The following is a 57,671-nucleotide window of genomic DNA, read 5'->3' as shown; positions in this document are numbered from 1 at the left end:
GGGAATCGGGTGGTCAAACGAAACGTGGTTTACCGATGCTGTTACTACTCTTCTTTCGCAGTGTCTTGTTGCTGAAATCGATGCACAACGATCCATTCTTGCCAACAATTCACCTCCAAAAAGATTTCTCAGCTGATTGGTATCATTGGGAAGTACGATATTGGTCATAACCGTCAGAGAATCTGACGCTTTTTTTATTTTTGCCATTTTGATTTACTTTTTTTGGAATTGGGTTTCCAAGTTTTTGCAGCCTGTTTTATTGAATCTTTTCGTAGAGAATCTGCTTTAAAAGCTTTTACAGAATCTGCTCTTTTTATCTGCGCCGAATCTACTTTCACCGGCATTTTCTTTTCAATTCTTTTGGTTTTAGTCTGTACCGAAACATCATCAAAAGATTTTTTCCCGAAGAGAAATTCTTGTTGAGTATATCCTAAATACAATATTCCTAAAACCGGGATAATGAAAAGAAAAATCCACAGAATCGATTTATTAAATTTAAAATCTTTCTCTTTGTTTACCGGACTCTCGAAAGAATCACCCTCATTAATATCAGAAAAACGAATTTCTTCCAAACCATAAAAATCAGGATGATCAGATTCCAAACGGTTTCCTTTGAAATGAAGTTCTCCGTCTTCAACAAAAACAGTTCCTAAATTCTGAATCTCCAAAACCTGTTCTGCCTGAAGCTTTTTCTTCCAAAAATCGGTCTGAATCTGCAATTCATTTTCAGCCGCTTCTTTTGAAATAGATTTTTTATTGCTGATAAAACCTATCAGATCATCAGATGAAACCTGATAATCGGAATGGAAGGCAATTTTTGAAGAAGGCGGAAGAATGCTTCCGTTTTCTGAGTTGATGACTGCTTTAGAATTTTCCAGAGAAAATACACCAAACTTCGGAACGGTAACGGTTCCAAATTGTTTCAAATAGTCTAAAATGTAAGCTGAAATATTCATTTGGTGGCAAATTTATGACTTTTTAGTGACTTTCTGAAGATTTGTTTGAAGCTTATATGATTGATTAACTTTCCTAGTGATTGCACAGATTTTTTTTATTTAAAATAAATTTTAAGTTTTTAAAAAGGATTAAATTAATGAATCTTCAAATTCTTTAGACACATTCGCATGAAACCTTGTTCATAAAACCTTGACAAGGTGATTTTAAGAATTACTTGTAGTTTTCAGGTCAACAACATTGATTAAATGTTTAATTTAAAATAAAAAAGACTGCCGAAGCAGCCTTTAAAAAATTCAATCTGAACTTTACCTGAATATATTGATATGAATGGTGTTAATTTTAATTATTGAACTTTCCAGCTGATGCCAAACATAAAATTGGTTCCTGCCTGAGAAAAATAAACAGGACCGTTGTAAACGTAACCGTTGTTTACATATTTCTGGTCGAAAATATTATTCACCAAAAGCTTTAAAGCAACTTCATGTTTTGCAATTTTAAAGTCATACTGCGCATTAAAATCCGTCAAAAGATAATCTTTTAGTTGTAAATCTGCCGTTTCTGTATTATCCAGATATTGTTTTCCGACATACTGATTCATCAAAGAGAACTGGAAGTTTTTAGTAGGATTAAATTTCAGGCTTAAATTCGCAATCAAGTTCGGAGAAAAAGAGATTTCTGTATTTCCCAAATTATTTACTCCACTTTCATTTTCAACTCTGAAATCAAGGTTTCTGTTCTGGCTTACACTCACATTTCCGGAAATCTCCCATTGTTTTGAAAGCCTTGCCAAAGCTCCCACTTCAACACCTCTTCTGTAACTTTTACCGGAATTGGTTCTGATAAATTCGCCGATGTTGCTAATCTGCCCGTTTAAAACCAACTGATTCAGATAATACATATAATAAAGATTGGCTGTAAAAGCTACTTTACCAAACTGCTTTTCAATTCCCGCTTCAAAATCGTGAAGCTTTTCTGATTTTACATCATTGTTTGATATTAAATCATCACGATTCGGTTCACGTTGTGCGTGTGCGTAAGACAAGAAAACTTTTCCGTTTCCTAATTTATAATTGACTCCCGCTTTTGGGTTAAAAAATAACCAGTTTTTATTCAGATTAGCACCTTCGCCATCGCCTTCCATTAAGATTTTTGTATCATAATCGATGTTTCTCAACTGAAGATCTCCGAAAAATTCAAAATCATTTAATTTGATTAATGCTTTGGCAAAACCTGCAACTTCGGTCTTCACCGAACGATTTCGGTAATATTCATATTCATTAATATTTGGAAAATAAACTCCGGTAACATTTCCATAATGTCTTCCGTAATATTGATTTCCGACTACGCCAAAATTTAAATCTACATTATCAAATTTTCCGTACAAAGTAGAAACCAAGCCGTAAAAATCGTTATTCAACCATTTTTTTCTGATAAAATCTGAATATTCTTCACCGTTAAAATCCGGAAGATTATATCTTGCGTACGGATCGCCTTGCTTGTAATTTTCGTAATAGCCTCTCCCTTTTGTGTAGTGAAGGGTCGTTTCAAGATTCCAATTTTTATTTAAACCTTGTTCCCAAAGTAATTGATAATGATTTTGTCTGTAATTATCGGTTTCGTTATCATAATATCCTATAATATTTTCCCAATCGGCATCATAGATTGCCCCTGAAAAATTAGCTTTAGGATTGGTTTCCCAAGTCTGTCTGTCTACACCGTTCCACGCTTGGTAGGTTTTTTCTTTTCCGCCAAAAGCCATCACACGAAGTTTTGTTTTCCCTTCTTCAAATAACGCAGTGAAATTATATGAATTTAAATCTGAAAAAGCCCTGTCGATATATCCGTCTGAATGAATAAAGGAATATCTTCCCATCACAGAAAGGCGGTCTTTCCAAAATTTACCCGAACCTACCTCTGCTGAATATTTATACGTATTAAACGATCCGTAACTGTCATCTGTTTTAAAATAAAACTTCTCTTCAGGCTCTTTTGAAATCACATTGATACTTGCTCCGAAAGCAGAAACTCCGTTATTGGAAGTTCCCACCCCTCTTTGAATGACAATTTGCGAAGCCGAACTTGTAAGATCCGGAACATTCACAAAAAAAGTTCCCTGACTTTCAGAATCATTGAACGGAACACCATTCATCATCACATTAATTCCTCTTCCGGCAACACCACGAATTCTGAAACCAGTGTAACCAACTCCGTTTCCGGCATCGGAAGTGGAAATAATAGAAGTTTGGTTTTTTAAGAGAATCGGAAGATCCTGCCCAAGATTTCTGCCGTCAAGATCTTTTTGAACATTAATGATTTCTTTAGCAACAGGAAGTCTTTTGGTAAAGTTGACAGCTTCAATTTCTCTGATTTTCAGAGAATCATTATTTAGAGTTTGTGCAAAACTCAGGGAACTTGCGGTAAGTCCTAAAAAAAACAATCCTTTCATTCTTATAAATTTTAAAAATTTAATGGAATAAAAGGGGCGATTATGATATAAGTAATGAGTGATTGGTAAAGTAATTGATGCATTACTAATTGCTTATTACTCATTGCTCATTTTTAATTTCCCTAAACAGCATTACCCGTTCCAGGTTCATTGGGTATAATCTCAGCCCCGGTTTGGAGCACCCCTTTATTTCAGCGGCGAAATTACTAAAAATTTTTAACTTGAAAAATATCGAGTTGGAATTTGGTTTAAGAAGATACTTATATAATATTCAATCAAAACTTTATCAGCATTTAAAACATTGAATTTCAACCATCAACTAACAACTATGAACCAACAACTATTTAATATGATCGGTTATAAGAATCAATATAATAATAGTTTTTATCGTCTTTTGTGACTTCAAACATTTTCCCCAGTTTCCAGCTGTAGTTTCTTTTTATATCGGCATATTCAAACGGAATGACGATTTTATTATTAATATCGATCACTCCGAATTTATCATTATATGTTGCAACAATCATCGGATTTGCCTGATCATTCCCTTCTAAAATGTATAAATATTGGTAATCCGGATAAATGGTAAACTGACTTCGGTCTGATGGATTTTTAAATTTAGAATCTTCAATAATTCCGTATTTTCCGTTTAAAATATAGGCATGAAACAATGCTTTTTTCAATTCTAAACTACATCTTCCCAGATCAGCATCTTTATATTGGTAAACTTTTTTACCCGATGCATTAATTCTGAAAGTAATTTTATTTTTTTCTACCGTAGCAAAATCTTTACTTCCAAACTTTCTGACTTTCTCGTTTGGAGAATTTAAAAGATTACAATCTTCACCAAAAAACATCACCAGATCATACTCCGGCTGAATTACAAATTTTCCTTTTTGATTCACAAATCCAGATTTTCCGTTCTTTTTTTGCGGAATCAGCAATGGCGCTTCTTCATTAACCACAGGAAGCTTTGCTGCATTATTTTTAACAATATTTGGCTTTGCAATGCTTTTAGATTTATTTAAACTACTCTTTTTAAGACCTTTAGACTGACCAAAAGCAAAAACAGAGCATATAATTAAAAAACCAAACTTCAATTTTCTTAAAAACATCTAAGATTATTTTGTACCAAAAATAGAAAATATAAAATTCATATTTATAAAGAATCTAAATAATTTCAACTGTACAAAATAGTAAAATTTCGTAAATTTGGAAACATTTTCAAGGGTTTAATAACGGAAAACTAATTTTTGAAGATTTTTTTGATAAATCTAAACAACATCAGTTCTTATCTGTTAAATTTTTTATTTCAGAAAAGATTTTCAATAAACAGCTTTCACTTCCGGTAAACAAACTCAGAAAGATTTACGAATCAAGGTAAAACGATTTGAAAATGATGCGTAAGAGGAATTCTAACCAATCCGAAGACGTATTTAAAAATGAAAAGACTTCTAGAATTAGTACAACAAGTGCTGCAGGCGTAAAGGCTAAGTTTTTAAAAGAAATTATTCTTGGTGAATCTGTTGTTGAAGAAATCACTCCAACCTTCGCTTTCGAATTATTGTCTCACATGAAAGGCGGGCCTTCAATTGAGGTTTTACTTGATTTGGCTTTAGGAAATGATGAAGCAACTGCAAAACAGGCTGCTAAAGTTCTTAAAACTCAGGTTTTCTTATATGATGCTGATACAGCACGTCTGAAAGCTGCTTTCGAATCTGGTAACGAAATCGCTAAAGATATTCTGGAAAGCTATGCAAAAGCAGAGTTTTTCACAAAACTTCCTGAAGTTGCAGAAGAAATCAAAGTGGTTACTTTCATCGCTGGTGAAGGTGATATTTCTACAGACTTACTTTCTCCCGGAAATCAGGCTCACTCTCGTTCAGACAGAGAACTTCACGGGAAATGTATGATTACACCTGAAGCTCAGGACGAAATAAAAATGCTTCAGGCTCAGCATCCTGATGCAAGTGTAATGCTTATTGCTGAAAAAGGAACAATGGGAGTTGGTTCTTCTCGTATGTCTGGAGTGAACAACGTTGCACTTTGGACTGGTAAACAAGCAAGTCCTTACGTACCTTTCGTAAACATTGCTCCGATTGTAGCCGGAACCAACGGAATTTCTCCAATTTTCTTGACTACAGTTGATGTAACCGGAGGTATCGGAATCGACCTACAAAACTGGGTGAAAAAAGTGGACGAAAACGGAAATCCTGTTCGTAACGAAAATGGCGACATTGTTTTAGAAGAAAAATATTCTGTTGCTACGGGGGAGGTTCTTACGCTATCGTTTTTGGTAAAAAAATTCAGACGTTTGCTGCAAAAACTTTAGGAATTACAGCTCCTACAGTTTTCGCTCCTTCTAAAGAAATATCTATTGAAGGACAAGGTTTGACTGCTGTTGAAAAAATCTTCAACAGAAATGCAGTTGGTGTTCCTGAAGGTAAATTATTACACGCTGGCTCAGATGTTCGTGTAGAAGTAAACATTGTTGGTTCTCAAGATACGACAGGTTTGATGACTTCTCAGGAATTGGAATCTATGGCAGCAACCGTGATTTCTCCAATTGTAGACGGAGCTTACCAATCAGGCTGTCACACGGCTTCGGTTTGGGATAAAAAAGCTCAGGCTAACATTCCTAAATTAATGAAATTCATGAACGATTTCGGAGTAATCACAGCTCGTGACCCGAAAGGTGAATACCACGCAATGACAGACGTTATTCATAAAGTTCTTAACGATATTACGGTTTTCACAGACTGGACTGCAGAAATGAAAGCGAAAGCTTCTATTTGTATTTCTGAAGACGATACTTTGATCGAATCATTGGAAATTGCAAAAAGCAGAATCCAGATTATGATAGACAAAGGAATGGATAACAAAAATCACGTTCTTCAAGGTCTAATTAACAAAGCAAATAAAAGAATCGAGGAAATCAGAACGGGCGACAAACCTGCTTTGACTCCGGATGCGAATGCTAAATATTATGCTGAAGTAGTTGTTGACTTAGACATTATCGTTGAGCCAATGATTGCCGACCCGGATGTAAACAACGACGACGTTTCTAAAAGATACACGCACGATACGATCAGAGATCTTACGTATTACGGAGGCGAGAAAAAAGTTGACCTTGGTTTCGTAGGTTCTTGTATGGTTCACAAAGGCGATTTGAAAATCGTTTCTCAGATGTTGAGAAATATCGAAAAGCAAAATGGTAAAGTAGAATTCCAAGCTCCATTGGTAGTTGCGGCTCCTACTTATAATATCATTGATGAATTAAAAGCTGAAGGTGACTGGGAATTATTGGAGAAATATTCAGGTTTTGAATTTAATGATAATGCTCCGAAAGGTGAAGCTCGTACTCAGTATGAAAATATGATGTATCTTGAGCGTCCAGGTTGTAACCTTTGTATGGGTAATCAGGAGAAAGCTGAGAAAGGAGATACTGTTTTAGCAACTTCTACCCGTCTTTTCCAGGGAAGAGTGGTTGAAGATTCTGAACGTAAAAAAGGAGAATCTTTATTGGCTTCAACTCCGGTTGTTGTACTTTCTGCAATCATCGGAAGAATTCCAAGTATTGAAGAATATAAGGAAGCTGTTGAAGGAATTGACTTGACGACTTTTGTTCCTTCTATTAAAGAATTGGTAACTGTTGGTCATTAATTGATTTTAAACTAAAGTCGAAAGGCTTTTTAAAATATAAATGGAAGATTTCTTTTTTGAGGTCTTCCATTTTTTTGTTTAGAATGTTTCTATTTTAGAACTGTTGGGATTATTTTAACCTATGTCAATGAGAAGATTTTCATTTTTTCCTTAACTTGATAGTTATAAAAAATATTGATTATTCATCTAATTAATACCGCTTTAAAATGGTCGGAACAGAATTTGATGATTTTATAATCGATAAATTTTCGAGTTTAAATTTTTATTTAACACTTTGAAATTCACTAAAAAGAAAAATTAAAATAGATATGACATTCGACATTGACATGATTAAAAAAGTGTACGAGCGTTATCCTGAGAGAATTGCAGCAGCAAGACAAATTACAGGAAAGCCGTTGACACTTTCAGAAAAAATCCTTTACACTCACTATGGGAAGGAAATGCAACAAAAGAACATGAAAGAGGAAATTCTTACGTAGATTTTGCTCCGGATAGAGTTGCAATGCAGGATGCCACTGCACAGATGGCACTTTTACAATTTATGCAGGCCGGAAAAGCCAAAGTAGCCGTTCCTTCAACCGCTCATGCAGATCACCTTATTCAGGCAAGAGTGGGTGCTGAAGCAGATTTACAGGAGGGAATCAATAAAAATTCAGAAGTTTTCAATTTCTTAAGTTCAGTTTGTGATAAATACGGAATTGGATTCTGGAAACCAGGCGCAGGAATTATTCACCAAGTTGTATTAGAAAATTACGCTTTTCCGGGAGGAATGATGATCGGAACCGATTCTCACACGGTAAATGCAGGAGGTTTAGGAATGGTTGCCATCGGAGTTGGAGGCGCTGATGCCGTTGACGTAATGGCAGGAATGGCTTGGGAATTGAAAATGCCAAAACTAATCGGTGTAAAATTAACCGGTAAAATGTCTGGCTGGACTTCCGCAAAAGATGTTATCCTGAAAGTTGCAGGAATCCTTACCGTAAAAGGTGGAACCGGATGCATCGTAGAATATTTCGGAGAAGGGGCAGAATCTCTTTCAGCTACAGGAAAAGGGACAATCTGTAACATGGGCGCTGAAATCGGAGCTACGACTTCTACTTTCGGGTATGATGATTCCATGAGAAGATATTTAGCAGCTACAGGAAGACAAGATGTTGTAGATGCTGCTGATAAAATTGCTGAACATTTAACAGGTGATGCAGAAGTTTATGCAAATCCTGAACAATATTTTGACCAATTAATTGAAATTAACCTTTCTGAATTAACTCCTCACTTAAATGGCCCTTTCACTCCGGATTTAGCGACTCCTGTTTCTGAATTCAGAGCAAAAGCTGAAGCAAACGGATGGCCTCTTCAGGTTGAATGGGCATTAATCGGTTCTTGTACCAACTCTTCGTATGAAGATTTATCGAGAGCTGCTTCTATTGTTGAAGATGCAGTTGCAAAAGGGGTAAAACCAAAAGCAATTTTAGGAATCAATCCAGGTTCTGAGCAGGTAAAATTTACCGCAGAAAGAGACGGTTTCTTAGATTCTTTCAGAAAATTTGAAAATGCCAGAATCTTTACCAACGCTTGTGGACCTTGTATTGGACAATGGGATAGAGAAGGTGCTGAAAAAGGAGAGAAAAACTCGATTATCCATTCTTTCAACAGAAACTTTGCAAAAAGAGCAGACGGAAACCCAAATACACACGCTTTCGTAGCTTCGCCAGAAATGGTTGCTGCAGTAGCTATCTCAGGAAGATTAGATTTCAATCCGATTACAGATACTTTAACCAACGAATCTGGAGAACAAATTAAATTAGATGAGCCGAAAGGTTATGAATTGCCTTCAAAAGGTTTTGCTGTGGATGATAATGGTTATCAGGCGCCTTCAGAGGATGGTTCTTCAGTTGTTGTAAACGTAAGTCCGACTTCTGACAGACTACAGTTATTGGAAGAATTCCCGGCTTGGGATGGTAAAAATATTACAGGAGCGAGAGTTTTAATTAAAGCTTTCGGAAAATGTACAACCGACCACATTTCTATGGCAGGACCTTGGTTGAAATACAGAGGTCACCTTGATAATATTTCAAACAACATGCTGATTGGAGCGGTAAATGCTTACAACATGGAAACCAATAAGGTTAAAAACGAATTGACCGGAGAATACGGTGAAGTTCCGGCTGTACAAAGACAATATAAAGCAGCAGGAATTCCTTCGATTGTTGTAGGAGATCAGAATTATGGTGAAGGTTCTTCAAGAGAGCATGCTGCGATGGAACCGAGACATCTTGGTGTGAAAGCTGTTTTGGTAAAATCTTTTGCAAGAATTCATGAAACCAACCTTAAAAAACAAGGGATGTTGGGAATTACTTTTGCGAATGAATCAGATTATGATAAAATACAGGAGGATGATGTTGTAAATTTCCTTGATTTAGACCAGTTTGCTCCTGGAAAGCAACTGACTTTAGAATTTGTTCATACAGACGGAACTAAAGATATTGTTATGGCAAATCACACATATAATGATCAGCAAATCGACTGGTTTAAAGCCGGTTCTGCTTTGAATCTGATTAAGCAACAGGAAAACTAAAATTTAATTTTTATATATTGTTAAAGCAACTTCGGTTTGAAGTTGCTTTTTTTATGTAGCCTTGTCAAGGTTTTAAACCTTGACAAGGCTTTTCAGACAAATTATTTTAGCTAAATAAAAACTATTCCGTTATTTCAATCAGATTATTTTCGGGATCAAGAATTACACTTTCGTAATAACCATCACCAGTAGTTCTTGGTTCGCCAACAATTTTAAAACCATCAATTCTCAGCTTTTCTGTAAGAATATCAACTTTTTCTTTGCTTCCGGTAGAAAATGCAAGATGAATCATCCCTAATTTTTCACATTCATGATGATTATTAGCTTCTATAATATCCGGTCTGAACATAATTTCGAGTCTTGCCCCGCTATCAAAACTTAGGAAGTAAGATTCAAACTTCTTAACCGGATTATTATATTTTTCATTAGAAACCGCATTAAAATAAGTTTGATAAAATTCTTTCATTTTTTCCAGATCTTTTACCCAGAATGCTACGTGTTCAATTTTCATAATCTAATTTATTTTTTGGTAATCAATTTTGCAGTAAGCCACTTTCTGACAGGAATGTCATAAAATTTCATTGAAACATATGCGATTATTAAAGAAATGACAACCGTTAGTAAGCCTTGAAGCCAGGAAGTTTCCATTGTATTCTTCCCGTTTACAACCCAGGCATAAAAAACATAAGCAACAGGAAAATGCGTTATGTAAAGCGGATAAGAAATATCTCCAAGAAATTTGCACAGTTTATTAGCTTTCTCACCTACAACTTTTCCACCTGCTCCAAGCCAGATAATCAGTGGAAAGATAATCATCAAAGCAAAACATTCATACAAAGCGTTTTGCCAATGCGCCGTTGTTCCTCCTAATCTCGGAAAAGCCAGAACTGCAACCAATAAAATACTTGTAGTGAAAAATGCTTTATTGGTAAATTTTAATTTTAAAGTTTTAGCCAGAACAATTCCCGCAATAAAGGGAAAAGCCAATCTTGTAAAACCTATTTTCAGTTGTGTGGGATCATCTATAGACCAGCCACCAATAATATCTCCGTTTGGGTTGGTAAACGCCAGATGAATTGTAAATCCTGCAGCAATAATCATCAGAATTATTAAAATAAATTTCGACAATCTTCTCAAAATTAAAGCATAAACGATATTAGCAATATATTCGTAAAAAAGCGACCAGCTTGGTCCGTTTAAAGGATGCATTTCTCCCCAGCCGCGAATGTCGAGAGACTTTCCGACAGGAAAAACAGTCATCCCGATGACCATTACAAGAATAACTTTCCATAAAGGTGTTTCCGCAATTCTACCCCAACCTAAATCAGGTGAATGCTGGAAATAGAAAAATGACGCTCCAATCAGCGAACCTATAATAATCATCGGCTGCAACCTTACCAATCTTCTGATGAGAAAATCTTTCAAAGTCATTGTGTTCCAACGATTATCGTAGGCATAACTTATTACAAAACCCGAAAGCATAAAGAAAAAATCTACCGCCAGATAACCATGATTAATGATTTGCTTGGTGTGATCTCCGTTTGAAAAAATTTCAAAAACATGAAAAAAAACAACCGTTATTGCGGCAACACCACGCAATCCGTCGAGAATTTCGTAGTGAGGTTTTGTTTGGGTAAGCTCCATATTGATTTTAAAAATTGATCAAAAATAGTGACAATAAAAATTCTGTATTTGTCAAATATAAACGATTACTTGTCTTATATTCTAAAATTAAGATTAATTTTACAGATCATAATGAAAAAGCCAAAATATTATCCAAGTAAATCCAGTGAAAGCTTCAGCTTTGATCATGTACATACCGAGTTTGACAAGCAGGTTCCTTTGCATCAACAGGAAACCTGGGAGCTGGCTTACATCGTGACAGGTTCGGGCACAAGAATTATAGGAGATATTACCGAAAATTTTTCACACGGTGAAGTTATCCTTATTCCGCCGGATATTCCTCATTGCTGGTCTTTTGATAAAAACATTCACGACAGAGACGGTAAAATAGAAAATATCTGCGTCTTTTTTAAAAGCCAATTTGTAGACGACTTAAGAAACTTTTATCCTGAATCAGGTGAAAGCCTGATAAAAATCGAGGAGATTAAAAATGCATTGTCTTTTTATGGAGAAACACAGAAAAAACTTCAGGAACTTTTAAAATTGATGAGTAAGCAAAATGTTATGGAACGTTTATCTACATTCATTTTAATTTTAGATCAGATCTCTTCTTCAGAATCAACAAATATTGTAGGTTATCTTAAAGGAAAAAATAATGAAAATAAGCTTCTGGAAATTCACATGTTTGTTCTAAACCAACACCACAGAAATATTCCATTAGATGAGGTTGCTCAAATTGCAGGAATGCCTAAGTCTACGTTTTGCCTGTTTTTCAAAAAAATGACCGGGAAATCTTTCGTCACTTATCTTATAGAGTTCCGGATAGAATCATCCTGTCAAATGCTTATAAAAACCCAAATGTCTGTTTCAGAAATTTGTATGGCAGCAGGCTTTAATGACATTCCCTATTTTAACAGGATCTTTAAAAAAATTAAAGGAATAACTCCTACAGAATTCCGAAAATCTAATTTAAATACATAAAGTATGAACAGAAAAGACAGAGCGAAATAAAATTTTGTAACAAATAAAGTTTTTTATCGTCTAACTGAGTAGAATTACTCACATCATGAAGAAAACTCTACTTACTTTTTCAATTTTAGGTTCAATATTAGGTTTTTCACAAGAAACTAAAGACAATAAGCCAACTAAGGAAAAAGAAATTGAAGGTGTTGTTATCACCAAAACTAAAAAAGCCGTTGAACAAAAAGCCGACCGTACTATTTTTGATTTTTCTGAACAGCCCAGCTTAAATTCGGGATCTTTGATGGAAGGCGTAAAAAAGCTTCCCGGATTAGTAGTTTCTGATATGGTGGGAATGATGTACCAGGGAAAACCACTGGATGTTTATATGGACGGAAGACCACTGAACATTTCAAGCAATGAATTAAATGCTTTTCTGGAAGGAATGCCCGCAAACTCCGTAGAAAGAATTGAAATTATTACACAACCCGGCGCAGAATTTCCGGCAACTTCAGGTGGAGCTATTTTAAATATTATCACCAGCAAATCGGCAAAAAATTATCTGACTGCAGTTTACAACGGAGGCTACCGTTTTTCAGATTACGATAAATACAGAAGCAGATTTAATAATTCTATTGCTTTAAACTCAAGAAACAAATGGTTTGGATGGCAGGTAAATTTAGGACAATATTACCGCGAAAGTTTATCGCTTTCCGAGCTTGACGGCCTTACAAGAAACCATTCTAATTCTCTGGGAAGAACCTATTACATGAACTCCGCTTTTACTTTTGAGCTTGGAAAAGACCGATTGTTGCTAAATTACGACATCAATCATAACAACGGAGGTGCAGATATTATTGCTGACCAATTCATCAATGGAGGTTCTACATCTAATTATAATAGTGATACCAAAGGTTTAAGACAGGAAGTTGCGGTAACGTATCAGAAAAAATTTGATGATAAAAATAAGAAGCTGGATTTTAAGGCAATTTATACCAACAGCGATTCAGAATTTGAACAGTTTGGAGCAACATCATTAGACAACTCTTCGCTCTTCAATCTATATAATTTCAGGATCGATTATTCTCAGCCACTGAAAATTTTAGATGAAGGAAAAGTGAGTTTCGGCGGATTGTACGATCAGCAAAACTTTGAAACCAAGAATGGAAATATTGTGAATCTTGATTACACAAGACAGACTGCTTCTGCTTACTTAGAATTTCAGGCAACTCTGAAAAAGTTTGACTTCATCGCCGGTGCAAGAGCCGAAAACTATGACATCACAGGGATTACACGATTTTATGATGAAGACGACAACAACATTTTAAAGGAAAGCAATCTAAATCCATTCAAAAAATTTAAAGTCTTTCCAAATGCAAGTGTGCAGTATAACCTGATGAAACAGCTTTTCATTAATTTAAATTATAACAAAAAAATAACTCTCCCAAGTGTTACGCTCCTGAACCCGAATAATAATACCCTGACAACCGAAACCGTAACATCTACCGGTAACCCCAATTTGCAACCGACAATTTATGACAATGCTGAAATTAAAATCAGCGCATTTGATTATGCTTACATCGGCTATAACACGAGTTGGGTAAAAAATCAGATTGTACAGAGGGTTTCGAGAGAAAATAATTTTATTAAAAACGAGCAGGTACAGGTAAACAGCATCAGAACGCATAATTTTAACTTTGGTATGCCAATTCCGTTTATGCTTTTCACAACACCTTTCAGCGAACTGATGAAATTTAATGTAAATCCTGACAAAATGAATTTACTTTATGTTTATACCGGTTATCAGCTTCAGGAAATGCCGGATATCAAAACAAAAGGCTTCTGGATTTTCAGCTTAATGGGACAGTTTATTTTACCAAAAGACATCAGACTTCAGGCAAATTATAACGTCATCCCAAAAGGAGGAAACTTCTATTATTTCCAGATTGAAAAACCGCTCAATAACGCCTTCGACATTACGGTATCTAAAAAATTTATGAGCGATCGACTTAATCTTTCTTTATATGCAAGAGATATTTTTAATCAGAATAAAAGCGTAATTGTAGCCAATTCCTTAGGCGGAAAAGTCTTTACTTCCAACAAATTTGACAGCAGAAGTTTCGGAATTTCGGTCAATTATAAAATCCCGACTAAAAACAAACTGGCAAAAGAAGATCCTAATATGATTAAAACGACCAATCAAAGTGATAACAACGGAGGAATTTTGCAGCAGGGACAATAATTTTATTTTAAACACTAATTTCACGAATGTTTTGCACTAATATTCACTAATTTTTAAATTTAAATTGATTTTTTTATCGATAGGAACGGGCTTTAGCCCGTTTTTTTATGATGAATTCGATTGGCTTTAGCCAAAATTTATTCTTACAAAAACTTTAAATTCACAATATTAAAACCATCCGGGCGTAAATTTCAAAGAAATTTGCGACCCCCCTCCTAATGAGGGGAATTTAAGCTCATGAAATTTACGTTTAGAAATCAATTGCCTGAAATCTCCAGTTCAAAGTATCGATTAAGGTTATCTGATTTAAATTTAACTGCAAATCTGTAATGATCWTCAACGCCTGATTTGCCATCATACTTCCTACAATTCCCGGTAAAGCGCCCAAAACTCCGAGACTATCGCAATCGGGAAGATTTTCATCAGAAGGAGGTTCCGGGAAAATATCCCTTAAATTTTTGCTTCCTTTATAATTAAAAATTGCAACCTGCCCCGAAAAACCGAGAATACTTCCGTAAACTAAGGGCTTGTGAAGTTTCACACAAACATCATTAACTAAATATCTCGTTTTAAAATTATCGGAAGCATCAATGATAATATCAAATTCAGAAATTACATGCTCTATATTTGATTCGTCAATTTTTTCTTCGATTCCAATAAATTTAACTTGATGATTTAAATTTTTAACAAAATTTTCTGCGCTTTTCACTTTTGAAGTTCCTACAGAATTTTCATTATGAATAATTTGTCGGTTTAAATTATGCAATTCAACCTCATCAAAATCTGCAACGCCTAAAGTTCCAACTCCTGCTGCAGCCAAATATTGAATAACAKGACTTCCCAAACCTCCTGCTCCTATTGCCAGAACTTTAGCATTTATTATTTTTCTTTGTCCTTCCAAACCGATTTCTTCAATGAAAATTTGTCGGCTATAACGGGCAAAAATGTCTTCGTTTTTCATTATGTTTTTAATTATTTAAACCATTTAAGATCTACTAAGGAGTTAAGCTTAATTAAGGAATATTTAAAAATATTTTTTAGCATTCAGCTTATTTTATTCGCTTGCGAATACTTAATTTTTCTTAGCTTCTTAATAGATCTTAATGGTTCAAAATTCTTTTTAAATCCCACTATACACAGAATCCCAGTCTTTCATTACTGGATCGTAGCCTGATTTTTTTATGACAGTTTTAATTTCTTCCATACTTCTTTCATCGCTGGTTTCAAACTGTTCCAAAGATTCTTTGTCAACGGCATAACCTCCCGGATTGGTTTTCGATGCAGCACTCATCGTTGTTGCTCCCAAGGAAATGATATGATCTCTGAATTTTTCATTTTCTCTTGTTGAAATGGAAATTTCTAAATCTTCATTCCAGATTCGGTATGCGCAGATTAACTGGAGTAAATCTTTATCAGACATCATAAAATTAGGCTCAATAATTCCTTCTGCAGGCCGAAGTCTTGGAAAAGAAACAGAAAATTTGCTTTTCCAATATTGCTTTTGAAGATAATCGATGTGAAGTGTATTAAAAAAACTGTCAACCCGCCAATCTTCCAAACCGAGCAAAACCCCAAGTCCCATTTTATGAATTCCGGCTATTCCGATTCTGTCCGGAGTTTCCAGACGGAAATTGAAATTTGACTTTTTCCCTTTCGGATGATATTCTTTATAAACTTCCTGATGATACGTTTCCTGATACACCAAAACTGCATTGACACCTGCATTATGAAGAAGTTGATATTCGTCTTCCGACAAAGGCTGAACTTCTATGGAAATGTTTGCAAAATGAGGTTTTAATAATTTAACAGCATTCAAAAAATAATCAATCCCGACTGTTTTATTTGCTTCTCCGCTTACAAGCAGCACATGATTCACATCCATTGATTTTAAAACTGACGCCTCGATCATAATCTCCGTAGCATTCAACGTTTTTCTTTTGATGGAATTATCTAAACTGAAACCACAATAGGTGCAAATATTCTGGCATTCATTACTCAGATACAACGGCGCATAGAGCTGAATGGTTTTTCCGAAACGTTTCTGGGTAAGCTGCTGCGTCATTTTTGCCATCAATTCCAGCTTTTGAGCAGCAACGGGAGAAAGAAAATTCAAAAAATCGTCTATGGTTTTATTCTTTTTTTGAAGGCTTCTTTCCACATCGGATAACGTCACTTTTTCAAGTTGCGCTTTCACCTCATCCCATTGATATTTTTCAAAAATATCTTTAAAACTTTTCATGTAATTTTTTTTAAAATAACTTATGGATAGGATTTTATCCTATCCTTTGTTAAATCGTCCCTTCGGGACTTTCTAATTTTTATGCAAAATCATAGTTTAATCAAACAAAAAAGAAGTCAGCGGACTTGATGCTTCTGCATGATTTGAAATTGTTCCCAAACCGGATTCGAAGGCTCTTCTTCCTGCAATTACGCCTTCTTTAAAAGCCAATGCCATATTCACAGGATTTTTTGCAACAGCGATTGCTGTATTTACTAGAACCGCATCAGCTCCCATTTCCATAGCTTTTGCTGCATCTGAAGGCGCTCCGATTCCTGCATCTACAACAACAGGGACATTGCTTTGACTGATAATAATTTCTAAAAAATCTAATGTTTTTAAACCTTTATTCGTTCCGATTGGCGCTCCTAAAGGCATTACAACTGCTGTTCCCGCATCTTCTAGACGTTTGCACAACACCGGATCGGCATGAATGTAAGGCATTACAACAAATCCTAACTTCGCCAATTCTTCCGTTGCATATAATGTTTCAATAGGATCGGGCAATAAATATTTTGGATCGGGATGGATTTCCAATTTTACCCAATTGGTTTCCAAAGCTTCTCTTGCCAATTGTGCTGCCAAAACTGCTTCTTTGGCAGTTCTTGCTCCCGAAGTATTTGGTAAAAGATGAGAATTTGTCGGTTTTAAAGCGTTTAATATATCATCTTCAGAAGAATGGGCATCAATTCTTTTCAACGCCATTGTTACCAATTCACTTTCAGAAGCGATGATAGATTCTGTCATATCCGAAAGATTTCCGAATTTTCCTGTTCCTAAAAACAAGCGGGATTCGAAAGTTCTGTCTGCTATAATTAAAGGTTTATTTTTCATATTAATTTTTATTTAAAATATTTCTGAATGGGTGAATAACAGAAGGCTGATTTGTAATCTGCCCTGAAACTGCGACACCGTAAATCCCAATCTGTTGTAATCTTTCAATGTCTTCCAAAACAATTCCTCCAATCGCAAATATTTTAGGAATTTCTATTGATTTTTGTTTTAAATCGTTAATGATTTTCTCATAACCTTCAAAACCTAAAACCGGACTTAACTGCTCTTTAGTTGAAGTAAATCTTAACGGTCCCAAACCGATGTAATCACATGATTCATTTATTCTTTGAAGAACATTTTCTATTGTATTTGCCGTTCCGCCAATGATTTTATTTTTGCCTAAAATATGCCTCGCAGTTTCTACAGATTTATCTTTTAAACCTAAATGAACGCCGTCTGCTTCAACTTCTTTTGCCATCTGAACATGGTCGTTAATGATGCAAATCGCCTGATATTCCAAACATATTTTTTTTGAAAATTTACAGAGTTTGTTAAATTCATTTTCAGGGGCATCTTTCCAGCGAATCTGTATCCATTTTATCCCGTTGTCTAAGGCTTTTTTTATATTAAATTCCTGTTCGGCTTTTGTGAAACCCTGGGAAATATATTGTAGTTTTTCCATTTTTAAATTTGAATAAATCTTAATAAAATATATTCTGTCTGCATTTTCTGAAAACTTCTAAAGGTGCATCATTTTCCCAGATTGCTCCTAATAAAGCAAGTCCGTCAACGTTGTTATCAGAAATTTTATTGATATTATTTTCATTAATTCCGCCCAAGGCGATCAGTTTTACTTTTGAATTGTTTCGTTTTTTAATATCATTCAAAACAGTTGATTCTTTACCATATCCTTTTTTAGAAATACTCGGAAAAACCGGACTCAAAAAAGCATATTCCCAATCTTCATTCAACTCATTAAAAGCTTCAATATCATGAACAGAAGTTGAAATTATTTTATTTTGGAAAGATTTATACAAATTATTTTCTCTGTCAATTTCTCTGAAATGAAGTCTTGAAATATTAAAAATTTCAGCCAAATCATATTGATTATGTAAAACAAGCTGAGAATGAAACTGCAAATCTATTTTCTGAATAAAATCTGACATTGCTTCTTTATTGATAAAAGGCTTCCTTACATGAAGCAAATCCAGACCTTCCTGAAATAATTCATTAATGATTTCAGCTTCATCCTGAACAAATTCTTCGGGTGTAATTACGATAATCATATATAAATCTCTTTTCCTTTTTCGATAAACTCACGAGATTTGTCGAACATTCCTTTTTCTGCAGATTCCCGGATTTCCTGAGTAATTTTCATCGAACAGAATTTCGGACCGCACATCGAACAGAAATGCGCAATTTTTGCTCCGTCTGCAGGAAGCGTCTCGTCGTGATAAGATCTTGCCGTTTCCGGATCTAATGAAAGATTAAACTGATCTTCCCAACGGAATTCGAATCTTGCCTTGCTCAAAGCATTGTCTCTGTATTGCGCTCCTGGATGACCTTTAGCCAAATCTGCAGCATGAGCCGCCAATTTATAGGTGATCACTCCTACCTTTACATCTTCTTTATTTGGAAGTCCTAAATGTTCTTTTGGCGTTACATAACACAACATTGCGCAACCGAACCAGCCAATCATCGCCGCCCCGATTCCGGAAGTAATATGATCATAACCCGGCGCAATATCCGTCGTTAAAGGACCTAAAGTATAAAAAGGTGCTTCGTCACACACTTCCAATTGTTTATCCATATTTTCTTTGATCATATGCATCGGAACGTGACCGGGACCTTCAATCATCACCTGAACATTGTGTTTCCATGCGATTTTCGTTAATTCGCCTAAGGTTTCCAATTCTGCAAACTGTGCTTCATCATTGGCGTCGGCAATCGAACCAGGACGAAGACCGTCGCCTAAAGAAAAAGCAACATCGTACTTTTTCATAATTTCGCAGATTTCTTCAAAATGAGCGTACAAAAAGTTTTCTTTATGATGAAACAAACACCATTTTGCCATAATGGAACCACCTCTGGAAACAATTCCTGTGACACGTTTTGCTGTTAAATGAATATATCTCAACAAAACTCCAGCGTGAATTGTGAAATAGGAAACACCTTGTTCAGCCTGTTCGATCAAAGTATCTTTAAAAATTTCCCAGGTTAAATCTTCGGCAACTCCTTTCACTTTTTCTAATGCCTGATAAATTGGGACCGTACCAATCGGAACCGGACTGTTTCGGATGATCCACTCTCTGGTTTCGTGGATGTTTTTTCCGGTTGAAAGATCCATAATCGTATCTGCACCCCATCGACAAGCCCAAACCGCTTTCTCAACTTCTTCTTCAATGCTTGATGAAACAGCACTGTTTCCGATATTTGCATTTATTTTAACCAAAAAATTACGCCCGATAATCATCGGCTCACTTTCCGGATGATTGATGTTGTTGGGAATGATCGCTCTTCCGGCTGCAATTTCGTCTCGTACAAATTCGGGTGTGATTTTATTTTTCGGAGTTCTTGCTCCAAAACTATTTCCCTGATGTTGAAAAGCCATATCTTTTGAAACAAAATCCAGTTGTTCGATTCTTTGGTTTTCTCTGATCGAGACATATTCCATTTCGGGAGTGATGATTCCCTTTTTTGCATAATATAATTGGGTAACTTCTTTTCCTTCTTTGGCCACTTTCGGTTTATGGTTATAAGAGAAGCGCAGCTCATTAAGTTTAGAATCTGCAAGACGAGATTTCCCGTATTCAGAAGTAATTCCGTCCAGAATTTCGACATCATTTCTGTCTAAAATCCATTGTTCACGGATTCGAGGAAGACCTTTTTCGATATTAATTTCAGAATTTTCATCGGTGTAAGGTCCTGATGTATCATAAACTGTAACAGGCAGATTTTCTTCTAAAGTTCCGTTGGTGAGTTTTGTAGGACTTAAATGAATTTCTCGCATTGCTACATTGATCGGGTGGATTTTCCCTTCAACATAGATTTTTTTGGAGTTTGGAAACGGTGAACGTGTGATTTTGTGAGCCATAAAAATATTTTTTAACCGCCTTGAGTAGCAGTGATTATTAAAATAGAATCTTTGTTGTTGAGAATAGTTTCCGCCCAGAATGACTGCGGAATAATGCGATTGTTAAGTGCGACTGCGATACCTTTTCTTTTTTGGGGCAATTCAATAGCCAGTAATACTTCCAAAGTTTCGGGAAGTATATCAAAATGTCTTAGAGTGTGATTTATTGTGAGCTCCATTCCTAAATTTTTTAAATACACTTTAGGAATGCCCATCATTGTACAATAGAATGTACAGCAAAGTCATCTCACTTTTTCCTACGCTAGTATGATCTAGAAATCAGGTTCAAAGGGTAAAATCTCAGCCTGTTTGTAAACAGACACCCCTAAAGTGTGGAGCGAAGGTAGACATTTTTTTGAGATGTGCAAAATTTTTTGAAAGAGATGGAAGTTGGGGGACGGAAGCTGGAAGTTTTAAAACTGTGAAAATATTTGTTTTTTTATCTCGCTGATTTTGGAGATTACGCAGATGTTTTTTATTTTATACTGGATAGATTCGAGTTAAAAATTCTTATAAGATGATAATCTTTGTATTTGGTTTTCAAATATTTAAACAAACAACTTCCAATCTAGCCCTGATTGGAACGGCATCCTTTTGGGTTGCGGCGGAGCGAAGCGGAGCCGTAACCCAAAAGATATAGTGGAAAGCAGGAAATAGCTCCTAAAAAGTAGAAAAGTAAAACTGATTTTTACATTTGAAGAAAATAAAAATGGAAATCAGATTGTCTCTAATTTCCATTTTTAACTTATTTCTAATTTAATATCTATTCTTCACAAGCTCTCCAAACTGCATCATTCTGCGGAACCGGAGCAATAATTTCTACCGCTTCTTTTGTAACAGGATGAATAAACTGAAGCTTTCTGGCATGAAGATTAATTCCGCCATCCGGATTTGAGCGTGGTGAACCGTATTTTAAATCACCTTTAATAGGAACTCCTGTTTTTGATAACTGCGCCCTGATCTGATGGTGTCTTCCCGTTTCCAGATCGATTTCTAAAAGAAGATAATTATCTAAAGTTTTAATGACGTTATAAGTAAGAATCGCTTCTTTTGCACCTTCGGTCGCTTTCGGAAAAACAATCGCCTTATTATTCTTTTCGTTTTTCTTTAAATAATGTACCAGTTTTTGACTTTGCGGGATCATTTCTTTGGCAACAACCGCCCAGTAAGTCTTTTCAATCTCGCGGTTTTTCACCATTTGGGTCAGTCTTGAAAGCGCTTTTGATGTTTTGGCATAAATAACCAATCCTGAAGTTGGTCTGTCGATACGATGCACCAAACCCAGGAAAACATTTCCGGGCTTATTATCTCTTTTTTTTATAAAATTTTTGATTAATTCTAATAAAGAATCATCGCCGGTTTTGTCACCCTGAACGAGCTGCCCGACTTTTTTATTGATCACTAAAAGGTGGTTGTCCTCAAAAACAATCTGCTCTTCCATACATTATTTACGATATTGTGATCTACTCACAAAAGAAATTACAACCCCACCTAAAAGACCTATTGTTTTTATGACATTAAGACTTGAATCGATTGGTAAAAAAGCTCCGATGATACACAAACCTGCTGCAGCATACATAGGATACATAAACTTGGTGTACATCAACATTCTTCCCTGAACGATAAAGCTGATTCCTATTAAAATATAAAATAATCTTCTGAATAGGAATACATTGATTTCATTTGAAAATAGATTAAAGTAACCTACTGCCAAACAGATAATCGCTAAAATTGAGATAATTCCTTGCGCTGCCTGTAAATTATTTTTCATTAATAGCTTTCATTTTGGTTAGGAAAATCAGCACTTTTCACATCTTTTACGTATTGAGAAACGGCTCCTGTGATTTCTGTATATAAATCTAAATATCTTCTTAAAAATTTTGGCGAGAAACCTTTGTTCATTCCCACCATATCATGATACACCAAAACCTGTCCGTCACAATGAGGTCCGGCTCCAATCCCGATCGTTGGAATTGAGATACTTTCAGTTACTTTTTTTGCAAGATCTGCAGGAATTTTTTCAAGCACAACCCCGAAACAACCCAATTCTTCAAGCAACTTTGCATCACTGATCAATTTCTCTGCTTCTGCTTCTTCTTTCGCTCGTACTTTATAAGTTCCGAACTGGTAGATAGATTGTGGGGTTAATCCCAAATGTCCCATAATAGGAATTCCGGCATTGATGATTTTCTTAATCGATTTAGAAATTTCTTTTCCGCCCTCAATTTTTATGGCATGAGCGCCACCTTCTTTCATCATTCTAACCGCAGATTCCAATGCAATATCCGGATTACTCTGGTATGTTCCGAAAGGAAGATCTGCAATTACCAATGCTCTTTCCACCCCTCTCACCACACTTTGAGTATGATAAATCATCTGGTCTAAAGTAATCGGAAGTGTCGTTTCAAAACCCGCCATTACATTTGCAGCAGAATCACCGATCAGGATCGTATCAACACCACCGGCGTCAACCATTTTTGCCGTGGTAAAATCGTAGGCGGTAAGCATTGTTATTTTTTCCTTATCGAATTTCATTTTTCGTAAGGTTTCTGTAGTAACTCTTTTAATTTCGGAATGAACAGACATAATGGATATGATTGTTTAAAGTTAAAAAGTCGGCTAAAGCCGACTTAAATATTTGAATTTTACAAAACTACGTGTCCTAGTTTCATTAATTTATCGTGGTTGAGAATTTTGATGTTTCTGCCGTCTACTTCGATGAGGCTGTCCCCTTTAAATTCGGAAATCAATCGGATCGCGCTTTCGGTAGCTGTTCCGATGATATTGGCTATTTCTTCTCTTGTTAAAGAAATTTTAATAAAGCCTTCAGGATCTGTCCCTAATTTTTGTTCCAAAAGAATAAGAATTTCGGCAAGTCTTTCTCTTACCGTTTTTTGGGCAAGGAAAGTAATGGTATTGGAAGACTCTCCCAATTCGTAAGAAATTTTCTGAAGCATCACAAAAGACAATTGCGAATCTACCTCAAGCAAATCCATAAAAACTTCTGCAGGAAGAAAAGTAGCTTCCACATCCGTCATTGCCTCAGCTTTTGCCTGAAAAGTTTCTCCGCAAAGTAATGCACGATACCCGATGATATCTCCTTCTTTAATAAATCTTAAAATCTGATCTTTACCAAAAGCACCCGATTTTGAAAGTTTGGCAGCACCTTTTTCTAAGACGAAAACACCTTTCGGCGTTTCTCCGTCCTCAAAAATAATATCGTGTTTCTGAAAACGTAAGGTTTTTTTAGCCTTAAAATACTTTTCAAAATCTGCGCTGTTTAGCCTTTCTTTAAACGATTTATCATTAAAAACTCTTGCAAATCTCTCTTCAATAGCAATTTGTTGTTCCTGCGACATTTTTATGACATTTGTCACAAAAATAGAACATTTTAAATCGATAAACAAAAAAAAATTGTTATAATTTTGTGAGTCAATAATTTATGAAGGTGAGCGAGAACTGTTTTCATTGCGGACAAGGGATAGAAAAGGAAAGGATTTCTTTTGACGAAAAAATTTTCTGCTGTACAGGCTGCAAATCTGTTTATGAAATTCTGAATACCAATAATCTCAGTAATTTTTATGAATTAAATAAAAAAGCAGGCATCAGACCAGAAGAAAACTCTTCTCAGTTTGATTATCTTGACACTAAAGAAATTTTTGACAGAATCACCGATTTTTCTGAAGGAAACACCAGTCTTGTCACATTCAGAATTCCGGTAATACACTGTTCTTCATGCATTTGGCTACTTGAAAGCCTTCATACTTTGCATAAAGACATTCATTATTCCCAGGTTAATTTTACAAGAAAAACTTTGCAGGTTTCTTTTAATCATAACGAATTAAAATTAAGCGATTTAGCTAAATTTTTAACCAATTTAGGCTACAAACCGGCAATCAATCTTGAGACTGCTGACAAAAACGAGGATAATCTCGATAAATCTTTATTGATAAAACTTGCCGTTGCAGGATTTGCTTTTGGTAACGGAATGTTTTTGGCCTTTCCTGAATATATTGGCGGAGAAGATTACTGGATGGAGCATTACAAAGGCTTGTTCAGAGTTTTGATGTTTTTACTTTCCGTTCCGGTTGTGTTTTATTCGGCTTCAGATTATTATAAATCTGCTTGGTATGGTTTGAAAAATAAAATCGTAAACATTGATGTTCCGATTGTTTTAGGGATTTTCGTTTTATTCGGAAGAAGTATTTATGAAATTGCGACTGATTACGGTCCCGGTTATTTTGATACCTTGTGCGGACTTCTGTTTTTTATGCTATTAGGGAAAATTTTCCAGAAAAGAACGTATAGTTCGCTTTCTTACGACAGAGATTACAAATCATTTTATCCGATCGCGGTAACTAAAGTTGACTTTAACGGAAAGCAGGAAAATATTTTACTTTCAGAAATAAAAATCGGCGACAGAATTTTAGTGAGAAATCAAGAAATTATTCCTGTTGATGCCATTTTGATCAGTGGAAAAGGTAATATAGACAATAGTTTCATCACCGGCGAAAGCGTGAGTATTTCTAAAGATGCAGGAGATAAAATCTTTGCCGGAGGAAAACAAATCGGCTCATCTTTGGAGCTTGAAGTTATCAAAAATGTCGATCAAAGTTATCTTACCCAGCTCTGGAACAAAGAAGCTTTTAAAAAGCACGAGACAGGACTTGATACTTTAATCAACGACATCAGTAAATATTTTACTTTTATTATTCTGGGAATTGCTCTTGTTGCAGGAATTTATTGGTATTTTATCGATCTTGAAACGATGTTCCAGGTTATTTCTGCGGTTTTAATCATTGCCTGTCCTTGTGCATTGGCGCTGTCCTCTCCTTTTACTTTCGGTCACATTATGAGAATTTTAGGCCGGAATAAATTTTATGTAAAAGATACTTTAACGATCGAGAAAATTGCAAAAGTTGACACTTTAGTTTTTGATAAAACCGGAACCATTACGCACAGAAAAAAATCAAATATACGATACGAAGGTTCTGAAATTCAGGAATTTGATTTATTAAATATTAAAAGCTTGGTTAAAAACTCAAATCATCCGCTTTCAAAATCGTTGTATGAATTTTTGGAAGTTCAGGATGACTATTTCCCGGTTGACAATTTTGAAGAGATTTCCGGAAAAGGTTATGAAGCAAGCGTAAGAGGAAATAGTTATAAAATAGGCTCGGCAAAATACAATAATCAGGAGTCTAAAAATCTTGAAACCGCAGTTTACATTAGTAAAAACAATGAGTTTATCGGTAAATTTATTTTTAAAAATGAGTACCGTGAAAACCTCAATAATCTTTTCACAAGACTTCTCAATTATAAGATTTTCATTCTGAGCGGCGACAATGCTTCTGAAGAAAATCAGCTTAAAGAGATCATTCCGAATTACAGCTCGATGGCATTTAACCAAAATCCGGAAGATAAGCTTAATTATATTAAAAATCTTCAGGATAAAGGCTTAAAAGTCATCATGCTCGGTGACGGATTAAATGACGCAGGAGCTTTAAAACAGAGCAATGTAGGAATCGCAATTTCTGACGACAGCAACAGCTTTACCCCTTCTTCCGACGTTATTATGAACGGAGAAAAAGTCTCGCAGCTTGACAATTATCTGAACGTTTGTAAAGGCTCAATTACGATTGTAAAAATGACATTCATAATCAGTTTCCTTTACAATATTGTTGGTCTCAGCTTTGCAGTAACCGGTCATATGGATCCTCTTTTTGCGGCATTGATTATGCCTGCAAGTTCCATCACTGTCATCTCTTTCACGACAATTTCAACCTGGATTCTGGGGCAGAAATATTTCAAAAAACAGGCGTAAAAGCCCTTATTTAGACTGATTTTAAATTAGCCTAAACCTGTATTTCGTGATGAATGTCATTATTTTTCACTAAATTTGAACCCCGAAAATAGGTTAATTTTGTTGTCAGATGGATATTCTATATTTAATGATCTTATGCAGCGTTTCTTTGGCTGTAGTTTTTCTGGTCGTATTTATAGTTTTCGCCAGAAAAGGGCAGTTTGAGGATGACGAGTCTCCGGCTGTAAGAATACTTTTTGACTCCGATGAAACAAAGGAAAAAAAAGATACTGGCAACAACAGCGATAAGGAAAAAGAAGATAATAATAAATTTGAAGAAAAAAGTGAATAGTTAATATGGAGACACAAAAGTTTAGTTATGACAACAGTATTGTTCGTGCATTCCTATACGCGACCATAGTTTTTGGAATTATCGGTTTCGTATTTGGATTAACGGCAGCATTGATGCTTTTCTATCCTGAGCTTCCTGAATTTTTGTTCGGAACTGACGATACAACCATCAACAGTCTGGCATCAGGAAACATACAAGGGTTAATTAATACCAACGGTGCGTTAGGGTTTGGTAGAATAAGAATGCTACACACCACTACGGTAATTTTTGCATTCGTATGTAATATTGTTTATGTAGGGGTTTATTATTCTACACAAAGATTATTAAAAACCAGAATGTACAGCGATACTTTATCGTGGATCCATTTCTGGACATGGCAGTTTATGATTGTTGCTACATTCATCACATTCTTTATGGGGATCAATACTTCAAAAGAATATGCTGAGCACGAGTGGCCAATCGATATATTAATCGCAGTTTCATGGATCATTTTCGGGGTGAATATGATTTTAACGATTGCAAAAAGAAGAGTAAGACACCTTTACGTAGCGATCTGGTTCTATCTTGGAACCTGGGTTGCAGTAGCGATGCTTCACATATTCAACAACTTAGAAGTACCATTAACGTTCTCCGGATGGAAGTCTTATTCTGCGTATGCAGGAGCAAAAGATGCCATCGTACAATGGTGGTACGGTCACAATGCGGTAGCTTTCGTATTGACGACTCCTGTTTTAGGTTTAATGTATTATTTCTTACCTAAAGCTGCAGACAGACCGGTATTCTCATACAAATTATCAATTATTCACTTTTGGTCATTGATTTTCGTTTATATCTGGGCCGGACCTCACCACCTTCAGTACACCGCTTTACCAGCTTGGGCTCAAGCAGTGGGAACTGGTTTCTCAATCATGCTTATTGCACCATCTTGGGGAGGTATGCTGAACGGACTTCTTACATTAAGAGGAGCCTGGGATAAAGTAAGAGAAAATCCTATTCTGAAATTCTTCGTAGTTGCAGTTACGTGTTATGGTATGGCAACTTTTGAAGGACCTCTTTTGGCTACAAAAAACATCAATAAAATTGGTCACTTTACAGACTGGGTTATCGGTCACGTACATTTAGGAGCATTAGGATGGAATGGTTTCATGGCATTCGGTGTGATCTATTACTTGGTTCCGATCATGTGGAGAACCAAAATGTGGTCTGTTAAATTAGCAAACTGGCATTTCTGGTTAGGTACTTTAGGAATTATTTTCTATGCTGTACCAATGTATATTTCAGGATTTACTCAGGGGTTAATGTGGAAACAATTCAACCCGGACGGAACATTATTGTGGAAAAACTGGCTAGACACCGTTACTGCAATTATTCCTTACTTTAAAATGAGATTCGTTGGTGGTTTATTCTACCTTTCAGGAGGTCTTTTAATGGTGGTGAATGTTTACATGACGATCAAAAAAGGATCATTCCAGAAAGAAGTTCCTGCAGAAGCTCCGGCTTTGGCAAATATCAGCAACAAAAGAAAAGAAGGAGAAGGTTTCCACCTTTGGCTGGAAAGAATGCCTGCTTTATTAACGGTATTATCATTGCTTACTATCTCAATAGGAAGTATGGTAGAGATTATTCCTACTTTATCATTGAAGAAAAGTGTACCAACAATATCTGCGGTAAAACCATATTCACCGCTGGAGCTTGAAGGTAGAGATCTATATATCCGTGAAGGTTGTAACGCTTGTCACTCGCAGATGGTAAGACCATTCAGAGACGAGATCGTAAGATTTAACGGTAAAAATGGACAGTACTCTAAAGCCGGAGAGTTTGTTTACGACAGACCTTTCCTTTGGGGATCGAAAAGAACAGGACCGGATTTGCATAGGGAAGGAGGTAAAAACCCAAGTTCTTGGCACTATAAGCATATGTATAACCCAAGACAAACGTCTGCAGGTTCTATTATGCCACGTTACCCATGGTTGATTTCAAATAATCTTGACCGTTCTCAAATGGTGGACAAAATCAAGTTTATGAAAAATACCTACGATGTACCTTATACAAAAGCTCAGATTGATACTGCAGATAAATGGGCAGATAATCAGGCAGCAAAAATTGTAAAAGATATCTTCGTAGAAGCGGCTGACCTTAAAGAAGCGTATGCAAAAAGACCTCAGGGAGAATTAGAGAAAAAAGAGATTATTGCTCTTATCGCTTATCTTCAGAGATTGGGAACCGATATTAAAACGACAGAAATAAAAACAGCCAGTAACTAATAAAATTAAAAGTTTACGATGATTCCTCAAAACTTTAAAGATATATTATCCAATACCGACAATGCAGGTTTTTATCAAACATTGGCTCTGATTTTCTTTATGCTGTTTTTCGTTGCTTTGATTATATATGTTTTTAGCAGGCCTAAAAAATATTACAAAGAAGAAGAGCACGCTCCGCTTGAGGATGACGAAGATGATTTTAATTTAAAAAATTAAACTATTTATTATGAGACAAAGAACACCGGTTTTTGTAAACATTTTAATAATAACGGTATTATTAGTAATATTTTATTATTTATTTGTTCAGAGCTACGCGTTTTTAGCTTCACCATATTTCTGGGGAACTGTTGTGATCAGTGCTATTTTAGCATACATTCACAGCGCTATCGGAGATTTGATTGAAAACAATAAATTCAAAAAATTAACGGCTGAAGAAAAATCTGCGTATTTAGCAGAGAAAAAAGTACCTTATTTTCAGAGACTTTATGCAGCTGCCTTCAAAAAACAGTCTGATACTGAAGAAAAAGATATTCTTATTGACCACGGTTTCGACGGAATTATGGAATTGGATAATCAATTACCAAAATGGTGGTTAGGTTTATTCTACTTCGGGACTGTATTCTGTATCGTTTATATCTGTGCTTATGCGTTTACAGATTTTGCACACCCGATTAGTGAGTATGATAAAGAATATAAAGAGCAAGAAGCTGCTATCGCAATATATCTTGCAGATCAGCCACCGGTAACTATAGAATCGGCATCTTTCTCTGAAGACAATATTGCAGCAGGTGAAGAAATCTTCAAAACCAACTGTGTATCTTGTCACTCAGATGGTGGTAAAGGAGGTATCGGACCAAACCTTACAGATAATTTCTGGCACAACCAGCCTGAGAAAACTTTATTCAAAAACGTATTCCACGTTGTAGAAAATGGTGTTGCAGGGACTGCAATGCAGGCTTGGGGTAAAAATGGAGTTCTTACAGGAGGCGATATTGAAAAAGTTGCAGCTTACGTCTACTCTATCAACCAGCTTAAAAAACCAATTACACCTAAAGAAGGAGGCGCACCGCCATATGGTGATGAGGCTCATTGGGAAAAACAGTAATTAAAAAAAATAGATAAACATATGAAAAACATAATTTGTTATTAGATAAAAATAGTAACGAATTATGTTTTTTCGTTTTTTAAAACCTAGTAAAAATGTCAAAAATAGATGAAGACATCGTTCGCGGTGGACAGGGGCAGGTTTTAGACCCTGAAACCTATAGAGATTCTATAGGCACAATGGAACAATCCGGTAAACGAAAATGGGTTTTTCCAAAAAAACCAAAAGGAAGATATACCAACAAAAGAGAATTGGTAAGTTATCTTCTTCTGATTATTTATTTTGCCGTACCATTTATCAAAATTAATGGGAACCCGTTTTTTTTGTTTAATGTTATCGACAGAGAATTTTTTATTGCAGGACAGCCTTTTTATCCGCAAGACTTTTTTATCCTTACTTTAGGTGCTATTGCATCTCTTATTTTCATTATTATTTTTACCATTGCATTCGGAAGAATTTTCTGCGGGTGGATCTGCCCTCAGACAATTTTTATGGAATCTGTCTTTCGTAAAATAGAATACCTGATTGAAGGAGACCGAAATAAGCAAATGAAGCTGGACAGACAAGAGTGGAACTCTGAAAAAATTTGGAAAAGAAGCTTGAAATGGTCGGTTTACATTATCATTTCCCTGATTATTACACACTTTATGTTTATGTATATTGTGGGTTATCAGGAAGTATTCAGCATTGTTTCTGAAGGCCCGTTTGCCAATCCTACCAACTTTATCGTAATGATACTTTTTACGGCAGCTTTTTACTTTGTTTTTGCGTGGTTCAGAGAGCAGGTTTGTACATTGGTTTGTCCTTACGGAAGATTGCAGGGCGTTTTAATTGATAAAGAAACCATCAACGTATTTTACGATTTTAAAAGAGGTGAAAACCGCTCTAAATGGAGAAAAGGGGAAGACCGAAAAGCCGCAGGAAAAGGAGATTGCATCGACTGTTATCAATGTGTAGTCGTTTGTCCTACCGGAATTGACATCAGAGACGGGCAACAATTGGAATGTGTAAACTGTACCGCATGTATTGATGCCTGTGACGAAGTAATGGAAAAGGTAGGTTTACCGAAAGGCTTGATACGTTATGCATCCGAAAAAGAAATAGAAACCGGAACTCCGTATAAATTTACAGGAAGAATGAAAGGTTTTGCCGTTGTTTTGGTCTTACTGGTAGGATTTTTAGGATATTTACTCTCAAGCCGTGGCGAAATAGAAGCAAAATTCATCAAACCTGCAGGAAGCACATTCTTTGTAAGAGAAGGGAAAATCATCAACACCTACAACTATACTTTCCTTAATAAAACAAATGATAAAAAGATTGTTACCATCAAAGTAATAGAACCTGCTCACGCAGAAGTAGGCTACAGCGGATCAAGCAAAATAAGTGTGGAACGCGACAAGATTTCAAAAGGAACCATCAACATCAGCTTTCCGGAGGCAGATATGAATCTGTCTAAACAAAACATCACCATCGGCGTTTATGATATGAAAGGAAAACTGATCGATTCTTATCAGACGTATTTCGAAGGACCTTTTAAATTACAGTTTTAAAATTTTAAGATTATGAAAAATTTCACTTGGGGACACGGTATTTTTTTAGCTTTAGCCTCATTTATTATATTTATTTTATCCATGGTTTTTCTTTTCCCGAACGGGCAGAAAAATTCTGAAATGGTAACTGACAAATATTACGAAGAAGAGCTTCTTTACCAATCGGTAATAGATGCCAAAAAACGTGGAGATGAGCTTCTTGAAAAGCCTGTTTACAGTCAGTCGCCACAAGGTATTAAACTAACGTTGCCGAAAGATGTCAACAATTCAAATTCGATAGTAAGTTTTGTTTTAAACAGATCAGATGACCAGAATTTAGACATAAAAAAAACGGTAAAGCTAGATGTAGCAAATTCATTTCTGATCCCGGCTTCAGTTTTAAAAAACGGAAATTATACCTTAAGACTTCATTGGATCAAAGATAAAATCGACTACAGACTCGATTATGACGTGATATGGAAATAGCATTGATTATATCTGCAATTGGCTTAGGCTTCGCGTCCGGTTTTCACTGTATCGGAATGTGCGGTCCCATTGCGTTATCAATGGGTTTAACCAAAAAGCAGGCAACCAATTATTACCTTCAAAATTTCACCTATCAGTTTGGAAGAATCACAACTTATGCTTTTTTAGGAGCAATATTGGGAATTGTAGGTCAGGGTTTTGAAATGGCAGGTTTTCAGCAATATCTTACGATTGGTGTGGGAATTTTGCTGATTATCATGGCTTTGTTTTCGTTTGGCGGAAAAGATTTTGTTTCAAAGATTCCTTTTATTTCTAAATTTCTTTTTAAAGTTAAATCAAACTTAGGAAAACTCCTCCAAAAAGCAGATTACCGCTCAAGATTCACCACAGGTATTTTGAACGGTTTTTTACCCTGCGGAATGGTTTACATGGCTCTTACAGCCAGTCTTGCAAGCGGCGGAATTTGGCAGGGCGCTTCTTTCATGGCATTATTCGGATTGGGAACACTTCCGTTTATGTTCACAGTTGTTTTGGTGGGAAATTTGATGAATCAGGCATTCAGAACAAAAATTTTAAAAGCAATTCCAGTCGTAATGATTATCTTGGGTGGATTATTTATTTTAAGAGGACTTGAACTTGGGATTCCCTACATTTCTCCGCCTTCGGAAGCTATGATGGTTTCTCCGGAGCATGATGTGAATTGTCACAACACAGATCCGAATCATAAGCATAGTGTGGAGACTTGTCATTGACTCAATATAAACATAAACTTTTTTATGAACTTGCAACTATTTTTGAGGCAAAATTTATATACTCTTTATGCTACATTTTTAGATTGATTAGACATTAAATTTTGATACTCTTTTATAGTTAAATTTCCTAAAGCCGAATGCCTTCTGTGAGTGTTGTAAAATGTTTCTATATATTCAAACACAGAGTTTTTGGCATGATCTCTAGTTTCATATTTATTTTGGTAGACAAGTTCTGTTTTCAGAGTTTTGAAAAAGCTCTCTGCTACAGCATTATCATAACAGTTCCCTTTTCCACTCATGCTTCGAGTAATGTTTTTTCCGACTATTGATGTAAATTCTGTACACGCATATTGTATTCCTCTATCTGAATGGAAAATCAAGCTGTCATGATCCTGTAAAGGACGATGGAGTCTTGCCATTTTCAAGGCAGCAATACTGGCCTGAGCCTTCATCGTCTCACTTAATGACCAGCCGATAACCTTTCTGTCAAACAAATCAATGACTGTAGTAAGATACAACCAACCCTGACCTGTGCGGATATACGTAATATCAGACACCCAAACCTCTGTTTTTAACCTGAAAATTTTGATTCAAATAATTTTCAGCAACAGGGTATCGATGGGATGAGTTGGTAGTTTTCTTAAATTTTTTCTTTACAATACTTCTCAGGTTGCGTTCTCTCATTAATCTAGCCACCAAAGGACGTGAAGCTCTCATTCCTTTTGCTTCTAGTTCTCGGGCAATACGAGGGCTTCCATACCTCCCACGGCTCCAATGATAAATACTGAAGATTTCTGCTGATAAAATGGCTCTTCTTTCTGATCGCTTACTAGGCTTTCTTTTCTTCCAATGATAAAAACTGCTCCTGCTTACCTTTAATACTTCGCACATCTTCCCGACAGGAAACACTCCAGCGTGTTCTTTGATAAATTTATATCTTACCCGTCTCTCTTGGAGAAGATGCCTACCGCCTTTTTTAAGATGTCACGTTCAAGCTTTGTTTCTTCTAGTTCCTTGCGTAGTCTCAATAACTCTTCCCTTATCGGATCAGAGGATATTTGTTTTTCCTTACTAAGCTTACCTTCTTTGTGAAGTTTTCGCCAATTGACTAGACTTTCTTTACAGATCCCTAATTCTTCAGCTACCGAGGATACATTGCCTCGCTGATCACTTAAAGATACTGCCCCAATCTTGAACTCAAAACTGTAATTTTTTCTGATCTTTTTCATACTCTTAAAGATAAAGAGTATAAGAATTGTGTCCTAACAAAGTTAGCAACTCCAATGGCTTTCTTTTATATAAATCTAAACTTTAATTAATCAATTCAAATCTCGCATATTCAGCGATTTTCTTAGGAAGCCTAATTCCTTCCGCAGTCTGATTATTTTCARGCAAAGCTGCCATAATTCTCGGCAATGCCATTGCAGAACCATTTAACGTATGCACCAACTGAGATTTTCCGTCTGCTTTATAACGGCATTTCAATCGATTTGCCTGGAAAGTTTCAAAATTTGAAACAGAACTTACTTYCAACCATTTTTCCTGAGCAGCACTCCACACTTCAAAATCGTAAGTCATTGCTGAAGCAAAACCGGTATCGCCACCGCAAAGCCTTAAAACTCTGTAAGGCAATTCAAGATCTTCTAAGATCGACTTGATGTGTTCTACCATTTCTTCCAAAACAGCATAAGAATTCTCGGGTTTTTCGATTCTTACAATTTCTACTTTTTCAAACTGATGAAGACGGTTCAACCCTCTTACATGAGCTCCGTAACTTCCTGCTTCTCTTCTGTAACATTGAGAAAATGCGGTGTTTTTAATCGGAAGATCCTTTTCATCCAGCAAAACATCACGGTATAAATTCGTCACCGGAACTTCCGCTGTAGGAATTAAATATAAATCGTCTGCATTGATGTAATACATTTGCCCTTCTTTATCCGGCAATTGACCTGTTCCGTAACCTGAAGCTTCATTCACAACGTGTGGTGGATTTACTTCAAGATAACCTGCATCCGTATTTTTATCTAAGAAATATTGAACCAAAGCTCTCTGCAATCTCGCTCCTTTTCCAAAATACACAGGAAAACCGGCTCCGGCAATTTTCACTCCCAATTCAAAATCAATAAGGTTGTATTTTTTTGCAAGCTCCCAATGAGGAATTGCCCCTTCTCCTAAACCTTCCACATCGTGAGACTGATAAATAATTTCGTTATCATCTGCAGAAACTCCGGCTTTCACCAATTCGTAAGGAACGTTTGGGATCTGATACAAAATATCAAGCAAAGCTTTTTCTTTGATCTCAAGCTGCGATTGCAATTCTTTACTCGACTCTTTGAACTGCGCTGTTTTAGATTTGGATGCTTCAGCTTCTTCTCTTTTTCCTTCTTTCATTAAAATACCAATTTCTTTGGAGATTTTATTGATCTCGGAAAGTTGTGAATCTAATTCAAACTGAATTTTTTTTCTTTCTTCATCGGTAACGATAGCCTCGTCTACCAACTCAAGATTCCTGAATTGTCTTTTTTGAAGACCTTCTAAAACGCGTTCTTTATTGTCGCGTAAAAAATTAACCTGTAACATAAATGTTTAATGTTTAAAAGTTTAAGGTTTAAGGTTGAGTTGCATTGAACTTTGAACCCTGAACTTTGAACCGTTCGTGCAAATTTAAGATTATTTTATGACTGTAGCCACATTCGGTTGATCCGGAACTTTTGTAAAGACCAATTGCTTGTTGTAAAGCACTCTCGAAACTTCGAAAACAGTTGGTGAAGAGTGATAAAAAATTTCCATCGTATCATTCACTACGGGATCATTCTGCGTTTCGGATATTTTTTTGATTAAAGAAACCTGAATTACAGATCTGTAAATCTTATTTCCATCAGAATCACCTTCCACAAACTGTCTTGTTGCGCCTGCAAGATATTCGAGATAATAGGTAGAATCAGCGAGCATTTTCCGGCTGTAGCTTACATTCACATTATCTTTTTCGGCAAGCTCATCAGTAAAAGTAACTCCTGTGTAAGATCCTATTGCTGTAGGTTTCAAAAGGTCATTTCCGGATGAATCTTTGATGTAAAGATTAAAAAGCTGATCAATTTTCTGCAGAGAATCATCGTCACTTCCGCAACTGAGAAGTGAGAGACTGATGATCGTAAAAACAAGAAATATTTTCTTCATTCTTACAAAGATAAAGATATTAATGAAAAATAAGTTTAGTGATTTTCAAAATATTTTTGATACCAAAGCTCAAAAGTAACCAATTGCCAGATTTTCACACAGTCGTATTCATTTTTTTGGTTATTCCACCATTCATCAATAATTTCAGATCTGAAAAATTTTCTATTTTTTAAGCTGTTTAAATTTTCAAGAATAAAATCTCTTACTTTCGGTTCGGTTTTAATGAAATGAGCAAGCGGGAAAGAAAATCCGCGCTTTGGCATTTTCAAAATTTCCGAAGGAAGATATTTTTCGGCAACTTTTCTTAAAAGCGGTTTATTCTGAATTCCATTGTATCGTAATTTCTCAGGCAAAGAAGAAACATAATCGATTAGATCATTGCTCAGGTAAGGATAACGAAATTCTACACCGTATTTCATTGCGCTCAGATCATCTCTGAAAACATGATGTGAAGAAAGTGAATATTTCATATCATACTCAAAAAAACCTTCGTAATCTTTAGTTTCAGATAATTTTTTATTTTTTAAATTGGTTTTAATTGTATTAAAAACAGACTCAGAAAAAACATTTTTCGTTTCCAAAGGTTTCATTCCGACCTGGCTTTGCCTGAAAAAATCAAGCATATTATCCTGAGAAAAATAGTTTTTTACTTTTCTTGAAAAATCATCATTGGTAAAAATAAAATGACGGATAAAATTGAAATTCTTCATCGAAAGCCATTTATTGAGCTTTAAAGAATGAGAATAGCCTGCAAAAAGTTCGTCGGCTCCGTTTCCGCTTAAAACGACTTTGAAACCTTCATTTTTTGCAAATTCTGCTGCATTCATCAATACTTCAAGACTGCTGTAAGGTTCTTCAAAATGCTGAATATTTTCTTTTAACTGATTTAAAATCTCTTCATCCGAAACTTTTTTCACCTCATGCTTAATCTCTATTTTTCCAGCCATTAAAGAAGCATTTTTCACTTCACTTTCCGAAAACTGATACGAAATGGTAAATGCATTAATATCATTTTTAAAAGGTTTGGCTTTTGCCGTAATCAGCGTAGAATCTATTCCGCCGCTCATCATGCTTGTCACCGGAACATCGGCAAAGAGCTGTTCTTCCACGCTTTCAGATAATAATTGATCCACTTTTTCAACTGCTTCTTCTTCCGAAATATTTTCTATTTTTTTAGTCGGGAAATTCCAGTAAAATTGTTTTGATATTGAGTAATCATTTAAATTTAAAACTAAAAAAGAAGCAGGTTCTAATGAATAGATGTTCTGAAAACACGTTTCCGGCGCTAAAGTAGTCTGGAAAAGAAAATTGGTATAAACACCATTCCAATTGACTTCCGGTTTGATAAATTCATTTTTCAGGATAGATTTTATTTCGGAAGCCCAAACTAAAACTTCATTATTTTTAAAATAAAACAATGGTTTTAAACCAACTCTGTCTCTTCCAAGAATCAATTTTTGTTGGTCTAAATCGACTAAAGCAATGGCAAACATTCCGTCGAATTTAGAAAACATTTCGGTTCCCCATTCTTCGTACGATCTTAAAATAACTTCCGTATCAGAATTACTTTTAAATTGATAGCCTAAATTTTCAAGTTCTTTTCTGATTTTTTTAAAATTATAAATCTCGCCATTGAAAGTAATCATTATTTTCTCATCATCTGAAAGCATTGGTTGATGCCCTTTTTCAGACAAATCTAAAATGGAAAGCCGGCGAAAACCTAAAGCAATTTTCGAGTTTGTTTCATTTAAAACTGGGAAAATTTCTTTAATTTTTTGTGTAGAATCGTTTCCTGAAAAAGATTTTCCATAAAAGCCATCAGAAATCCAGAAACCTTCATCATCCGGACCACGATGACGGATCGCATTATTCATCTCTAAAATATTTTTAGAAGAAATTTCTTTCCTGAATGAATAATAGCCGCAGATTCCGCACATAGTTTAAAACTTTTTTGAGTGGTAAAAATAAGGATTTAACTATAATTTTCTTTAATATCTTTTATTATGGAAATTTCACGCAAAGGAAGACAAAGAATTTTAAATCTTACCGTTTTTAGGTTAAACCAAGGCGTAAACTTAACAAAGAAACACAAATTTTAAAACCTTAAATATCAATCCCTTTTTTTAGAAAAAGTTTTAATCAGAGAATTAATTCCAGGTTTAGAAATTATATAATCTTTGATATTAAAATCGGTAGACTTGTAAAATTTCCAAAATAAAATTGCCGCGGAAACAACGTATGAAAAAGTTGTTACAAAACAGGCGCCCCAAATTCCCCATTTCGGAATGGCAAAAAATGAGAATCCAACGGTAATCAATAAACCTACAATAGATTTTATGTTTAATATTTTCAGCTCTTTAATTCCTGAAAAATAATAGCCGATCATATCGCTTACTGCGATTGCCAGAATTCCGGGAGCGAGTAAAAGCATGATTGTTTTGGTCTCACTAAATTCTTTTCCAAAAATAAATGAATAGGCAAAACCGGGAATAATCAAAATTCCCAGGAAAAAAACAAGCATCAACGTAAATGAAAGTTTGAGTGAAGATTTGGTTTTAGCAATAGATTCTTCCCTACTTTCGCTGTTCACAACATCAGAATAGAGAACAACGGCAATGCTTCTAGTAATCGTCCATATTGCTTCTGAAAAAGTGATCCCGATTGAGAAAATTCCTACGGCAGCAATTCCTTCAAAATATTCTAAAAAATAAAAAGAAAGCCTGTAATTTAAAAACTGAATAAAAGCGCTCAGCTGAGTTTTCCAACCGTATTCAAACATATTGATGAAGACCGGTTTTGAAAAGGAAAATTCTGAAAACTTACATTTTTTCAAGATTAAAAATAGACTCGTTAAAAAAAGGCATAATAAACAGAAAATCTGAGCTAAAAAGTATACCGAGACATCTTTCAGCTGAACAATATAAATTAATATTAAGAGAAACAAAACATGAACAAGCTGCTGTAAAACCGTATAAATATTGAAAAACCTGATGTTCTGCGTTCCAATAAACAGACTGATATTGGTTGATAAAAGTGACGACAGAACAGAAATACCGATCAAATAATACAAAAACTCATTCTGAATTGCCGCAAAACTGAATATCAATGGAACCGCAGTTCCTATAATGAGCGACCAGAGATAAGAGTACGCCAAAACCTGCTCTACCTTAAATTTTCTCGCAAAATAAGAAGTGCTGCTTCCCGAAAAAATACTGCTGAAAAAACTAACCAACGCAACATTTGCAATTACGATCGAGATCGTTCCCTTTCCTTCGCTTCCCCACATATTGGTGGAAAAGATCACCAAGCCAAAGCTCAGGATCAGGATAAGAAACCTTGAGATGAAGGTTTGAACAACTTTAAGCTGTTTCATCAGTTATTTTTTGGGAAAGAATTTTTAATAAAGTTAACAAAAGAATTTTTGATGAGTTCCCAATTAAAATTTTGCTTAAATTCTTTTCGGGCATTGTTTGCATGAAGTTCGTAAAGCTCAGGTCTTTTAAGATAAGCTTCAATATGATCAGCAATTTTTTCAGAATCTTTCGGATCGACTAAAAAACCAAAACCATAAACATCCATATGTTTTTTTATCCCTTTTAAAGCTGAATAAATAATCGGTTTTCCGGCGCCCATGTAATAGAATAATTTGATCGGAAGCGAATGATGGTTTTCAAAATTAAAATTTCTTAAATCAAAACAAATATCAGCATCAGCAAAAGCTTGTGTGAAGTTTTCAAAAGAAGTTGGTTTCCTTATTTCGATGTTCTTCAGCGGAGATTGGGCAAGAATTTCTGAGAAATAGATTTCGTCTTCTTTTTTTCTGGCAGAACCAACGATCAGAATTTTGATATTTAATTGAGGATTTCTTTTGTAAAGCTCTTCCACAGCGTTGAAAAAATTCCCTATTCCTTTATCTTCTGAAATAGCACCGGTGTAACAAAGTGTTATTCCATCAGGCTTTAATTGATTAATATTTTCAGAAACAAATTTTTCGTGAGGATAATACGGCAGAATGATTTTCTTTTTAAAAGGAAAAAAATAAGCCAGCGGAAATTTTTTGGTTTCTTCACCAAAGATAAAATGAGTGCTTAAAAAGCCTGCGTAAAGCTGTATCAAAAAAAATTTGATTCCGTGAACAAATTTCATCAGTAAACTAAAATCCTGTAGCATCGACATTGCAGGATACCATTCCGTAATATCGTAAACAACGCTTACTTTTTTAGTTTTACTAAATTTTTTTGCAGCAATTACCGCAATCGGTTCAGAGCAAATGATACAATCCGGCTGAAAAGAATGACAAACTTCTGTAAACTTCTGAATTTTTGTTTGTACCGATTGATTTAGAACGTCAAAAGACTCTATTTCAACACCTTCAATTTCGCCTTTAAATTCTTTCGTTAAGCTACAAATCTTAACATTAAAACCATCCATAACCAATTCTTTTGCCTGATGAAAAAAGATTCTGTCATCATCATAATTGTGCGCAGTGGTTAAGAATAGAATTTTAGGCATGAAGCTTTTGGTTGTTAGTTGATGGTTGATGGTCTAAAAATCAATGTACAACAAACAAAAATATATTATTTTCAAGACTTAGTTAAAAAATTCCTCGTCGGTTTCTAATAATCAGAAGCCAAGAGGAATTTTCTTTATTTCGTTAAGAATTATTTTATGGTCACTGCCCAGCTTTTGCTGAAAGGCAATAAGAAGTTTCCTAAAAATTCTAAATAGGTATTTTTTGAGAAATCAAAAACCTCAATGTCTTTAGACAATTCTCCGCTTCTGATCTTGTTTTTAAAATCGATAAGTTTCAAAGTTTTTACTTCCCCGTTTTCTACAAAACTGGCTTTCATCCTGTCGAATAATCCCAACTGATATTCTTCGTCGATCTCTCTCATTATTTTTCCTAACGCATCGATGCTGCAACCGGAAGCCATTTCTTTTTCTTCGTCTACACAGATAACGATAAACTGATTTTTTTCAATTTTAAAAGATGACGAAAGCGGTTTTCCGTGTGCTGCCCAACCTGCCAGAAAATCATACAATTTTTCGGTAATTACTTTGGCTTCTTTAGTGGTAAAAGGTCTTGATGCAGGATATATGATAACTCTGTAATCGTTTGCTTCAACAATATTAGATTCTTCAATTTTCATTTGTAATAAATTAAAGAGTAAAATTACGCAATTTTCCTGAGTTGGAAACCATTGTATTTTTTGCTTAAAGCATACATCAATACAATAAAAAGAAGAAGGACAAAACCTAAAAAGAATCTTAAATTGGCGCTATCAGGAAAAAACACAAATTTGATGTAAATATTGGATAATTGTAGTATTTAATGATGGCAATATAGATTACTGCAAATGAAAATCCTTGGATAATTAAACTGTAATCGATCTTTTTATTTTCATTAAAATATTTAAAAATGAAAACCACGAAAAGGTAGCTCATTGCAAACAATACATAATCTGGTCTGATTAAAATGCAGCAAAGAAGAAAAATAAATGGTAATAATTCTGATTTCTTTTGAAGTACACTAATGATGAAAAGCATCAGAAATACAAAAACAAACATATCCGGCGTAGGATTTTGCGCCATGTCTCTTACCGGCGGAAACCAGAAAACAAACAAAGTTAGCAGCGGTGCTATAAAATAGTTTTTAGGAAAGAACTGTTTTAGAGCATAAAACACCAGCAAACCGCAAATAAAATAAGAGAAAACATTGACCAGAAGAACCGAATGAGGCCCTGTAAATCCTAGCTTATATAAAACATAAACCGCAACATTATAACCGATCTTAATCTTATAGTAAGGCAATTGCTCGCCAAAAGCTTTGTAATCTGCATAGAAAACTTCGTTGGCGTGATTGTAATGGAGGATGTCGTCAAATTCTATTTTTGATGCTTCTTTTTCGATATCGGAGTACACCATTTCGTGTACTTTTTGGGGTTCATCAGGAAATTCCCAAGAATAAATGCTGCCCAAATAACCGGGCATATCCCAATCGTAAACTCTGTTCTGATAGCAGGAAAAAGTAAGAAAACTTAAACCTAAAATAAAAAAAAGGAAGGATAAACCCCATTTTAATTTCATATGTAGATTTTATTTTTTTTAAAGGACATATGCAATCGTGGTTTCTTCATAAGTATTTGTGTTTCCAAATCATGGCAATTTCATAACTCAAGATTTATCCTTTTTTGGAAAATATTTACAGATCTTCTGCTTCTGCCAAAAGTTCTACAATATCTTTTACTTCTACTTCTGTATTTTTATTGAAATGTTTCACACCATCCGTCAACATGGTGTTGCAGAAAGGACAACCTGTTGCAATAATTTTAGGCTCAAAAGAAAGTGCTTCTTCTGTTCTTTCAACATTGATGTCTTTCTTTCCTTTTTCAGGTTCTTTAAACATCTGCGCACCACCTGCGCCGCAGCAAAGACCATTGGTTTTGCAACGTTTCATTTCAACAAGCTCTGCATCGAGTTTTTCTAATAATTCTCTTGGCGCTTCATATTCATTGTTGGCTCTTCCCAAATAACAAGGATCGTGGAAGGTAATTCTTCTTCCTTTGAATGTTCCGCCTTCAATTTTAAGTCTGCCTTCATTCATCAGCTGTCTCAAAAACTGAGTGTGATGAATTACTTCATAGTTTCCGCCTAAATTCGGATATTCATTTTTTAAAGTATTAAAACAGTGCGGACAAGCCGTAACGATCTTTTTCACTTCATACGCATTCAGAACTTCAATGTTCGTCATTGCCATCATCTGGAAAACAAACTCGTTTCCTGCACGTTTTGCGGGATCACCGGTGCAGCTTTCTTCCTGTCCTAAAACAGCAAATTCAACGCCTATTTTATTTAAAATTTTGCAGAATGCTTTGGTTATTTTTTTGGCTCTGTCATCGAAACTTCCGGCACAACCTACCCAGAAAAGAACTTCCGGAGATTTGCCTTCCATTGCGTAATCCGCCATTGTTTTTATATTGAAATCCATATCAGTTTCAAATTTATCAATATAACATTGTAACAGTTTACCAATGATTGTTACATCGTTATATTTTTACATTATTAGATTAATTAGTCTTTTGCCCAGTTCAGACGATCAGCCTGATTGTATTGCCAAGGTGCGGCATTGTTTTCTACATTGGTCATCATCAGATTTAATTCCTGTGGTGCTGCAGACTGCTCCATCACCAGGAATCTTCGCATTTCGAAAATAATAGAAAGCGGATCTAAAAGTACCGGACAAGCCTGTGTACAAGCATTACAAGTTGTACAAGCCCAAAGTTCTTCTTTCGTAATATAATCGTTCAGCAATTTTTTGCCGTCGTCTTCAAACTTTCCGTTTTTATCGATGTTTCTGCCAACTTCTTCCAAACGGTCTCTTGTTTTCATTAAAATCAATCTCGGAGAAAGCTTTTTACCCGTAATATTTGCCGGACAAACCGAAGTACATCTTCCGCATTCCGTACAAGAATAAGCGTTTAATAACTGAACTTGGTTCAAATCAAAAACATCTTCTGCACCAAATTTTGACGGAGCTTCTTCTGCACCTTCAGCAGGAGCTGCATAAGGATCTGCATTCGGATCCATCATCAGTTTGATTTCTTTGGTAACCGATTCAAGATTATTGAATTTTCCGTATAAATCAAGATTGGCATACCAAGTACTCGGAAATGCAAGAATTATATGTAAATGTTTAGAATAATAAAGGTAATTCATAAAGAACAGAATCCCTATAAAGTGGAACCACCAAGCTCCTCTTTCAACAAAAACTAAAAATCCGTTGTCAAAACTGAAAATCTCTAAAAACGGAACCAAAGTCATTTCACTGATCGGAAAGCTTCCATGAGCATCTAAAACTCCTCTTTGCTGTAAAATAAAATCGGAAGAATTCATCGAAAAGAAAGCAACCATTAAAGCAAATTCAATGATCAGGATCCAGTTGGCGTCATTTTTTGGCCATCCGAAAAGTTCTTTCATCGTTAATCTTTTCACGCCGTAAAAATTTCTACGAATAAAGAAAAGTACAACTCCAACAATTACTAAAAGGGCTAAAATCTCTAAAGTTGCTGTGAAAAAACTGTAAAAACTGTGACCAAAAATTGTTGCTAAGAAACGGTGGGTTCCGAAGATTCCGTCAACAACAATTTCGATCAATTCGATATTAATAATTACAAAACCAACGTAAACAAAAAGGTGCAAAACACCTGCAATTGGTCTTGCTGTCATTCTGCTTTGTCCCATTGCGACTCTCGCCATGGTTTCCCAGCGTTCAGCTTTTCTGTCGCTGCGGTTAATTTCTCTTCCTAACCTTATATTTCTGTAAATCTTCAGAAGACTTTTTCCGAAAAGCCCGAAACCGGCAATCAATAAAATCAGGAAAAATACATTATCAAGATACTGCATACCGTAGATTTTATTCTTTACTGTTCTTACCGAAAACCGAGAAATTGATGTATCTCTTAGGATTCGCTTTCAAATCTTCAATCAGAGAGTTCAGGTTGTTAGAAGCCGCATTCAGGTTGTTGTACAACTGATCATCTTTCATAATCTTTCCTAAACTACCTTCTCCTCTGTCAATTCCGGAAATCACACCATTTAACTTACCAACAGTTTGATCTAAATTGGCAATGGTTTGATTCAATTGTTTTGTATCGATGCTTTCTGCAAGATTTCCGTATTTATCTAAAGTAACTTTACCGCTTTGCATTGTTAAGCTGGCTTCGTCTAAAACTTTCTGTAATTTTGGATCATTGTTCCCCACCAATTTGTTTACACTTCCGGCTGTAGTTTCCAGTGCGCCTACAGTTTTGTTTAAATTGTGAAGCAATATTTTGATTTCCTCTCTGTTTTGGGCATTCATCACCTGATTGGCATTTGCCATCAAAGAGTCTACTCTGTGCAAAACAGTTTGCAGCTGATCTTTCACAGGACCAACCTGAGAAGAAAGACTATTCATCATACCCAGTTTGAAAGCGCCTTTCAAAGTATCTCCATCTTTTGCAGTAGGACCGCCATAGAAAAGATTCACCCTCATTTCTTTACCGCCCATTAAGCTTGGTTCAAAAATTTCCAGGTTTGAATTTTTCGAAAATTCGAAGTTATCATCTACGGTAATTTTTACGATAAAGTGCAGTTTCCCGTCATTGCCTGTCTGAGGAATGATTTTATCAACCTGCCCTACTTTCAGACCATTAATAGAAACGGGAGCAGACTGCGTAAGTCCTTCCACGTTATCATATTTTGCGTAAAATATATTGTCGGTAGTAAAAAGGCTTCTGCCTTTCATAAATTGGAATAAAACCACAAAGCCAACAATGGCTAAAAGCGCGATTAAACCAGCCTTTAATTCTTTACTGAATTTCACTTGTTAAATTTTTTCTAATGTAGCAAATATAGCACATTTTAAGTTAATCTTTCTCTTTATTGCTCTGCGTAAAATACAAAAAAAGCGCCAAAATAATTTGGCGCTTTTATATGGTAAAATTAAGATCTTATTGCTGAGCCCCCAATTTGCTCCAGATTTCAATTCTGTAATCATCAATATCTGCATTATCCTGCAAGCTCTTTAACCAAGCCTGGCCAAACATTCCCTGATTTCTCTGGGTAACAGATTCTGCAAATTGTTTAGCATCTCCAGGTTGTTTGTTTACAGTTTCGTTCTTTTTCACGATTACATAAACTCCTGTTCCGCCTTCAATCGGGTTTGAAACTTTTCCTTTTGCAATACCAAATGCAGCACCGGCAACTTTAGGCTCCATCGCTCCAGCTACAGAAGGATTAAGCATATTTACCTGAGCAGACTGTTTAGTTGTCGCAAATTTAGAAGCAACCTGATCTAAGCTTCCAGCTTTCCCGATTTTTTCTGAAATCTGTTTAGCAGCCAATTGATTCTGAACTACAGTTTCTATCTGATCTCTTACAGATTCAGGATCTGCAAGACCTTTTTCCTGTTTTCCGTTTAAGTAAACAACTACTTTATCTCCTGTTCCTTCTACAGTAAATTCTTCTGTATCACCTTTTTCTCTTTTCTTATCAAAAGCCCAAGCAATGATATCCCCATCTTTATCTGTTCCTAAACCTTGAAGCTGACCGTCAAATCTCTTTGCCGATTTAGCATTAGAATACTGGTAGTTTGATTTTTTAGCAATATTTACAAAATCGTTGAAAGATTTCCCTGTAACCTGCTGAGCAAATCTTCTTGATTTTTTATCAACTTCAGCTTCTGTAGCTTCAGAAGGCTTGATCGTTTTCACGATATGAGCAATTTTATAACCCATCGCCCCTGCTTTTTTATCTTCAATATTGATGATATGATAACCAAATGCAGTTTCGGCTAAACCTGTAGAACCTTTAGGATTATTTGCCAAAAATGCTAAATATCCCGGAGCGAACTGACTTTGAGGAGTCGTCCAACCCACACTTCCTTTTCTTTCAACAGCACCCGGCTCGTCAGAAAGTTTCAGACCTTCCGCAAATTTCGCAGGATTAGCTTTAATTCCTGCCATTAAGCTGTCAGCAATTTTCTTAGCCTGTTCTTTAGTTCTTGTTGCCGTAGATCTTTCAGCACCTTTGTAAGCAATCAGGATATGATTTGACAAGGTAGAATCTGAAGGTTTTTTGTCAACCAATTTAGACAATACATAAAGATTCTGCTCTTTGTAAGGCCCGAAAACCTGTCCTATTGCAGCGGTTTCAATTTTCCCCTGCAATCCTTGAGGCATCTGGTTAGCCTGAACATATGCATTGTTGTAAGGCAGATCTGAATTTGCCATTACAAACATAGAATCATTAGTCGTATTTTGGAAATTTTCTTTTCCTCCGCTTGCATCAGTACCTGCCGAAAGTATTTTGGTAATTTCTTTCTGCACAGCAGCTTCATCTGCCGGACTTGGCTGAGAAGGGAAAAATACGATTCCTAAGTTTCTGCTTGGTTCAGTTTTAAACTGTACCGGATGCTGATCAATATATTTTTTTAAATCTTCAGTCGTAACTTTGATTTTATTTTTCTGAAGATAAGAAGCGTAATCAACTTTTACAAAATCGATATCAGCAAGCTGATCTCTTTGTTTCATCAATTCTTCAGCTTCTTTTTTACCTGTAGTAATCCCTGCAGAAACGTTAGCAAAAACCTGTCTTGCCATGATTCTGTACTCAATGGTTTTTCTGGTTTTAAGCCATTGGTTATATCCTTCAGGACTTGTATTCTTAAGGGTTTCAATTTCTTTTTTTAATTCCTGAAGCTTGAAATTACCTTTTTCGTCAAAAAGCTGCTGGTTTTGAGCAAACATCTGATCAAACTGAATCTGGTTCCAAAACAGATCTTCTGTCATTTCAAAGCCCATTTTTTCAAATTGCTGCTTTACTAATTTTGATTGCACCAGTAATTGCCAAGCCTGCTCTTCTAGACCGTTTTTCGGCTGCCCTTGTTGCTCTGCTTGCTGTTGTAATACGAAAAGCTGGTCGTTGTACTCTTCACGGGTAATCTTTTCACCGTTTACTTTTCCTAAAACATCAGGGTTTTTACCAAAAACCTTATCAATGCTTTCCGGGTTTACCAAAAACGCTAAAAGCGCCAATGCGATCATCCCCATCAAAAGCCAAGGTCTACTCCTAATCTGTCCTAAAATTGCCATTTTATAAATATAGTTTTTATATCAGTGTGCGAAAATACACATTTTTAAGAAATTACAGAAATATAAGTCGTCTTTTTAATTTTTAAAATTCAAATACTCTTAAAATGGAAATTTTGACCGTATTTTTTAACGATTAGCAAATGGCATTAATATTGTCAACCTTAACATACAATTCACATAGATTGCTTTCTTTGAGCAAATTGTGAAATTATCATTATAACGACTTAAACTGAAAATGACAATTTGTCATTCGATTTATTATGACAGAATTTGAAGATATAAATTTTGATGATATTCTTGGTGACGGTTTCAACATTGTAGCCGAAGAAATCAACCTTTCTGATCTCAATATGGACGAGAAAAACCCTGAGCAAAATATTTTCCCCATCTTACCGGTAAGAAATATGGTCATGTTTCCGAATGTGGTAATTCCTATCACGGCAGGAAGAAAAACATCCATACAACTACTTGAAGAAGCACAGCAAAAAGGTGATTATATCGGAATTGTGAGCCAGAAAAACTCTGACATTGAACAACCTGCCGAAAAAGATCTTTACCAAACAGGAACTTTAGCAAAAATTATAAAAATCATTAAACTTCCGGAAGGAAATATTACCGCGATTACCAAAGGATTTCACAGATTTAAAATAAAAAAAATCGTTGAAGCTCAGCCATATTTCAAAGCTGAGATCACCAAATTAAAAGACACAAAGCCTAAAAATAAAGAAGAATACGAAGCATTATTGGAAAACATTAAAGATTTAGCTTTAAAAATTATTGAGCTTGATCCTAACATTCCGAACGCTGCCAATTTTGCCATAAAAAATATCAGCAACAACGAAGACCTGCTGAATTTTGTAAGCACAAATGCCAATTTCCCTTATCTGGAAAAGCAAAAGCTTCTGGAAGAAAAAAGCCTGATGGAAAGAGCTAAAAAGTGCTACGAAATGATGCATGAAGATTTCAGAAAATTGGAATTGAGAAATCAGATTCATCAAAAAACTTCAAAAGATCTTGACAAGCAACAGAGAGAATATTTTCTGAATCAACAAATCAGAACCATTCAGGATGAGTTGGGAGGCGGTCCGGAAAGCGATGTGGAAGATTTAACTAAAAAAGCAAAAGCAAAAAACTGGAATACCGAAGTTGAAGAACATTTCCAGAAAGAAATCAATAGGTTACAAAGACAAAACCCAAATTCTCCGGACTACAACGTTCAGAGAAATTATTTAGATTTCTTTACCGATCTACCGTGGGAAACTTTCACAAAAGATACTTTTGATATTGAAAAAGCAGAAAAAGTTTTAGATAAAGCTCATTTTGGTTTAGAAGATATCAAGAAAAGAATTTTGGAACACATGGCTGTTTTAAAATTAAAAAATAACATGAAATCCCCTATTCTATTATTGGTCGGTCCTCCCGGAGTTGGTAAAACTTCGTTAGGAAAATCTGTTGCCGATGCTTTGGGAAGAAAATATGTACGCGTTTCTTTGGGCGGACTTCATGACGAAAGCGAAATCCGAGGTCACAGAAAAACGTATATCGGTGCGATGGCGGGAAGAATTCTTCAGTCTATTAAAAAATCAGGCACTTCAAATCCTGTAATTGTTTTAGACGAAATCGATAAGGTAGGAAAAGGAATGCATGGCGATCCGAGTTCGGCATTGCTTGAAGTTCTTGATCCTGAACAAAACAGTTCTTTCTACGACAATTTCCTTGAAATGGGTTATGATTTGTCTAAAGTAATGTTTCTGGCAACAGCAAACTCGCTTTCAACCATTCAGACTCCGCTTTTAGACAGAATGGAAATCATTCAGATCGCAGGTTATACTTTAGAGGAAAAAATTGAGATTGCAAAGAGACATTTAATTAAAAAACAACAGGACGAAAATGGTTTGACGGCAAAATCTTTCAAACTTGGAAATCCTGAGCTTAAACATATCATCGAAGCACATACTTCGGAAAGCGGTGTAAGAACTTTAGAAAAAAGGATTGCTGCAATCGCACGTTGGGTTGCTTTACAAACTGCATTGATCAAAGAATACGACACCAAAATTACCATTGAAAAAGTGGATGAAATTTTGGGTGTTCCGAGACCAAAAAGCTTATCGGAATTAACAGACGTTCCGGGAGTTGTTACAGGTTTGGCGTGGACAAGCGTGGGTGGAGACATTTTATTCATCGAAAGCATCACCAGCAACGGAAAAGGAAATCTTACCATGACCGGAAATCTGGGAACGGTAATGAAAGAATCTGCAACGATTGCATTAGAATATATTAAAGCTAAACATGAAGATCTCGGAATAAGCGAAGACGATCTGGAAAAGAAAAATATCCACGTTCACGTTCCTGAAGGAGCAACACCAAAAGACGGACCTTCTGCAGGAATTGCCATGCTGACTTCTATGGTTTCTTCTTTTAAAAATAAAAAAGTAAAACCTCATCTTGCGATGACGGGCGAAATTACCTTGCGTGGAAAAGTGCTTCCTGTAGGCGGAATTAAAGAAAAACTACTTGCTGCAACCAGAGCAGGAATAAAAGAAGTGATTCTCTGCGAAGCCAACAGAAAAGATGTAGAAGAAATAAAGCAGGATTACCTGAAAAACCTGAAAGTAAACTACGTAAGCTGGATGAAAGAAGTGCTGGAACTGGCTATCGAAAAATAAATTTTCAACAATAAACATAAAACCTCACCTGAAAACGGTGGGGTTTTATTATTTTTATACAGCAGATTTTTAATTATGAATTTCATCAAACTTCCATTTCTCCTGAAACTTGCATTGGCAGTGGTTTCTATCATCGGAATCGGTTATCTCATCAAATTGGGACAGAGCATTCTGGCTCCGTTTTTTCTGGCATTTTTAATGGCAATGCTTTTTTTACCGGTTGCCGATTTTATGGAGCGAAAGCTAAAGTTTCCAAGATCTGTCTCTACGATTGTTTCGGTGATGATAATGCTGATCATTCTTACGGGAATGCTCTTTTTTTTCGGTTCGCAAATATCAAGCTTCAGCAAAGATCTGCCGCATCTCAGCAAGCAGTTTAACCTGGTTTTTCACAATCTCCAAAATTGGGTTTCGCAGACTTTCAATGTAAAAATTGATGAGCAGCTCGATTATTTAGATCAAGGCTTAAACAAGCTTTTGTCTTCTTCGGGAATTATTTTGGGATTTACTTTAGGGATTTTTTCTACAAGCTTAGGTTTCCTGGTATTTTTTATTCTGTTTTTTATTTTCATTTTAAATTACAGAAGAATTTTAAATAATTTCATCGTTAATGTTTTTAATGAAAAGCATAAAGCGAGCGTACAGGAAGTTGTTTCTGAAGTAAGAATAATGACCAAAAGATACATCATCGGGCTTTGTCTTCAGGTAATTATCGTTTCTGCACTTAGCACAATCATCCTTACAATTTTAGGAGTAAAATATGCTGTTTTATTGGGCATTTTAACGGGTGTATTAAATGTTATTCCTTATATCGGCATTGCTATTTCGTTACTGATTTCCTGCTTTATCGCATTTGCAACCGGCACTATTTCTACCTGTGTGTATGTTGCAATCGGTTATGTGATCGTACATGCGATTGATGGAAATATTGTACTTCCTTTTGTGGTGGGTTCAAAAGTAAAAATCAACGCTTTATTTTCTTTCATCGGAATTCTTATAGGGGAACATCTTTGGGGAATTTCAGGAATGTTTCTTTGTATTCCTGCGATTGCGATCATTAAAATTATTTTTGAAAGAGTAGATGGTTTAAAACCTTGGGGAAAATTGCTCGGCGAAGATGAAAAACCCAATAAAAAGAAAAAATCTTACAAAATTTCTAAAAATATCACGCTGAAAGAAATGGATTAGGGTATGAGTAATGGGTAATAAGCAATGAGTAATATTACTTCAAATTTAAATAAAAAGCCTTCAAAATGAAGGCTTTACTTATTATCCTAGTGGACAAAGTGGCTGTAATCCGTTAGGACAAGTCTGGTCGCACGGAATATAGTTTTGACTGTCCGGACAATATCCCAAAACAGGATCGCCTCCTCCTCCAGGACCTCCTAAACATGGGTCTCCCGGTGGAATTTTGCACGGACATCCGATGGGTCCTATATCACATTTTCCAATTCCACCTCCACCACTAATTCCTTTTAAATCTTCTCGATTTAATTTTTTAAGATTTTTCAACATAATACTTTGTTTTAATTTGTATGTAAAACAAATATATGAAAATTAAAACATGACTGAATTAAATATTCCTCTAAAAGAGAATTAATTAAATTTTATTGATTTTTTAACAACGAAATAGAATTTTATTTAATTTTAATAAAAAATAAACGCATGAAAATTATTAAAACTATTATCAGTCTTCTTTTCGGATTAATGTTTATCAATGCCGGATTAAACAAGTTTCTCAATTACATGCCAATGGAAAAAACAACACCAGAACAAATGGAACTTTTTGGTGCATTTGAAAAAATCTTCTGGTTGATGCCTTTAGTTGGTGCTGTCGAGATAATCGGCGGGTTATTATTTATCTTCCCGAAAACAAGAGCTTTAGGAGCCATTGTTATTTTACCTGTTATGGTCGGAATTGTCATTCATGTATTCTCGATAGACAAATCTCCAATGGGAATGTCGATTGCAGGAGTTCTCTTCCTGATCAATCTCTGGATGCTTATCGATAATAAAGAAAAATATCGAGCTTTACTGAAATAATATGAATGGTGAATTGTCAATTCGCTTTGCTTGTCAATTTAAAATTCACTTGCGAAGCAAGATTCACAATTCACCATTGACTTTAAACAAATGCGCTGAAACCAGTGATGGATCTTCCGACGATCAGTGAATTGATTTCTTTTGTCCCTTCGTAAGAATAGATCGCTTCGGCATCGGCAACAAATCTTGCGACATCATATTCAAGCAGAATTCCGTTTCCGCCCATCACTTCGCGTGCTCTGGAAACGACATCTCTTGTTCTTAAAGTACAAAAAACTTTCGCCAGAGAAGCGTGTTCATCTTTTAAAATTCCTTCATCCTGCATTTCAGAAAGTCTGAAAACCATCGTCTGCATTGCCGTTAAATTTGATAACATTTCAACCAAATGCCCTTGAATCATCTGGAAAGAAGCAATCGGCTTTCCGAACTGCTCTCTTTTTCTGGTATAATCTAAAGCGCTTTCATAAGCTCCTCTTGCGCAGCCGGTTGCCATCCATGCAACTCCCGCTCTTGTCATTCTCAAAACTTTTGCAGTGTCTTTAAATGAATTGGCATTTTGAAGACGATTTTCTTCCGTAACTACACAATCTTTTAGCATAATCAAACCGTTTTGAACAATTCGAAGCGCCATTTTCCCTTTGATTTTTTCAACAGAAAATCCGGGGTTATCTTTTTCTACAATAAAACCTTTTACTTCACCATCATCAAGATCTCTTGCCCAGATAATAATTAAATCAGCAAACGTTGCATTTCCAATCCATTTTTTTTCACCATTCAAAATCCAGCCTTCAGGAGTTTTTTTGCAGGTAACCGTTAAACCTCCCGCTGCTCCGGAACCCACTTCCGGTTCGGTCAAACCAAAAGCTCCGATCTTTTCAAACTTCTGCATTTGGGGAAGCCATTTTTGTTTTTGCTCTTCCGAACCGCAAATATAAATAGAACCCATTGCCAAACCAGATTGTACGCCGAAGAATGTAGCAATAGAAGCATCAATTCTAGCCATTTCCATGGCGATAACACCTTCCATCAGGAAAGGCATTCCTTTACAACCATAACCTTCATAAGTTACACCGCAAATATCAAGCTTCTGGAATTTCGGGATCAGCTCATGCGGAAATTCGTCTCTCAGCCAATAATGATTCACTAAAGGCTTAACTTCTTTTTCCATAAATGCCCTTACTTTCAGCTGTACTTCTCTTTGCTCGGGAGTTAAAGTGTGATAGATATCGTAGAAATCACCTTCAATGGGAGGCAGGTCTTTTTTCTTTTTATTGGGATCAAGCATTTTCATCATTCCACTAAGCTGCTTATCATCAAGCTTGGAAAAATTTTCCATCAGCTTCGGAAGATTTACTTTCTGCGAAATCTCGCTTAACTGATCAAAATCAATGGCTTTAAAAAGTTCTATAGCGTTTCGGATTTTAGAAAAGGTTTTAGACATATCTATTTTGAAATTTAATTTGTAAAACATCAGCAAAAATCAATCCGAAACACCACGCAATCAACATTATTAAATCTACAAAACACTGACTTACAATATTTTAAAATTCAAATAAATATTTACAAAAGGTTTACCCGCAATATTCAAACATTACAAAAGATTCTGCAGCAATTTTGGATTAAGCAAAACGATAAAATTAAATATCATGAAATCTCCAATACTTAATCTAATAGTAAAACAGATATGAAAATGGCAATTCCATATGACAATTAAATATAAATAAAATAGATACATATGAAAACAACTTACATCAGATTAACGATCGCAACAGCACTTTTATTAGGAATTTATTCTTGTAAAAAAGGGGAAGCGACAACAAGTGATTATGCGGTTTCGGAGCCGGAATACAATAAAGAAATAGTCGCCGACAGCATTTCATCAGTTGCAACAATGTCGGTGAAAGACAAGCAATTTATAAAAACGGCTAATGTAAATATGGAAGTAAAAGATGTTTATGCAGCAACAATTTCTATCGAAAAATCGGTACAGGATCTTGGCGGATTTGTTACCCACAGCAATTTACAGAGTAATGTGATTTCTGAAGACACTTATAATACATCAGACGAAAATGCAATGCTGATAAAAAAATACCAGACCGAAAACTCTATGCAGGTAAGAGTACCAACTGCAAAACTTGGTGAACTTTTAACATTAATCAACGATAAAAAACTCTTCCTCAATTCAAGAGTCATTAATGCCGAAGATGTGACTTCAAGTATTAAATACGCAGAAATGGAAGGTAAAAGAATAAAAAAGACCAGCGAAAATATTTCTGATCTCAAAACAACGAAAGACAAGGTGAAAATGAGCGACGAAAACATGTCTGAAGAAAACCAGCAGCAACTCGCAAACCTCGAAGTAACCGACAACCTGAAATACAGCACGGTAGATATTTACATTAAAGAACCCAAAATCAGAATTGCAGAAATTGCAGTAACCAATTCAAAAATTATTGACAATAAATATAAGTTCAATTTCATTTATGATGTAAAAAATGCGTTTGTAGAAGGTTTTTATTTGATCCAGAGAATTGTGATCGGCTTAATTGTGATCTGGCCCATTCTATTAATTGCAGGTATAGGATTTTACTTTTACAGAAAAAACAAATCTTATAAGAAAACAACGCAAACCGACAAAGAGTAAACTTGGCRTCCTAACCTTTTGGTTATTTATATAAATATTTTTGAACCTCTGCTTTTGCGGAGGTTTTTTGTCTTTCTAATTAAAGAATTTTTCAAAACTAGACATTGTGAAAACTGATTTTTAATTCTCAATTAACATCATTGCCCGAAAATTCCGTAAATTTGCCGTTTGAAAACTAAACATCTTAATTATTATAATTTCAGATGTAATTTTTCTAAAAATCAGCTTTTTAAACCCTAATTTTAATTTATGCTATCTAAAATAAATCCAACCCAAACGAATAGCTGGAAAGCTCTCAACGAACATTTTGGTGATAATGATTTTGATTTGAGAAGTCTTTTTCAATATAATGCGAACCGTTTTGAGGAGTTTTCTATCAAAAAAGACAATTTTTTATTTGATTATTCTAAAAATTTAATTGATTCCAGAACAAAAGAGCTTCTTTTGAATCTGGCTGAAGAATGTCAGCTGAAAGATGCTATTTCTAAAATGTTTTCGGGTAACAAGATCAACGAAACAGAAGGAAGAGCAGTTTTGCATACCGCTTTGAGGGATTTTTCTGATAAAGAAATTTTGGTTGACGGTGAAAATATCAAACCTCAGATCAAAAGAGTTTTAGATCACATGAAAACTTTTTCTGAAAAAATTATTTCAGGAAGTCACAAAGGTTTCAGCGGAAAAGAAATCACCGATGTTGTGAATATCGGAATCGGGGGTTCAGATTTGGGACCTGTGATGGTGGTTTCTGCTTTGAAGCATTTTAAAACAAGATTAGATGTACATTTTGTCTCAAACGTAGACGGAAATCATATTGCAGAAGTGGTAAAGAATTTAAATCCAGAAACCACTTTATTCATCATTGCTTCCAAAACATTTACGACGCAGGAAACAATGACGAATGCAAACTCGGCAAAAGACTGGTTTTTGAAAGCAGGAAAACAGGAAGATGTAGCAAAGCATTTTGTTGCTTTATCAACTAACGTTCAGTCTGTTAAAGACTTCGGAATCGCAGAAGACAACATCTTCGAATTCTGGGATTGGGTTGGCGGAAGATATTCTTTGTGGAGCGCAATTGGCTTAAGCATTGTTCTTTCAGTTGGATATGAAAATTTTGAGCAGTTATTAAAAGGTGCCGAAAATACAGATCAACATTTCCAGACAGCAGATTTTTCTGAAAATATCCCTGTTTTGATGGGACTTTTAGGAATTTGGTATCGTAATTTTTATGCGGCAACAACGTATGCAATTTTACCTTACTCACAATATCTTGACAGATTTGCAGCGTATCTTCAACAGGGAGACATGGAAAGTAACGGAAAATGTGTAGACCGAAACGGAGAATTTGTAGAATATGAAACAGGGCCGATTATTTGGGGAGAGCCGGGAACAAACGGACAACATGCTTTCTATCAATTGATTCACCAGGGAACAGAATTGATTCCCGCCGACTTTATTGCGTATGCGAAAAGCCTGAACAAAGTTTCTGATCATCAGGATAAATTGTTGGCTAACTTTTTTGCCCAAACAGAAGCATTAGCTTTTGGTAAAAATGAGGAGGAAGTTGAAGAAGAATTTAAAGCTTCAGGGAAATCTGAAGAAGAAATAGATTTTTTATTAAACTATAAAGTCTTTCATGGAAATACACCAACTAACTCATTATTAATTAAAGAATTAACTCCTTTTTCGTTAGGACAATTAATTGCATTATATGAACATAAAATTTTTGTACAAGGGGTAATCTGGAATATTTTCAGTTTTGACCAGTTTGGTGTAGAATTAGGAAAAGTTTTGGCAAATAAAATATTGCCGGAACTTGAAAATAATGAAGCAATTAGCTCTCATGATTCTTCGACAAACGGATTGATTAATTATTATAAATCAAACAAATAAACTGTTATTGATTTTCATTAATTTTGATTTAAAATAAAAGACATGAGTACCATTACAATACATCTCAAAAATAAAGAAGAAGAAACTTTAATGGAAAATCTTTTGAAAAAAATGAAAATCAGCTTTGAAAAAAGTGAGGATGATTTTGAGTTGACGGATGAAATGAAAAGGGTGATTGATGAAAGGAAAGCTAAAAACCATAAAGAATTTACCCCTGCGAGAGAATTTTTGAAAAAAATAAAAGAAGATAATGGCATTTGAAATCTTCCAATATCCTGAAGCAGATGAAGATATTTTGGACGCCGTAAATTATTATAAAGAAATTTCTAATTCTGTGGTTTCTAATTTTGAAAGGCAACTATCAAAAGCTTATGATAAATTGGAAAGGAATCCTTTTTTTCAAATTCGTTATGATGATGTTAGAGTACTCCCGCTAAAAAAGTTTCCTTACATCATTTTATTTCATATTGATGAACTTAAAAAAATCGTATACGTAATTTCCGTTTTCTGCACTCATCAGAATCCGGAAAAATATCCTTAGAAATCTAATAATAAAAAGTAATAAAAGTAAAAATGGCAGAAATTCTTGACGGATTAAAAGTATCCAAAGAAATAAAACAGGAAATCAAGGCTGAAGTTGAAAAAATTCTTGAAAACAAAAGAAGAGCACCTCATTTGG

The 57,671-nt window shown here is 35.3% G+C and carries 47 protein-coding genes, 3 pseudogenes and 1 riboswitch (1 of these 51 running past the window's edge); of the genes and pseudogenes, 19 read left to right on the top strand and 31 right to left on the bottom strand.

All coding sequences use genetic code 11. The features are described from left to right. The 4 genes from AB4Y90_RS01340 to AB4Y90_RS01325 form a co-directional block, all read right to left on the bottom strand. A protein-coding gene (locus tag AB4Y90_RS01340) for an acyl-CoA thioesterase (protein ID WP_441555406.1) crosses the window boundary here: on the bottom strand, positions 1-207 show its start. The gene continues 321 nt to the left of window position 1, outside the view; the window shows 207 of its 528 coding nt (coding positions 1-207); its start codon is at positions 205-207; its stop codon lies off the left edge, out of view. Then, a complete protein-coding gene (locus AB4Y90_RS01335) occupies positions 195-956 on the bottom strand; it encodes a hypothetical protein (RefSeq protein WP_441555405.1) in 762 nt (253 codons plus the stop codon). Before AB4Y90_RS01335 ends, AB4Y90_RS01340 begins: the two co-directional genes overlap by 13 nt. Positions 957-1,300: 344 nt before the next feature. Beyond that, complete coding sequence (locus AB4Y90_RS01330; protein WP_441555404.1) at positions 1,301-3,403, bottom strand: TonB-dependent receptor; 2,103 nt, start codon at positions 3,401-3,403, stop codon at positions 1,301-1,303. 344 nt (positions 3,404-3,747) lie between these two features. Beyond that, positions 3,748-4,515: a WG repeat-containing protein gene (locus AB4Y90_RS01325; RefSeq protein ID WP_441555403.1), complete on the bottom strand. Its 768-nt coding sequence runs from the start codon at positions 4,513-4,515 to the stop codon at positions 3,748-3,750. Positions 4,516-4,865: 350 nt separating this feature from the next. Here AB4Y90_RS01325 and AB4Y90_RS01320 point away from each other — a divergent pair. Both AB4Y90_RS01320 and AB4Y90_RS01315 read left to right on the top strand, forming a co-directional pair. Continuing rightward, a pseudogene (locus AB4Y90_RS01320) lies at positions 4,866-7,063 on the top strand (aconitase family protein); the annotation flags it as partial. Positions 7,064-7,371: 308 nt separating this feature from the next. Next, positions 7,372-9,638, top strand: a pseudogene (locus tag AB4Y90_RS01315) (aconitate hydratase). Positions 9,639-9,759: 121 nt separating this feature from the next. On the opposite strand, the gene AB4Y90_RS01310 reads toward AB4Y90_RS01315, so the two are convergent. Both AB4Y90_RS01310 and AB4Y90_RS01305 read right to left on the bottom strand, forming a co-directional pair. After that, the gene (locus tag AB4Y90_RS01310; protein ID WP_441555402.1) at positions 9,760-10,149 is read right to left on the bottom strand and encodes a VOC family protein; all 390 of its coding nucleotides are present in this window, start codon (positions 10,147-10,149) and stop codon (positions 9,760-9,762) included. 8 nt (positions 10,150-10,157) lie between these two features. Next, entirely contained in the window at positions 10,158-11,282 is a 1,125-nt protein-coding gene (locus AB4Y90_RS01305) for an acyltransferase family protein (protein ID WP_441555401.1), read from the bottom strand. 111 nt (positions 11,283-11,393) lie between these two features. On the opposite strand from AB4Y90_RS01305, the gene AB4Y90_RS01300 reads away from it, so the two are divergent. Both AB4Y90_RS01300 and AB4Y90_RS01295 read left to right on the top strand, forming a co-directional pair. Next, positions 11,394-12,242 (top strand): AraC family transcriptional regulator, encoded by an 849-nt coding sequence (locus tag AB4Y90_RS01300; RefSeq protein WP_441555399.1) that lies wholly within the window; start codon positions 11,394-11,396, stop codon positions 12,240-12,242. A gap of 85 nt (positions 12,243-12,327) precedes the next feature. Then, entirely contained in the window at positions 12,328-14,463 is a 2,136-nt protein-coding gene (locus tag AB4Y90_RS01295) for an outer membrane beta-barrel protein (RefSeq protein ID WP_441555398.1), read from the top strand. 250 nt (positions 14,464-14,713) lie between these two features. Here AB4Y90_RS01295 and AB4Y90_RS01290 read toward each other — a convergent pair whose 3' ends face one another. The 11 genes from AB4Y90_RS01290 to AB4Y90_RS01240 form a co-directional block, all read right to left on the bottom strand. Beyond that, entirely contained in the window at positions 14,714-15,424 is a 711-nt protein-coding gene (locus AB4Y90_RS01290; protein ID WP_441555396.1) for a HesA/MoeB/ThiF family protein, read from the bottom strand. A 159-nt stretch (positions 15,425-15,583) separates the two neighbouring features. Then, positions 15,584-16,702, bottom strand: a complete 1,119-nt coding sequence (gene thiH / locus AB4Y90_RS01285; protein ID WP_441555394.1) for a 2-iminoacetate synthase ThiH — start codon at positions 16,700-16,702, stop codon at positions 15,584-15,586. Positions 16,703-16,798: 96 nt separating this feature from the next. After that, positions 16,799-17,575, bottom strand: coding sequence for a thiazole synthase (locus AB4Y90_RS01280; RefSeq protein ID WP_441555393.1), 777 nt, complete (start codon positions 17,573-17,575; stop codon positions 16,799-16,801). A 1-nt stretch (position 17,576) separates the two neighbouring features. Continuing rightward, on the bottom strand, positions 17,577-18,197 hold the full coding sequence (locus tag AB4Y90_RS01275) for a thiamine phosphate synthase (RefSeq protein WP_441555391.1): 621 nt from the start codon (positions 18,195-18,197) through the stop codon (positions 17,577-17,579). Positions 18,198-18,216: 19 nt separating this feature from the next. Next, the gene (locus AB4Y90_RS01270; protein WP_441555390.1) at positions 18,217-18,801 is read right to left on the bottom strand and encodes a thiamine phosphate synthase; all 585 of its coding nucleotides are present in this window, start codon (positions 18,799-18,801) and stop codon (positions 18,217-18,219) included. After that, on the bottom strand, positions 18,798-20,609 hold the full coding sequence (gene thiC, locus AB4Y90_RS01265) for a phosphomethylpyrimidine synthase ThiC (RefSeq protein ID WP_441555389.1): 1,812 nt from the start codon (positions 20,607-20,609) through the stop codon (positions 18,798-18,800). Before thiC ends, AB4Y90_RS01270 begins: the two co-directional genes overlap by 4 nt. 11 nt (positions 20,610-20,620) lie before the next feature. Continuing rightward, positions 20,621-20,827, bottom strand: a complete 207-nt coding sequence (thiS, locus tag AB4Y90_RS01260) for a sulfur carrier protein ThiS (protein ID WP_441555388.1) — start codon at positions 20,825-20,827, stop codon at positions 20,621-20,623. A 58-nt stretch (positions 20,828-20,885) separates the two neighbouring features. Further along, a riboswitch (TPP riboswitch) is annotated at positions 20,886-20,985 on the bottom strand. A 426-nt stretch (positions 20,986-21,411) separates the two neighbouring features. Next, the gene (locus AB4Y90_RS01255) at positions 21,412-22,089 is read right to left on the bottom strand and encodes an RluA family pseudouridine synthase (protein ID WP_441555387.1); all 678 of its coding nucleotides are present in this window, start codon (positions 22,087-22,089) and stop codon (positions 21,412-21,414) included. A gap of 3 nt (positions 22,090-22,092) precedes the next feature. Further along, complete coding sequence (locus AB4Y90_RS01250) at positions 22,093-22,419, bottom strand: hypothetical protein (protein WP_441555385.1); 327 nt, start codon at positions 22,417-22,419, stop codon at positions 22,093-22,095. Next, positions 22,419-23,234: a 3-methyl-2-oxobutanoate hydroxymethyltransferase gene (panB, locus tag AB4Y90_RS01245; protein WP_441555383.1), complete on the bottom strand. Its 816-nt coding sequence runs from the start codon at positions 23,232-23,234 to the stop codon at positions 22,419-22,421. Before panB ends, AB4Y90_RS01250 begins: the two co-directional genes overlap by 1 nt. A 59-nt stretch (positions 23,235-23,293) precedes the next feature. After that, positions 23,294-24,007 carry a Crp/Fnr family transcriptional regulator gene (locus AB4Y90_RS01240; RefSeq protein ID WP_441555382.1) on the bottom strand — a complete coding sequence of 238 codons (714 nt, stop codon included), beginning with the start codon at positions 24,005-24,007 and terminating at the stop codon, positions 23,294-23,296. Positions 24,008-24,096: 89 nt separating this feature from the next. On the opposite strand from AB4Y90_RS01240, the gene AB4Y90_RS01235 reads away from it, so the two are divergent. From AB4Y90_RS01235 to AB4Y90_RS01200, 8 genes are all read left to right on the top strand, one after another. After that, positions 24,097-26,472 (top strand): heavy metal translocating P-type ATPase, encoded by a 2,376-nt coding sequence (locus AB4Y90_RS01235; RefSeq protein ID WP_441555416.1) that lies wholly within the window; start codon positions 24,097-24,099, stop codon positions 26,470-26,472. A 109-nt stretch (positions 26,473-26,581) separates the two neighbouring features. Further along, positions 26,582-26,803 carry a cbb3-type cytochrome oxidase assembly protein CcoS gene (ccoS, locus tag AB4Y90_RS01230; protein WP_441555381.1) on the top strand — a complete coding sequence of 74 codons (222 nt, stop codon included), beginning with the start codon at positions 26,582-26,584 and terminating at the stop codon, positions 26,801-26,803. A gap of 5 nt (positions 26,804-26,808) precedes the next feature. Beyond that, entirely contained in the window at positions 26,809-29,067 is a 2,259-nt protein-coding gene (gene ccoN / locus AB4Y90_RS01225; RefSeq protein WP_441555380.1) for a cytochrome-c oxidase, cbb3-type subunit I, read from the top strand. An 18-nt stretch (positions 29,068-29,085) separates the two neighbouring features. Further along, positions 29,086-29,283: a cbb3-type cytochrome oxidase subunit 3 gene (locus AB4Y90_RS01220; protein WP_441555379.1), complete on the top strand. Its 198-nt coding sequence runs from the start codon at positions 29,086-29,088 to the stop codon at positions 29,281-29,283. A 10-nt stretch (positions 29,284-29,293) separates the two neighbouring features. Beyond that, positions 29,294-30,172: a cbb3-type cytochrome c oxidase N-terminal domain-containing protein gene (locus AB4Y90_RS01215; RefSeq protein WP_441555378.1), complete on the top strand. Its 879-nt coding sequence runs from the start codon at positions 29,294-29,296 to the stop codon at positions 30,170-30,172. 95 nt (positions 30,173-30,267) lie between these two features. After that, entirely contained in the window at positions 30,268-31,722 is a 1,455-nt protein-coding gene (gene ccoG, locus AB4Y90_RS01210; protein WP_441555377.1) for a cytochrome c oxidase accessory protein CcoG, read from the top strand. 12 nt (positions 31,723-31,734) lie between these two features. Then, complete coding sequence (locus AB4Y90_RS01205) at positions 31,735-32,187, top strand: FixH family protein (protein WP_441555375.1); 453 nt, start codon at positions 31,735-31,737, stop codon at positions 32,185-32,187. Beyond that, positions 32,178-32,939, top strand: coding sequence for a sulfite exporter TauE/SafE family protein (locus tag AB4Y90_RS01200; RefSeq protein WP_441555374.1), 762 nt, complete (start codon positions 32,178-32,180; stop codon positions 32,937-32,939). Before AB4Y90_RS01205 ends, AB4Y90_RS01200 begins: the two co-directional genes overlap by 10 nt. Before the next feature lie 65 nt (positions 32,940-33,004). On the opposite strand, the pseudogene AB4Y90_RS01195 reads toward AB4Y90_RS01200, so the two are convergent. The 12 genes and pseudogenes from AB4Y90_RS01195 to AB4Y90_RS01140 form a co-directional block, all read right to left on the bottom strand. Next, a pseudogene (locus AB4Y90_RS01195) lies at positions 33,005-34,168 on the bottom strand (IS3 family transposase). 82 nt (positions 34,169-34,250) lie between these two features. Beyond that, positions 34,251-35,519 (bottom strand): serine--tRNA ligase, encoded by a 1,269-nt coding sequence (gene serS, locus AB4Y90_RS01190; RefSeq protein ID WP_441555373.1) that lies wholly within the window; start codon positions 35,517-35,519, stop codon positions 34,251-34,253. Positions 35,520-35,609: 90 nt separating this feature from the next. Continuing rightward, complete coding sequence (locus AB4Y90_RS01185) at positions 35,610-36,116, bottom strand: hypothetical protein (RefSeq protein ID WP_441555372.1); 507 nt, start codon at positions 36,114-36,116, stop codon at positions 35,610-35,612. A 35-nt stretch (positions 36,117-36,151) separates the two neighbouring features. Then, the gene (gene asnB / locus AB4Y90_RS01180; protein ID WP_441555371.1) at positions 36,152-38,053 is read right to left on the bottom strand and encodes an asparagine synthase (glutamine-hydrolyzing); all 1,902 of its coding nucleotides are present in this window, start codon (positions 38,051-38,053) and stop codon (positions 36,152-36,154) included. A gap of 173 nt (positions 38,054-38,226) precedes the next feature. After that, entirely contained in the window at positions 38,227-39,489 is a 1,263-nt protein-coding gene (locus tag AB4Y90_RS01175) for an oligosaccharide flippase family protein (RefSeq protein ID WP_441555369.1), read from the bottom strand. Further along, positions 39,489-40,628 carry a glycosyltransferase gene (locus AB4Y90_RS01170; protein WP_441555368.1) on the bottom strand — a complete coding sequence of 380 codons (1,140 nt, stop codon included), beginning with the start codon at positions 40,626-40,628 and terminating at the stop codon, positions 39,489-39,491. Before AB4Y90_RS01170 ends, AB4Y90_RS01175 begins: the two co-directional genes overlap by 1 nt. Before the next feature lie 149 nt (positions 40,629-40,777). Further along, positions 40,778-41,266: a hypothetical protein gene (locus tag AB4Y90_RS01165; RefSeq protein WP_076562001.1), complete on the bottom strand. Its 489-nt coding sequence runs from the start codon at positions 41,264-41,266 to the stop codon at positions 40,778-40,780. Between the two features lie 118 nt (positions 41,267-41,384). Next, a complete protein-coding gene (locus AB4Y90_RS01160) occupies positions 41,385-42,203 on the bottom strand; it encodes a hypothetical protein (protein WP_441555366.1) in 819 nt (272 codons plus the stop codon). A gap of 115 nt (positions 42,204-42,318) precedes the next feature. Continuing rightward, positions 42,319-43,104, bottom strand: coding sequence for a (Fe-S)-binding protein (locus AB4Y90_RS01155; RefSeq protein WP_408092554.1), 786 nt, complete (start codon positions 43,102-43,104; stop codon positions 42,319-42,321). 83 nt (positions 43,105-43,187) lie between these two features. Further along, the gene (locus AB4Y90_RS01150; protein ID WP_441555364.1) at positions 43,188-44,519 is read right to left on the bottom strand and encodes a 4Fe-4S dicluster domain-containing protein; all 1,332 of its coding nucleotides are present in this window, start codon (positions 44,517-44,519) and stop codon (positions 43,188-43,190) included. Between the two features lie 10 nt (positions 44,520-44,529). Next, positions 44,530-45,480 (bottom strand): MlaD family protein, encoded by a 951-nt coding sequence (locus tag AB4Y90_RS01145; protein WP_441555363.1) that lies wholly within the window; start codon positions 45,478-45,480, stop codon positions 44,530-44,532. 127 nt (positions 45,481-45,607) lie between these two features. After that, entirely contained in the window at positions 45,608-47,749 is a 2,142-nt protein-coding gene (locus AB4Y90_RS01140) for a SurA N-terminal domain-containing protein (protein WP_441555362.1), read from the bottom strand. Between the two features lie 260 nt (positions 47,750-48,009). Between AB4Y90_RS01140 and lon the strand changes: the two genes are divergently transcribed. Both lon and AB4Y90_RS01130 read left to right on the top strand, forming a co-directional pair. Next, positions 48,010-50,415: an endopeptidase La gene (gene lon, locus AB4Y90_RS01135; protein ID WP_441555361.1), complete on the top strand. Its 2,406-nt coding sequence runs from the start codon at positions 48,010-48,012 to the stop codon at positions 50,413-50,415. A gap of 75 nt (positions 50,416-50,490) precedes the next feature. Further along, entirely contained in the window at positions 50,491-51,603 is a 1,113-nt protein-coding gene (locus tag AB4Y90_RS01130) for an AI-2E family transporter (RefSeq protein ID WP_441555359.1), read from the top strand. 81 nt (positions 51,604-51,684) lie between these two features. Here AB4Y90_RS01130 and AB4Y90_RS01125 read toward each other — a convergent pair whose 3' ends face one another. Then, positions 51,685-51,930: a bacteriocin-like protein gene (locus AB4Y90_RS01125; protein ID WP_441555357.1), complete on the bottom strand. Its 246-nt coding sequence runs from the start codon at positions 51,928-51,930 to the stop codon at positions 51,685-51,687. Positions 51,931-52,080: 150 nt separating this feature from the next. On the opposite strand from AB4Y90_RS01125, the gene AB4Y90_RS01120 reads away from it, so the two are divergent. Then, positions 52,081-52,458, top strand: a complete 378-nt coding sequence (locus AB4Y90_RS01120) for a MauE/DoxX family redox-associated membrane protein (RefSeq protein ID WP_441555356.1) — start codon at positions 52,081-52,083, stop codon at positions 52,456-52,458. Between the two features lie 82 nt (positions 52,459-52,540). Here the strand turns inward: AB4Y90_RS01120 and AB4Y90_RS01115 are convergent, their stop codons facing one another. Continuing rightward, positions 52,541-53,899, bottom strand: coding sequence for an acyl-CoA dehydrogenase family protein (locus AB4Y90_RS01115; protein WP_441555355.1), 1,359 nt, complete (start codon positions 53,897-53,899; stop codon positions 52,541-52,543). A gap of 294 nt (positions 53,900-54,193) precedes the next feature. Here AB4Y90_RS01115 and AB4Y90_RS01110 point away from each other — a divergent pair, with 294 nt between their 5' ends. From AB4Y90_RS01110 to AB4Y90_RS01095, 4 genes are all read left to right on the top strand, one after another. Continuing rightward, positions 54,194-55,102, top strand: coding sequence for a DUF4349 domain-containing protein (locus tag AB4Y90_RS01110; protein ID WP_441555354.1), 909 nt, complete (start codon positions 54,194-54,196; stop codon positions 55,100-55,102). Between the two features lie 249 nt (positions 55,103-55,351). Next, positions 55,352-56,992 carry a glucose-6-phosphate isomerase gene (gene pgi, locus AB4Y90_RS01105; RefSeq protein ID WP_441555353.1) on the top strand — a complete coding sequence of 547 codons (1,641 nt, stop codon included), beginning with the start codon at positions 55,352-55,354 and terminating at the stop codon, positions 56,990-56,992. 42 nt (positions 56,993-57,034) lie between these two features. Further along, complete coding sequence (locus AB4Y90_RS01100) at positions 57,035-57,253, top strand: hypothetical protein (protein ID WP_441555352.1); 219 nt, start codon at positions 57,035-57,037, stop codon at positions 57,251-57,253. Further along, positions 57,243-57,533, top strand: a complete 291-nt coding sequence (locus tag AB4Y90_RS01095) for a type II toxin-antitoxin system RelE/ParE family toxin (RefSeq protein ID WP_441555350.1) — start codon at positions 57,243-57,245, stop codon at positions 57,531-57,533. Before AB4Y90_RS01100 ends, AB4Y90_RS01095 begins: the two co-directional genes overlap by 11 nt. The last annotated feature ends 138 nt before the right edge of the window (positions 57,534-57,671 follow it).

It is taken from the genome of Chryseobacterium sp. 2TAF14, assembly GCF_052115105.1.
GTDB lineage: Bacteria > Bacteroidota > Bacteroidia > Flavobacteriales > Weeksellaceae > Chryseobacterium.
This window is presented reverse-complemented; position numbering and strand designations above follow the sequence as displayed.

Excerpts from the sequence above, each read along its gene's own strand:
- AB4Y90_RS01150 (WP_441555364.1), bottom strand. The coding sequence starts at position 44,519 with ATGCAGTATCTTGATAATGTATTTTTCCTGATTTTATTGATTGCCGGT.
- AB4Y90_RS01100 (WP_441555352.1), top strand. The coding sequence starts at position 57,035 with ATGAGTACCATTACAATACATCTCAAAAATAAAGAAGAAGAAACTTTA.
- thiS (WP_441555388.1), bottom strand. The coding sequence starts at position 20,827 with ATGGAGCTCACAATAAATCACACTCTAAGACATTTTGATATACTTCCC.
- AB4Y90_RS01185 (WP_441555372.1), bottom strand. The coding sequence starts at position 36,116 with ATGAAGAAAATATTTCTTGTTTTTACGATCATCAGTCTCTCACTTCTC.
- thiH (WP_441555394.1), bottom strand. The coding sequence starts at position 16,702 with ATGAAAAGTTTTAAAGATATTTTTGAAAAATATCAATGGGATGAGGTG.
- AB4Y90_RS01255 (WP_441555387.1), bottom strand. The coding sequence starts at position 22,089 with ATGGAAGAGCAGATTGTTTTTGAGGACAACCACCTTTTAGTGATCAAT.
- thiC (WP_441555389.1), bottom strand. The coding sequence starts at position 20,609 with ATGGCTCACAAAATCACACGTTCACCGTTTCCAAACTCCAAAAAAATC.
- AB4Y90_RS01130 (WP_441555359.1), top strand. The coding sequence starts at position 50,491 with ATGAATTTCATCAAACTTCCATTTCTCCTGAAACTTGCATTGGCAGTG.
- ccoG (WP_441555377.1), top strand. The coding sequence starts at position 30,268 with ATGTCAAAAATAGATGAAGACATCGTTCGCGGTGGACAGGGGCAGGTT.
- AB4Y90_RS01205 (WP_441555375.1), top strand. The coding sequence starts at position 31,735 with ATGAAAAATTTCACTTGGGGACACGGTATTTTTTTAGCTTTAGCCTCA.
- AB4Y90_RS01300 (WP_441555399.1), top strand. The coding sequence starts at position 11,394 with ATGAAAAAGCCAAAATATTATCCAAGTAAATCCAGTGAAAGCTTCAGC.
- AB4Y90_RS01310 (WP_441555402.1), bottom strand. The coding sequence starts at position 10,149 with ATGAAAATTGAACACGTAGCATTCTGGGTAAAAGATCTGGAAAAAATG.
- AB4Y90_RS01270 (WP_441555390.1), bottom strand. The coding sequence starts at position 18,801 with ATGATTATCGTAATTACACCCGAAGAATTTGTTCAGGATGAAGCTGAA.
- lon (WP_441555361.1), top strand. The coding sequence starts at position 48,010 with ATGACAGAATTTGAAGATATAAATTTTGATGATATTCTTGGTGACGGT.
- pgi (WP_441555353.1), top strand. The coding sequence starts at position 55,352 with ATGCTATCTAAAATAAATCCAACCCAAACGAATAGCTGGAAAGCTCTC.
- AB4Y90_RS01335 (WP_441555405.1), bottom strand. The coding sequence starts at position 956 with ATGAATATTTCAGCTTACATTTTAGACTATTTGAAACAATTTGGAACC.
- AB4Y90_RS01330 (WP_441555404.1), bottom strand. The coding sequence starts at position 3,403 with ATGAAAGGATTGTTTTTTTTAGGACTTACCGCAAGTTCCCTGAGTTTT.
- AB4Y90_RS01250 (WP_441555385.1), bottom strand. The coding sequence starts at position 22,419 with ATGAAAAATAATTTACAGGCAGCGCAAGGAATTATCTCAATTTTAGCG.
- AB4Y90_RS01200 (WP_441555374.1), top strand. The coding sequence starts at position 32,178 with ATGGAAATAGCATTGATTATATCTGCAATTGGCTTAGGCTTCGCGTCC.
- AB4Y90_RS01215 (WP_441555378.1), top strand. The coding sequence starts at position 29,294 with ATGAGACAAAGAACACCGGTTTTTGTAAACATTTTAATAATAACGGTA.
- AB4Y90_RS01170 (WP_441555368.1), bottom strand. The coding sequence starts at position 40,628 with ATGCCTAAAATTCTATTCTTAACCACTGCGCACAATTATGATGATGAC.
- AB4Y90_RS01140 (WP_441555362.1), bottom strand. The coding sequence starts at position 47,749 with ATGGCAATTTTAGGACAGATTAGGAGTAGACCTTGGCTTTTGATGGGG.
- ccoN (WP_441555380.1), top strand. The coding sequence starts at position 26,809 with ATGGAGACACAAAAGTTTAGTTATGACAACAGTATTGTTCGTGCATTC.
- AB4Y90_RS01280 (WP_441555393.1), bottom strand. The coding sequence starts at position 17,575 with ATGAAAAATAAACCTTTAATTATAGCAGACAGAACTTTCGAATCCCGC.
- AB4Y90_RS01165 (WP_076562001.1), bottom strand. The coding sequence starts at position 41,266 with ATGAAAATTGAAGAATCTAATATTGTTGAAGCAAACGATTACAGAGTT.
- AB4Y90_RS01125 (WP_441555357.1), bottom strand. The coding sequence starts at position 51,930 with ATGTTGAAAAATCTTAAAAAATTAAATCGAGAAGATTTAAAAGGAATT.
- AB4Y90_RS01095 (WP_441555350.1), top strand. The coding sequence starts at position 57,243 with ATGGCATTTGAAATCTTCCAATATCCTGAAGCAGATGAAGATATTTTG.
- AB4Y90_RS01120 (WP_441555356.1), top strand. The coding sequence starts at position 52,081 with ATGAAAATTATTAAAACTATTATCAGTCTTCTTTTCGGATTAATGTTT.
- AB4Y90_RS01220 (WP_441555379.1), top strand. The coding sequence starts at position 29,086 with ATGATTCCTCAAAACTTTAAAGATATATTATCCAATACCGACAATGCA.
- AB4Y90_RS01155 (WP_408092554.1), bottom strand. The coding sequence starts at position 43,104 with ATGGATTTCAATATAAAAACAATGGCGGATTACGCAATGGAAGGCAAA.
- AB4Y90_RS01325 (WP_441555403.1), bottom strand. The coding sequence starts at position 4,515 with ATGTTTTTAAGAAAATTGAAGTTTGGTTTTTTAATTATATGCTCTGTT.
- AB4Y90_RS01115 (WP_441555355.1), bottom strand. The coding sequence starts at position 53,899 with ATGTCTAAAACCTTTTCTAAAATCCGAAACGCTATAGAACTTTTTAAA.
- AB4Y90_RS01160 (WP_441555366.1), bottom strand. The coding sequence starts at position 42,203 with ATGAAATTAAAATGGGGTTTATCCTTCCTTTTTTTTATTTTAGGTTTA.
- panB (WP_441555383.1), bottom strand. The coding sequence starts at position 23,234 with ATGTCTGTTCATTCCGAAATTAAAAGAGTTACTACAGAAACCTTACGA.
- AB4Y90_RS01295 (WP_441555398.1), top strand. The coding sequence starts at position 12,328 with ATGAAGAAAACTCTACTTACTTTTTCAATTTTAGGTTCAATATTAGGT.
- ccoS (WP_441555381.1), top strand. The coding sequence starts at position 26,582 with ATGGATATTCTATATTTAATGATCTTATGCAGCGTTTCTTTGGCTGTA.
- AB4Y90_RS01275 (WP_441555391.1), bottom strand. The coding sequence starts at position 18,197 with ATGGAAAAACTACAATATATTTCCCAGGGTTTCACAAAAGCCGAACAG.
- AB4Y90_RS01110 (WP_441555354.1), top strand. The coding sequence starts at position 54,194 with ATGAAAACAACTTACATCAGATTAACGATCGCAACAGCACTTTTATTA.
- AB4Y90_RS01305 (WP_441555401.1), bottom strand. The coding sequence starts at position 11,282 with ATGGAGCTTACCCAAACAAAACCTCACTACGAAATTCTCGACGGATTG.
- asnB (WP_441555371.1), bottom strand. The coding sequence starts at position 38,053 with ATGTGCGGAATCTGCGGCTATTATTCATTCAGGAAAGAAATTTCTTCT.
- AB4Y90_RS01175 (WP_441555369.1), bottom strand. The coding sequence starts at position 39,489 with ATGAAACAGCTTAAAGTTGTTCAAACCTTCATCTCAAGGTTTCTTATC.
- AB4Y90_RS01240 (WP_441555382.1), bottom strand. The coding sequence starts at position 24,007 with ATGTCGCAGGAACAACAAATTGCTATTGAAGAGAGATTTGCAAGAGTT.